The organism is Thermostichus sp. MS-CIW-38 (assembly GCF_054058415.1).
Genome location: NZ_JBSSAH010000018.1, coordinates 1 through 56487 on the forward strand (window position 1 = coordinate 1; position 56487 = coordinate 56487).

The window sequence follows — 56487 nt, forward strand, 5'->3', positions numbered from 1 at the left end:
GGTCAGGACTTGGGTCATGGTTCTATTGTAACCTCGCATTCCTCCCGGCACTGACCCTACGGGTACAGTGCGGGGCTCCTGCGATTTCTAGCTGACTCTATAGAAAAGAAGATGGGAATTTCATGAATGCTAGAAAGGGATCCCCCGCTCGCTGCGACTTCACAGCCCCCAGGCCCTAAACAAAAAAAGACTGGCAGTGTGAGGTCTACCAGTCTGAGTCAGTTCCCTGTGAGTGAGCTGATGCCGTCGTTGCCAACGTCTTCAACCCGATTCCCAGTTTGTGTTGCTTTTTGCCATTTCGAAGTGATTCAGATCACTTGAAACTTGAGGAGCCCGCAGCTTTGGCGAGCACTCCTGTCCTGATTTCTTCGTACAGGGATCCCCCATCCCCACCCCTATGAACCCTGAGGCGACAAAGGGAGCATCTCAAAACAAAGGCAACTGCTCCTCTTCTGCTGAGGCAGGGCTTGAAGCTCCCGGCTCCTCCCAGTTGGGATCCCAGTCCTGCAAGGGATCCGCATATTCCTCCAACAACTGACGGGCGGCGGCCAGCAAATCGTTGTGCAAGGGGGCCAGATCGCTGCGGTTGGCCAAATACTGCTCCAGAGCCGTCAGGGGCTCAAGTCGGTTGGGATCCAAGCCCGGCAGACGGATGCGGCTGGGGCTGACCACTTCTGGGGCGATGGTGTAGCTAAAAGCAGGGGCAAGAGCGTTGTGCAGAGCCCGCTCATCAATGCACTCTAGCTGGTCGGGCCGTATGCGGTAGATCAACCGCAGGATGGAGCCGGCCACGGGGGCCTTGGCGATGGCGGCCAGCAGCTTGGACTGCGCCTGCTGGGGTGGATCTGCGCTCAGATCCAGGCGAATGGTGTGAAAGGTACGGGTTGGCAGGGGCAAAAATTCATAGCTGGCCCCCGTAGGGGTGACTTCCACCAGCACACAGCCTTTTTCCTCTTTTTCTTCGCCAAAATCCACCCGCTCAATGCTGCCGGGATAGAGCATCAAGGGATCCCGACACAGCACCTGGTGACGGTGGACATGCCCCAAGGCAACATATTGATAGGCAGGCCGAGCCAGCAGCGAAAGGGGCACCGTAAATCCTCTGCCCACCGAAAGATGGCGTTCTGCTCCGTAGCGGGCTGTCTCCACCATGACGTGAGCCAACAAAATCGCCGGGATCCCTGGCTGCAGGGTGCGGATCTCCCCTTCTAGGGCTAGGCGGAGGCGCTGCAGGAGCTGATGCGCGAGGATTTCCCCTTCAAGCGCCAAGCTTTCCTGTTGGGCGAGTAGAGCAGAGCAACTCAGCCAAGGTAAAGTGGTCACCTGCACCGGGCCACCGCGAGTTTCGATCCGATGAGTTTCCAGTCTGTCCCCCACAATAAAGCCTGAGACCCCCAAAGCGCGGTAGATAGCCAGGCTGTTGCCTCCCTGTCCCTGCCCGTACTGATCGTGGTTGCCCACCAACAGGACGGTTGGGATCCCTGCATCGGCCAGGCGGCGAAACTGTTGGGCAAAAAGCTCTTGATGGAGAGGGGGGGGTGTCGCATCGGGGAAAGCATCGCCCCCAAACAACACCAGATCCACCGCTTGGTTGAGAGCATGGTCAATGCACAAGCGCAAAGAAGCTACAAAATCTTCCAAACGGGTATTCAGGCCGGTGGCCGGGTTAATGTGGCCGTAGGCAAGGCCACTGCCCAGATGAATGTCGGAAAGATGTAGCAACCTTACCATCTTGGGCGCTCTTGGAGACTTTGCAGCTCTCCCATCTGTTGGGATAAACCTTGCCGTTCGCGTTAGCGGGACGGAGTCCTTTGGTTGTCCAGAATGGCAAACCCAGGGTTGAACAATCTTTGCTTAGGCTTGGCGGCGGGGCCTGGCTCGATCCAAACGCAGAGGACGGCCCATGAATTCCTGCCCGTTCGCGCTCTCGATGGCTTCGTCCTCCTCAGCTTCGGTTGCCAGATCCACAAACGCGAAGCCTCGTGTCTGACCTGTCTCTCGGTCTATCGGGATTGTAACCGACTTAACGTTCCACCTCTGCTGGAAGAAAGCTTTCAGTTCTTCTGTTGAGGCTTTATAGTTCAGGTTTCCCACAAAAATGGTCATGGCAATTCAAGCAAAGTAAGTCACCAATCAGCAAGGGTGGCAACAAAGCTCCAGAGTACTTCACTTCTATCATGGAGCCTTGCTAAGTCGCACAACGTGAAAGGATGTAAAGGGATCCCTGCCGGAAAATCTTCCCCCTTCCCCATCCAAAATGCGCTTTCGTCAAACTTGACGGGCCTGTGCTTTTTCTGCCACTGGGTTGAGGTTCTCTGCCCTCGCCTCGGCCAAGCTCCCTTCTGGCACGTCGAGATCCGGCATCTTGTCACGTTGTTGCGATTTGTTAAGATATGTATTATCCTGCTTGCACTACCTGGCCAGATCTGCGCTGTTGGAACTCTTTGCAGACCTCTCTACCTGAGCACCCTGAGGTGATAATGATGGATGAAACGCTAGAGCTCTCTTTGGAGCAGCAATTTCGCCAGCGGGCTTTCGAGACCTTGGTTTCTCGGATGAGCCCCGAGCAGGCCAAAGACATTTTGGTCAAACTGCACAAGCAAATGCTGTTGCAGGAGGCCACTTACCGCCAACTGCTGCGTCATTCCCTCAGCGCCTGATGCACGCCCTTTCGCTTCCCACCTGGTGGATTCACATTGCCAGCGTCTTGGAGTGGATCGCTGCTATTGTGCTCGTGTGGCAATTTGGGGAGCGGGTGGGCCAGCCCGAATGGCGAAGTTTGAGCTGGGCGATGCTGCCCGCTTTGTCGGGGGCAATGTGCGCAATCACCTGGCACTGGTTTGACAACGACCCCAAGTTGGACTGGGTGGTGACTGCACAGGCCAGCTTGACCTTGCTGGGCAACTGTACCCTGGCTTGGGCTGCCTACCGCATTTGGCGAGCTGAGAGAGCCGACGAGCCTGCACAGGAGGGGGATCCCGACTAGGCGATGAACAGTTTATTTGCCCTCTCTCTGTTCCCTTACTTGGTCTTTTTATTCTTTCTGTCGCGGCTGCGCCGGATCCCACGTTTGGCTTTGGTTGGATTTTGGCTGTTGTTGCTTTTTGTGGCCGTCAGCATCCCGGCAGGGCTGTACGCTCAGATGCACTACGGCACTTCCCTGGCCAATGTGGATCCCTTGCATGGAGGGGCAGAGGCTTTTCTCACCCTCTCCAATATTTTGGTGGCCTTGGGCTTTAAGCAGGGAATTGACCAACAGGCCCAACGACTTCCAGAGGCTGGCGACGGCAACCCTGAGCCATGATCATCCCAAACAGGTCCCTACCCCCTCTCCAAAGGGAGAGGAGAGCTAGGCAACAATGGTTTCAGCACAACCAGGACTGAATGTAGAATGGGGATCCAGACCCGATACCTGCTGTTTATTCTGAAGAGATCTGCCGGATGGTGGCTACCCTTTCTGTTGCCGTTCCCAAAGTGAAGCTGAAGCATCCGCCCCTGCACATTTATCGCATGGGGGACAAGGTGCTGCGGCAGCCGGCCAAGCGCATCAGCCAGGTCAACGACGAGATCCGCCAGCTTGCCCGGGACATGCTGCAGACCATGTACAGCTTTGATGGGATTGGTCTGGCGGCTCCGCAGGTTGGCATTCCCAAGCGCATGATTGTGGTGGATCTTTATCCCGATAAGCCGGAGGTGTCACCGCTGGTGCTGATCAACCCGGAGATCCGGGAGTACATTGGCGAGGCCGTTGCCGGGCAGGAGGGTTGCCTGAGCATTCCGGGGGTGTTTTGCGAGGTCGTGCGCCCAGAAGGGATTGTGGTTTCGTTTAAGGATGAAACGGGGCGGCCCCGCACCCTTCGAGCGGACGATTTGCTGGCGCGGGTGATCCAGCACGAAATCGACCACCTCAACGGCGTGTTGTTTGTGGATCACGTGGAAAACGAGCTGGTGCTGGATCAAGAGCTGCGCAAACACGGCTTCCAGATGCAGGATGTGCAACGCAAAGGCAAGCCCTCTGCTGTTCCCCGTTGAAGCCTTGCTAGATGAGTGTCAGTTTAGTGGTTTAGTCTAGTGTTGCAAGCGCTGGGCCAAGAGCTGCTCTTCCAGAGCGGCAATGCGGTTGTAGGCAGCGGTTAACTGGGCACTCAGGCGCTGTATTTGGGCTTCGGGGGCCAGCTCATGCCCCATGCTGCGGTTGCTCACCACAGTGGGTTCATCATCCAGCAGGAAGTTGTGGCTGCCATCTTCCACCAAGTCTGAGATTAGAACGCTGTAACGGGAGGGGGCGGGGGTGTTTTTTTTGGCTTCCTGGGTAGCCAGGAGAACAGCCACCACCTGCTCGGGCATCCGCTCGATGGCAGCTTTTAGCTCCTGTATTTGCGACTCCAGACGCTCAAGGTAGTGCTGCACTGCTTCGCTCATAGCTGCCCCAGTTTTCGACTACCTTCATTGAAAAAGGCAAATTTCGGATCCCCTCTTCTTCCCCCAGATCATTTAACGATTGCTTCCGGGAGGTGTTCCCCGAAACTCCTAGGTTCTCTCACAAGCCACAATTGAGGTGTGCATTTTCCGGAGATTTTGGTTTTCCGGTCATCCATTTCCGAAGCAAAAAGCTGTGCAGATGCAGGATGCTGTTCAGGGATCCCGACCGCGGGGCTATACCTTGCCCGTTTTTGCCGTTGCTTCGGCCAGGGCTGCTCTTCACCACCTTCTGGGGATCCCTTTGGAGAAGGAAGGGGGGCGCTTGGCGATTGCAGTGCAGGCTGAGCCCCGGTCCCTTGAGGCTTGGATCCGGATCCCAGTGGAGCAGGTAGCTGTCTTGGAGAAGGCAACAGCTCTGGCCATTACCCGCTCGGATCCCGGCCCCCACCTGGATCTCACCCGCGACACACCGGTCTGGGCTTGGGTGAGGTTGGAGGAGAGGGATCCCGAGGATCCCCCCTTGATCTTGGAAGCCGGGGAAGGGCTGGGGCGACGCACCGATGGCAGCCCGGCCATTTATGCCTATGCCCGCCGTTTGTTTGAGATCAATCTTTTGCCCGGGATCCCAGAGGGCTGCCGCCTGCGGGTGCGCATCATTTTGCCTGAAGGAAAGCTGCTGGCCGAGCGCACCTCCAATGCCGCTTTTGGGGTGCTGGAAGGGCTGGCCCTGTTGGGAACGCGGGCGGAGGTGGAGCCTTCCTCAAGTGTTGAGAGCTTAGAGCAAGCCCGCCAAGAGCTGCAACAAAAGTTGGAGCGGCACAAGCATTTGATCTTTTGCGTGGGCAGCCATGGGCAGCAAGTGGCGCTGCGGCAAGGGATCCCGGAAGACCAGATCCTGCGAGTAGCCAATTGGATAGGGCCGTTGCTGGTGGAAGCGGCGCTGCGGGGGGCGGAGTCCATTCATTTGATCGGCTACCACGGCAAGCTGATCAAGCTGGCAGGGGGGATCTTCACCACTTCCAGCCACGTGGCCGATGCCCGCTTGGAAATTCTGGCGGCAGCCCTGATCCGGCGTGGGGGAACGGCAGAACAGGCACGGCAAGTGCTGGAGTTGCGGACAGTAGAGGCAGCGGTGCACCATCTGGATGGCCTTGGCTGGGCAGCACCCGTGATGCAGGAGTTGGCTCGCCAAATCCTGGAGCGAGCCACAGGCTATGTGCAAAAGTATGCCGGTCGATCCCTGCTGTTGGCGGTGACGTTGTTCGACCGACAGGGGCAAATCTGCGCCCAGGTGGGGATCCCATAATGAGGTCATTTCGATTGAGACGAGGACATTGCAATCCCCCCGGATCCTCAACCATTTTTCTCCCGAAGTGTCTTAAGCGCTCCGTGCCGCCAAAGGCAACCACCCCCGGCTCCTCTCCCTTTAGTCCGTGCTCCAAAAGTCAATCCCTCTGCTCGAAACCCGCTGAGCAACGGTGGATCCCGGCCAAGACCACATAGGAGAGCGTTACGGCTGAGGAAGCAGATCCACTTTCCCAGCCACTGCCAATCAGACTCAGGTTGGCACTAGGATCCCACACCTAGTTCCCGGAGATGTTGACACTATCCACCCGCCGGCGAGTGGCCGAGCCGGAAGCTGTACCAGAAGAGCGATAGCGGAAGGCAATGTAAACACGGTTGGAAGGCTGGATCCCAGCCAGAGAAATCGGGCCGGAGTCGACGAAGCTGCCCGTAGAGAGAGTGGGAATCGTCAGAGCAGTCCAAGTGGCTGCATTCACTGCCGCTGGAGTGCCTGCACCGCTGTAGTTGGTGGAGTAAAGAACGCTTAGTTGTTGCGAAGGAGGAAGGCCGTTATCGCTAAAAGAACTCTGATTGCGGAAGGTCAGAACTGGGTTGCTGACGGAAGCCAGGTTCAGAGGAGGAGTGATCAGCCAGTCATTACCCGGTTGCTGACCGTTGAAAGCGTTGGCCTCGGCAAGGGAGTTGACACAACGCCAGGAACGACTGGTGTCGCCGTCCACATCCACAATCTGCCAGCCGGCTGGAGCAGGGTTGCAGTTATCAAAGCCTTCAGTCAAAGGCAGGTTAACGAAAGGAGGAATTGGTGTCGGTGTGGGCGTCGGCGTCGGTGTGGGCGTCGGTGTTGGGGCCGGAGTCAGGTTCAAGCCAACGAGCACCGGATCGTGGTCGGAAGAGCGGAAGGGATCGCTGGCGTAGAAGAGGCTCTGCTGAGAGGGACTCTTGAAGCTCAGGGTGTAGTCCAAGCTCACGGGCTCATCAGCGTTGATGTGCCACTTAGCTGAGCCTGTAACTTGGGGTCTCAGACTGCTGTTGGCCAGGGCATGATCCAGGGATCCCCACTGTCCTTGGAAGCTAAAGGAGTAGCTGTTGGAGCCATTGAGGTTGATGAACCCGCCCGCCTCCAGAGTTTTGATCGGATCCTCCATAGCGTAGGAGTTGAGATCCCCCATAATCAACACATCCGGATCGGTGGAGCCAGTTGGATTGGTGGCGAGCCAGCTCAAGAGTTGCTGAGCGGCCCGGGTGCGGTTGCCGTTGCAATTGCCTTGGAAGGGATCGTTGTCAATAGGATCGCAGGGAGAAACCTTGGACTTGAAGTGGTTGACCACAACAGTGAAGGTGGCGTTGTTGCTCCGCTGCCGGAAGGTTACAGCCAGAGGAGGACGATGGAAGCGTCCGGGGCCTTGGGTGAATTCCCCTGTGTCCAGGAAGGCCGGGTTAGTGCCGGGGGCAATTTCAACCGTAGCTGGCTTGTAGATAAAGCCGTTGGTGATGGCATCGCCGCCCAGGTTGGGCACTCCAACATTCACAAAGGCGTAGGTTCCTGCCCCCATGACCTGGTTGAGCCCGTTCACCAAATCCTGAATGGAACTATTCGAACCGTATCCATCGTTTTCTAACTCGTTGAGGCCTACGATATCGGCATCCATGCGGCGAATAGCCTCGATGAGCTTATCCCGCTGGCGGGTGAACTCGGTGGCGTTGCTGGCTCCCCGACAGGAGGAGTTATTGGGGAAGCAGACGTTGCCGAAGGTGTTGAAGTAGTTGAACAGGTTAAAGCTAGCTACCCTCAGGGAGCCCCCTACTGAGGGTGGGTTTTGCGGGCGAGGGTTGGTGGCTGTAAACCTGGGCAAGTTGTTGGGATCATTGGGGTGGATACGGTAGTCGATGGTCGCATCCACATCGCCACTGACATTCCGGCCTCGCAACTGGGTCATGATCCCGGTGATGTTGCTGACGCGATCGCCGCCGCGCACAGTGTTAGCCGCGCTCAGGCCACCCGGAGTGGGGTAGATAACCGGATCTGGGTTTTGGGTGAGCAGCCGGTCATCAATGCGAATCCGCTTTCGGTCGTTTTCCGCTTGAATGGCAGCTGCCTGGCTGGGAGCCGCAATTTGCGTAGGAGTGAACAACCGCTCTGTGGCCACACTCAGCTCCCCGTGGCGTCCCAGCAAGAAGGAGTCGGTTACAAACAGGGGCTGATTTCCAAATGTGACCAGCATTCCTTCCAGAGCTTCCCTTTGCTCCGCAGTCAGCGGTAGAGAGATCTGCACTGGGGCCGGCAACGGATTGTCAGAGCTACAGACAGTAAAGCTGGTGACGTTGGAGAGCTGGGTTTGCTGGCGGAACTCAGCAACCGTTCCGGTCACCTGAACCCTATCCCCAAGCCTGACGTTATTAGCTGTGCCACTGAAAACGAAGATGCCATCTGATGTGGCGGGATTCCCGTCACCATCATCTTGTAGGTAGTAGCCCTGGAGATAGGTTTGGCCAGCCACCCCCTCATTTTCAAAGTCTCCTACTACGATTCCAGAAACCGTGACTGTTTGGTTCACCAGGGGGGAAGTGAAGCCAGTGCCCTGGACAGTGCCAACTGGGATCAGGTTGGCGTTGGGATCACAGCCTCCCGGCGTGGGCGTCGGTGTTGGCGTGGCTGTGGGTGTTGAAGTCGGGGTCGGTGCTGGCACAGGTGTAAGTATTGGCAAAAGAGTTCTTCTGGAGCCGCGCCCTTGCAGAGAAACCAAAAGCACCAAACCAAAAACTAGCACCGCAATTGATTGGGCAACACGACGCGAAGTAACCCTAGACCACATCTGCTTCACTCCTCCCGAAACTTCAAAGGATCCCGTATTTTTACCGTCTATATGGATACCATCTTCAGGAAGGAATTAAAGGGGCAGTTAAGGTACGCCTAAGAAGACAAGAAGTTACCCCCGCCTGAGTCAAAACTCAGGGGAGAACATGGGCAGGCTTTTTCCCCTAATCCCCCAATTCGGGATCCGGTCGTACCCGCACCCCCATCTGGCGCAGCAGGCGTAAAGAGTTTTCCGGCCCATCGATCATCTGCTGCTCGTTGATCCAGTAGGTGGCAATGCCCAGGTCTTCTAGAAATCGCACATAGGGATCTGGCGGTGGCCCATCGAAAACGGCGGCCTTCTGAACGGAAAAGCCCTGCTCGATCCAAGGGCCGAGGGCAAAGCGCTCATAGTAGAGCAACTGTCCCACCACTTCCTGCAAAGCCTCTGCCGCATCCTTGTGGTGCAGGAGCTTTACTTCGGCCAAAAGCAGGTGCCCGTCCGCCACTGCCAAAAAGTCAAAGGTGTGTTGGTCTTCGCGCACCTCCAGCCCAGCCAGGCGGAACCAGCGGCGAAACTGGTGCAAGATCTCGTTGTGGCGCTCGCTGCGCTCCAACTGACGTCGACGGCGGCGTTCTGCCATCAGCGGGTCTGTCCCGGCGCTGTGAGGGATCCCACTGCTGCGGAACTGGGGCGGCTCATCGGGATCCAAAACCACCTTGCCCCCAGCAGGTTGATGCAGGAGGGGCGGCATCTGGGGCAAGAGTTCTGTGGATCCCCACTCCACCTCTGGCTGCTGAGCCCAGGTAAGCAGGTGTCGATTCAAGGGGTGCTCAGGGTGGGTGTCGAACAACAGGCGCAGTTGAGACTGGCTAAACTGAAAATCCAGACGAAATTGCTCGATGGAGAGGCTGCTCCGCCCCTTTTGCAAAGTTTCCTGGCCAAAGTAAAGCATCACCAAGAGCGGGTAAATCGGCAGCGGACGATGGGAGGGAATGAGCATCGCCCACATGTCATCCGTCCAGTGGGGGAGCAGGATCTCGGCCTGTTTGCCTTTGCCCACCACCTGCAACATTTTGGGGTGTCCCGGCTGCCAGCCACAGGGGTGATCGTCAAAGCCGCAAGTCTGTCGCCCTTGATCCACGCTCAAGGGGTAGCGCCCGTCATAAAGGCGGAAAGGACAGAGATCCCGGTCTTCGGCCAAAAAGCGCTCGTCCTGCCACAGGTGGGCCGCCAAAGCATGACAGCCGATCCCTTCCTGGCTGTTGCAGGCTTTGAGCCAGCGCCGTTCCGCCAGTTTCCCGCCCACTTTGCTCGGGGCCAGGGGCCGGATCAAACCGTTTTCCCCCTGGTTGAACAGAGGCCACACCAAAGGCTCGCCAGTTTCGGGTAGGGTCGGCAAAAGAGGATGGGTTTTGCTGTAAAACGGGTCGCAAATGCGCTGGGCCACTTGCTGCAAGGGTAATCCGCGGGGGGATCCCACCCAAGGCAGCAGGGATCCCGATCCGGCCTGAGCACGGTGATATTGGATGGCCAGAGCCACCTCTAGCCCTATCGGACGGAGTTCCGGCGTGAGCTGCCGGTAGCGCTGCAGCAGCCGGGAAGCCTGCACAAACAGGTCGTAGCGCCGAACGGGAACTGCGTCAGCCATAGTGTTGCAGGAAAAGCTCCCCACTGCCTTGGGCAAGAGCTGGCACAGACAAGCACCATGGCCTCAAGAAATGAGACCTTGGCAACTGTCTCTGCAGACCCTGACCTTGCCGAGGATATCGGGCCGACACCCCCTCCTCTTGGCACCAGGTCAGTTGTCAGTGTAGTAGAGAAACTCTAGGGCGAGAAGATGCTGCCCCTCGCTTGCAGGTTGTGGGAAGAATGCGCAGTAGGCCCTAACGCCACGGCCACCCAGGAAAGGGGCGCTCTGTCTCTGCATCACGGTCGTACTCCGTAGGTCGGCCTGTATCCGGCTGAATCACCAAGCTGCCCACATAGTCGGCCTCTCGATAGACGCGGGCAATTTGATGGTGAATTTGGGCCATGTCCTCGGCGGAGACCACACCATTGTCGGTGGCTTTGTAGAACTGGACCGTGACCCGAATGGGAAAGCGGGGATCCCGCTCGATGTCCAGGTTGTTGACCTCGGTGAAGGAGCCCTCTACCTCTCCATGTCCGATGACAGCGGCTTCTACATTGCTAAGGCCGGCCAGGTCGGCTGCGGGTCCGAAAAACTTGACAGAGATATCCTCAACTTCCCTTCGCGGCGGCTGCCGCTGATGAAGAGGCACTTGGATCACCATCACCAGGTTCAGGGCTTCTTCTGCTACTTCCGCCGAATGGGGATCCTGAGGGGTTGGGTTGGCGGCTTGCTCGGCCCGAAAATCGCTGAGGCGCTGCCCGGTGAGGCTGGCCCGTTCACCATTTTGGTTGAAGAAAAGGCGCTGGCCCCAAATAGCTTCGCCCACCTTATCTACCTTATCTTCAGTGCGGTTCTCGATCACCGTAATGCTGGTGCCCTCGCGGGTGGCCAAAATGGCCAGTACGGCTGGGTTACCGGGATAGGATTGGTAGTTGAACAACACCGGGTTGAATTGGGCAGAGCCCCCGGCAGGGATAGGCAAAAAGGCGGCCTGGGCGCTCACCAACACATGGCTATCCCGTGGAGCCAGCAGGGAGTTCCGGTTGCCGGCCCAAGAGCCAGGATCGTGCAAGTAGCGGCGCAGATTCCCCAGCAGCTCTCGCAGCGACACGGGTTGCAAGGGCTTTCCTTTTTCGTTGCCCACCAGCACCTGTAGGCTGTCGAGGGGCAGGTCGGCAGACAGATCGGCAAAGTTGGGGTAGCGGATCACCGGCATCAAGCTCAGCTCGTAGTGACCCGTTCTGGGGTTGAGCTGGTGTACCTGGATGGTCATGTCGCTGATGTTGGGGCCAAGGGCAGATCCCTTGTGGCGTCCGGTATCTTCCCAGGTGATGTTGACGATATCCAGCCCATACTGCTTTGCCAAGGCTCGCGCTTGCGGATCCCAGGTCATGGAGATCGTCTGGTCGATGACCTGCCTGTAGGCCAAGTACTCTGCCCACTCTGAAGGCGAGGGGGAAGAAAGGGACTGGTGGAGGGGAAAATCCATAGGGGTTGCCTGCGAGGTGGACACCATCAGTGTAGGGACGAGGGCTGCTCCGGCCAGGGAAACGCTCACCCAGCTCAGTGAACTCAGCAGCCAGGGGATGGGGGCGCGCATAGCAATATTCCTGAGGATTGGAAATTGGGGGACTATACCCTGACAATAGCTCCCAAAAGGGGAGAGCATGACTCTAGTCAATAATAAGCTCAACTATACTGAAAATAATGTATAATATGTTCAGTACGGATTACTACCAGTTGATCTTTCTGTTTACTTTCGAGTCTGCCAACATGGTAGCCAAAGCAAAGCAGAAAATTGGTAGTAAGACGACACGGAAACTGCGCTTTGGGTATTCTACTCAAAGCTTTGCGGGATACCGCCATTCTGGTTGGAAACAAACAGAATGCTATCGCTGCATAGTTGAACAGTGATGTTCAGCAGTGTTCAGCGTAAATGTATCAGGACGTGGCGGTTTCGCTTTTGGCAACCCCATGCTTTTGCCGGGATCCCAGGCTGCCTGGGCTACGATAAAAAGCTGTAGCACCCTTTCGAAATATTCCAGATCATGGCCAGTATTCGCCGGGATCCCGAGGTCAACGCTTCTGTAACTTCAACTTCTCCAGAGCCTCAGGCGCAGGTTCAGCCCTTGCCGCTGCATGTTATGTTCCGCCTGGGCCTGTTTCAGATGGGCTTGGGAATGATGTCGCTGCTCACTCTGGGAGTGCTGAACCGCGTCATGATCGACACGGATCTGCTGGCCATCCCGGCAACGGTGGTGGGGGGATCCCTGGCCATGCACCAGTTGGTCTCCCCGGCTCGGGTTTGGTTTGGGCAGCTCTCGGATGCCAAGCCCCTGTTTGGCCTGCATCGCACCGGCTATGTGCGTCTGGGATCGGTGCTGTTTGCGGTCTGCATCTTCCTGGGGGTGCAGGTGGTGTGGGGTTTGGGGGATAGCTTTGCGGCTACGGGCTGGTCTGGAGCCACCTATGGCTGGATAGGCTTGGCCTGTTTGATGTTTGCCCTTTATGGTCTCTGCCTCAGCGCCTGCTCCACGCCTTTTGCGGCTCTGCTGGTGGATGTGTCAGAGGAGGACAACCGCTCTAAGTTGGTGGGGATCGTCTGGTCTATGTTGATGGTGGGGATTGCCGGCGGGGCCATTGGCTCGGCAGTTCTGCTGCGGGGCTTGGATCCGGACAACCTGCAGAGCACCATTAATCGCCTCTTCATCATCATTCCAGCCGTGGTGATCCTGCTGGGGGTGGTTGCCACCTGGGGGGTGGAAAAGCGCTATTCCCGCTACGGATCCCGTTCCACCCTGGCCGGACGGGAAGACCAAATCACCCTTGGCACGGCCATCAAGGTGCTGACCGCCAGCCGCCAAACCCTGATCTTTTTCGGCTTCTTGGTGTTGATGACCATGGGCCTGTTTATCCAACAGCCGATCCTAGAACCCTACGGCGGCGAGGTGTTTGGCATGACGGTGGCCCAGAGCACCCAGCTCAATGCCTTTTGGAGCCTGGGTATTTTGGCAGGGATTGTGCTGACCGGATTTTTCATTGTGCCCAAGCTGGGCAAACAGACAACGGCCCGTCTGGGCTGTCTGCTGGTGGCCATCTCTTTTGGGCTGACCATTGCATCAGGGTTTACAGGCAATTCACGGCTGTTGCAACTGTGCATGATCCTGTTTGGTTTGGCTTCTGGGATCACCACCAATGGCGCCATTACCCTCATGTTGGATTTGACGGCAGCGGAGACGGCAGGCACCTTTATCGGGGCTTGGGGACTGGCCCAGGCCATGTCCCAGGCGGTTTCCACCTTGCTCGGCGGGGCTTTGCTCGATCTGGGGCGCATTCTCTTCCCCACTTCTTCAGTGCTTGCCTATGCCACCGTCTTTGGGGTGGAGGCAGCGGTGATGTTGCTGGCCGTGTATTTGCTGGGACGGGTGAGCGTGGCCGAGTTTCGCGAAAAGACCAACCGTGCGCTCACCCAGGTCATGGCTCTGGAGTTGGAGGGCTAGCAACGCAGAGCTGGCTCGTAGTGGGGGCAGCCCTGACAGGGCCCGCTGGGGTTGACGGCACAACGCAGCAAGGGCGAGTGAGCATTAAACCGACAGGAGGGATCCCCCAGGAACCTTCCCACTTCCTGAGGTGGGGTGACCGAACGCACCAGGGCGCGGATCCCACACAGGTGGTATTTGCCTTGCCGGAGCCGGTAGGAATGACGCTTTTCCAGAACCAGGTAGTGCTGCTCTGCCAGTTGGACGTAGGTGCCCGGATGGGGACTGCTCTCCCAAGGGCATTCTTCCACCACCTCTCCCGAATCCGCGTCGATCCACTGAATGGGCAAGGTCGGGTTGATGGAAGACATAAGGCGCAAACGGAGCCAGTTTAGGGCAGCAGACTACAAAATGATGGACTGGGCTTGACTTGTGATTAACAAATTGTGCAACTTTTTCCGGCAACACTGAGTATGGCTGGTACAAATGTTCTCTCTTGTGTGACCTGGAGCCTGCTAATCTACAGAACTTCTACAAAGTTAAGTTAGAAAAAGCTGTACTCAGTGTAATGGATTTTCTGCGGCGGGCGGAGAACGGGATAGGTTGGGCCTGCGGCGGCGAAAAGATGGATGCTTCGACTAGCTATTGGAATGGGCTTGGCGGGCCAGTTGGGTGAGAAAAGCCAGAGGATGACGGTTTTGGAGCTGCTGCCTAACCCGCTCTTGCAGGATTTCCTCTTGCCAGGGATCCCCGGAAGACAGCCACTCTAGGTAGCTGAGCCCCGCCACCCGCGTCAGGTAGGCCCCTGTCACCGCCTGCAGGGGGATCCCCATCACCATCAAGGGGCTGGCCTTGAGCAGAGAGCCCAAAGCCTGAGTGGCCAGCTCCAGCCCCCCCAGTTGCACCACCATTTGCGCCAAACTCTGGGCGATTTGCTGGGCCCGGCGTAAGGTAATGCGTCGGTCAAACACCTGGTGCAGTTCCCCAATCATGCGTGCCTGAATGGCCACTCCTGCCAGCACATCCAAAGCAGGAAGAGGGGTTGCCGCCAGGGCAGCAGCGGTGGCCCACTGCATCCGTTCCACGATCTGACGACCCTGCTGGCGACGTTCTTCTTGGAGGGCCTGCTGGACGGCTTCGCTGAGAGTTCGGGTTTGCAACAAGGCATTGGCCAAGCGCAGGTGGGATCCCTTCTGCTGCAGCAGGTGAGCCATTTGTTGAATGAGGGCCTCTGTCTCGGGGGGCTGCGGCTCCCAAGTTTCCCACACAGAGCCATCTTCGGAGTAGTAGCGAACCTTGAGGGGCTCCGGATCAGCGGCGATGGCCACCACCTGTTCGGCAGGGATAACACCGGCGGTGCGTCGGCGCAAATGGGCCAAGATGGTCTCTACATCCTCCGGCAGCATCTGATCGGTTTTGTTGAGGGCCAGGATGGCGGATTTGCCCAGCCGGGCCAACTCCAGCATTTCGGCATATTCCGAAGCCAGCAGGTCTCCGGCCACCACCAAGATCAGCAGATCCGCCTTCTGGGCCAGGGCGCGGGCTTCCGCTTCACCTGCTCCCCCAATCGTCAGCAGCCCAGGTGTGTCGGTAAGGGAAATGGGGCCGTTCCAGCCCTCCAATTGGTAGGTGTGGATGGATCCCTGCTGGGTGGTGCCCAGGGTGGGGGCTGTTTCGCCCACTGGTCGGCCCATCAAGGCATTGATCAACGAGGTCTTGCCGGCGGAACTGGTGCCGAACACCACCAGATGCAATTCCTCCTGGTTAAGCCGCTGATTGATCTCTTGCAGCTTGGCACGCAGGGCACGGCGACTGATGTCATTCTGCAGCTTCTGGATCAGGCGATCGGCATCTTCCAGATCGGCTTGCACCTGATTCCGCGTTAACTTAACCCGCCGCAGCGGTTGTGTCCGCTGACTTGGAGCACTTTGCCGTCGGCGAGCCTGCTGCCACCAATGGCGCGCTGCCAGACCTGCTGCTGCTGTCCCCCCAAGGATGGCGCCCACCACCAGATCCGCAAGAGGCTCGGAGTGGGGAGCCACGAAGCTGTAGATCCCGCCAACCCACTGCAGATATTGGCTCAGGGCCGCCAAACCCAGCCCTGCCCATAACCACACCCAAGTGGAGCGCGACAACACCATCCCAACCCACAGCCTGCCCAAATCTTCAAATCAAGCAACCCAAAATTGCTGAGCCATCCGAGTCGCTTCTCCAGCATAGGGCTTGCTGTAGCTGAGCATACAGTTTTGTCGAGAGCTTTTTTGTCGAGAGCTTTGCTGAGAAGTAGCTGAGCAAGAGACCAGAGAAGGGAGCGGGGAGTCAAAAACACCCTCAGCTCAACCGGCCAAATGAGCCAGGGATCCCCAACAAAAGCCTAAGTCCCTCTCCCAGAATCCCTGGCGGATCCAGTGGTGCCGGCAAAAATTGGCCGCCGCGATAGTCCAATAGCTGCACCAGCAGCAAGTAGCCCACCCCCAGAGTAATGGCCAGGATTCCTGTAACAATGGCTACCCACTTCGGCCTTTCCACGCCGGGCCTCCTCGGTCAACCGCCGAACTTGACTTTATCCTATGATGCCCGAAACCCCTAGCGAGGCGGGATCAAGACGGTGTCGATGACGTGGATGATGCCGTTGGAAGCTTGAATATCCGCGGCGATCACGTTGGCGTTGTTGATGCGAATCCGTCCGCCCTCAAGAAGCGTGACGGTGACGGGGGATCCCTGCAAAGTCGTTACCTGCTGGCCGGATCTGAGGGCACTGGAAGGAGCCAAGCCAGGAACCACGTGGTAAGTGAGAATGCGCACCAGCTCTGCCCGGTTCTCAGGTCGCAGCAAAGATTCCACCGTGCCAGGGGGCAAAGCGGCAAAAGCAGCATTGGTGGGAGCGAATACCGTGAAGGGACCTTCCCGCTGCAAAGTCCCCACCAAGCCCGCTGCCTGCAGGGCCGTCACCAAGGTACTGAAGTCGGGGTTGGCGGCGGCAACGGCGACGAGGTTGGGCAGCGGCGTAGGGCTGGGAGAGAGAGTTGGGGTAGGCGTCGGCGGGGCAATGGCCGTATCGCTGCTGGAACTGGCACAGCCTACCAAGGCTAAGCAAGCAGCCGCCGTCAGCCCAAGGGTGAGGGCTTTGTAGTTCATAACAAAAGTTAATACTCTAAAACATCTGTCATCATCTTAGGGGTAGCAGCCGCTCTCGCACGGTTAGCTGTAGAGCAGAGCAGGGATCGCCTTCGCGCAGAAGTGGCTGCGATAAAGTTCGGTATCCTGGGGGTGTGATTGCTGGAGAGGAGAAAGGCCATGAACGGGATCCCGTCGTGGTTGCGGCAACTCCGCCGCTGGCTGCCCTGGGTTGCTCTGCTTCTCGTTCTGGTCTTGATCGGCTACTGGGTGGGTCCTCGGCCCAGACCCTACCCCCAAGAGCCGGAGCTGCCCACCCTGGCCCCTCTGCCGCAGCACCCCCGTATCCGGGTGGTGTTCAACCAAAGCCGCGAGAGCACCTATCGGGATCCCTATCGCCAGATCCGCCGCTACGGCTACAACCTGGAAGAGTTGATCATTTCCCAGATTCGCTCCGCTCGGCAGTCGGTGGATATTGCCGTGCAGGAGCTGAACCTACCCCTGATTGCCCAGGCTCTGGTGGAGCGGCGGCAGGCGGGGATCCCTGTGCGTTTTATTACTGAAAACACCTACGTGCGAGCCTGGCACCAGCTCACCCCTGCCGAAGTGCGGGCGCTGGACGAGCGCAGCCGTCGCAAGTTCGAGGAGTACCGCAACCTGGTGGATGTGAACCGCGATGGACGGTTTTCGGCTGAGGAGGTCGCCACGCGGGATGTGTACGCCTTGCTGGATGGAGGCCAGGTGCCCTGGCTGGATGATACCGCCGATGGCTCCAAGGGCAGCGGCCTGATGCACCACAAATTTGTGGTGATCGACGGGCAGAAAGTCTTGACCGGATCGGCCAATTTCACGCTCTCTGATATTCACGGGGACTTTGATGCGCCTGGCAGTGTCGGCAATGCCAACCATCTGCTGCTGCTGGACAGCCCGGAGCTGGCCCGCCTCTACACCGAGGAATTCGATCTCATGTGGGGCGATGGTCCTGGCGGCCTGCCCGATAGCCGCTTCGGCGTGCAGAAGCTCAAGCGTCCCCTGGAAACGGTGTACCTTGGCGATGCCATTGTGGGGGTTCACTTTTCTCCTGCCAGCCGCTCCTTGCCCTATGAAGCCACCTCCAACGGCATCATCGCCGCCGCCCTGGCCCAAGCCCGGCGACAGGTGGATCTGGCTCTGTTCGTCTTTACGGATCCGGGCATTGCCAACCAGCTCAGGCAACTGCGCCAGGAGCGTAACGTGGAGATCCGCGGGGTGTTCGATCCCGGCTTTGCCTTCCGCGACTACAGCCGCACCCTGGAGATGTGGGGGCTGTTGCTCCCCGACGAAAAGTGCCAGGTGGAGGCGGCGCGCCTGCCCTGGACGCTGCCGGCCCAGTCTGTAGGCATACCCAACCTCGCCCCCGGCGATAAGCTGCACCATAAGTTTGCCATCATCGATCCCGGCACTCCTCAGGCCACGGTGATCACCGGATCCAACAACTGGTCGGTCTCGGCCAACCACCTCAACGACGAAAACTTCCTGATCATCCGCAATAGCCGAGTGGTGGATCACTTTGTGCGGGAGTTCGACCGGCTCATTGCCGATGCCCGCTTTGGCCCCAGCCGCCGCCTGCAACAACAGGCAGAAGAGGGATCCCGTCGCTGCCCCAACCCCGTCCCCGTTGCCGCTTCCTTGCCTGAACCGGAGCCGGAGCTGCTGGAAGTCGAGGTCGTTCTTCCTCCTGAGGCGGGATCCCCTTCCCCGTCGGTTGCTTTTCCGGTGGCGTCTCCTGGGGGATCCCCTCGCGTTAACCTGAATACGGCCACGGCGGCGGAGCTGGAACAGTTGCCCGGCATTGGCCCCGCCCTGGCGCAGCGCATTATCGAGGCCCGCCCCTTCTCCTCTTTGGAGGATCTGCAACGGGTCAATGGCATTGGCCCAGCCCGGATTGAGCAACTGCGGGATCGGGTAACCTGGTAGGAGTTAGCCCCCTCTTGGTCAGGTTGAGGGCGCGGAGTGCTTTCGGAAGTTCATCCCAGAGCAGCTCCTAAAGGGCCTCTCCCCTCGAATAAACCCCAAATTAAACCCCAAATATAGTCATTTCAGTTCAAACCAGGACACTGCACCCACGCCTAAAATGTTGGTCGCATCAGCGTTGCAGAGCAATAATGCAGGGGGCCAAAAGGCTTTTCAAGGACTCCGTCCCGCTGGCGCGATCAATGGCCCAGGTGTCTCACCCTAATCTGAAACGACTATAAATCAGGGATGCATAAGTCTATTCAGAAAGCTCCAGAAACGCTCCCATGCGGCGAAACTTTTGGTAGCGCTCCTCGCGCAATTCTCGCCCGCTCAGGCTAGAAAGTTCCTTGAGATGCCTGAGAAGAGCCTCTTTGAGGGTTTGAGCAGCTTCCAAGGGCGCGCGGTGGGCGCCGCCAACCGGCTCTGGCAGGATCTCGTCGATCACCTCCAGTTGCAGCAGGTCTTGGGCGGTAATGCGCAGGGCTGCCGCCGCTTGGGGAGCCTTCTTGGCATCCTTCCAGAGAATAGCCGCGCAGCCTTCCGGCGAGATCACGGAGTAGACGGCGTGCTCGAACATCAGGATGCGGTTGCCCACCCCAATGGCCAAGGCTCCGCCCGATCCCCCTTCGCCGATGACAGTGCAGATGATGGGGATCTCCAGCCGGAAAAGGGTCTGCAGGTTGGTGGCAATGGCCTCTCCTTGGCCCTCGGCTTCCGCCTTAACGCCTGGGTAAGCCCCCGGCGTATCGATGAAGGTGAGCAGGGGCAGGCCGAAGCGGTGGGCATGTTCCATTAGCCGCAGGGCTTTGCGGTAGCCGGCAGGATTGGGCATCCCAAAGTTGCGGTGGATGTTGTCTTTGGTGTCGCGACCCTTTTGGTGGCCGAGGATCATCACCGGCTGATCCCCCAGCTTGGCCAACCCGCCCACAATGGCTGGATCGTCCTGGCCGTGGCGATCCCCGTGCAGCTCAAACCAGTCGTCACAGATGGTCTGTACGTAATCCAGGGTGGTGGGGCGGCGGGGGTGACGGGCCACCTGGAGCCGTTCTACTGGCGTGAGCTGGCTGAAGATCTCGCGGCGCAGCTCTTCGGCTTTGGCTTCCAATTGGCGAATCTGCTCAGAAGCATCGATGTCGTTTTCTTCTGCCAAGGCCCGAATTTCTTGAATTCGTTGCTCCAGGGCGGCAACAGGCTGCTCAAACTCCAGCAGCAGGCGGTCGGTGGACTTGGTCATGACCGGTTGGCTAAATTTCGGGAGCGTGCTGTGACCGGCAGAGGCTGCACAGATTTCGGGGTCAGGCTTTGATCTTCTCACATGTAGATCCCGTAGGCTAGAGGGAGCAATCCCCCTACTGCCCAAGAGGGATCCCTTGTCTGCTTCTGTCTCTTCTCCCCCTTCACCCCTTCCCCCCTGGCTGCGCTGGGGGGTGGTGGGATCCGTCGTCCTGGCCATTGCAGGGGGCGCCTTTTGGCACTACGGGCGGCCCGAGCGGCAAATCCGGGCCCACACCCAGAGATTGCTGCGGGCGGTGGAGCAGCGCAACTGGGATCAGGTGGAGATGTTGGTATCTGAGGCCTATAGCGATGGTTGGGGCCTGAACAAGCAGCGGGCGCTGGCCTACAGCCGCGAGATCTTCGGCCAATTTTTTCGCTTGCGCCTCCAACCCCAAGCGCTGCAGGTGCAGCTCGACCTAGGGGATCCCAGTCGCCAAGGACGGGCCACCCTCTGGTTTGTTATCGAGGGCTCCGGCGGCCCCTTGGCCAACCTGACGCGAGATCAGGTGAACGCCTTGGAGCAACCCTTCCAATTGAATTGGCAGCGACGGGGTGGGGAGCCCTTTCGCTGGGAGCTAACCCGCGTGGAGAATCCAGAGCTGCAACTGCCCCTTCTCCCTTCTCAAGAACAGGCAGGCCAGAGATGAGGGTCGAACACCAACAGGGGGAGCTGACCTTCAACTGGCGGGATCCACTGCACAATACCCCTTTGGCGGGCCTGAGCTGCATAGCGGCTGGGGAGGGCTGCAACTGGGAGGATGTCAGGCGGCGCAGGCTGCCGAGTGAGGGCGTTTCCCAGGTATTGGCCAAGTCGGATGGGCCGGGCCTGCCCTAGGTCAGACTCCAGTGGACTGACCTCCCCACAGCTCTTGCAGATAAGCCTGGCAGCGGCGCAGCAGTTGCCGACTCTCTTCAAAACTGATCTGCTCCAAGGCTTCGGGGTAGGAGCACCAGCGGTAGGCGGCCACCTCCTCTGGTTGCACCTGTAGCTCAGGGGGAGGAAATTGGGGCGGCAGCAAGGCCACGTAGTAGGTAACGGTTTTGGCCACTCGGTTCCCCTCTGGATCCGTAAAGGTGTAGGCTTCCTGCAGCGTCAAAGGGTCAGACTGGCCGGGCAGGGTCAGAAGCTGGTAGTCGGTCAAGCCGGTTTCCTCTCGCAATTCTCGCTGCGCCGCCTCCAGGTCGCTTTCGGAGCTATCCTTGTGCCCTTTTGGGAAAGCCCAATGCCCCTTCTGGTGCTGGATGAGCAGATACAAATGAGAAGAGCCCAGTCTGGGAGCTTCCTGGGCGGGTGGGTGGGGCAGGATGGGGATCACCCCATAGGCAGCATCTATCAGCATTGGGGAGCTAATCTCCAAAGAGTTTGATGGCTGGCGGCTTAGGAGCGAAGACCTCGTTGGGATCCACCTGCGGGCGCTCTACCCCCTGCAGGGGCGAGAGGGGGCGACCGGTGTCGAATTGGAAGAGATAGATGGGCAACTGGCCATTCCCCAGAGGCAAAAGAGCTAAAGTATCGATTTGGGTCAGGGCGTTGCGGCTGGTGGGTCGGGTTAGGTTGAAAGCAACGATTCGGTCTTCCAAGGAATTGTCCGGGCTGGAGCGCCGGCCCAGGCCAATGCTGAACTGCTGGTTGCCCTGCTCATCCACTCCCAAGGCCCGCACATCTCCCAACTCCGCTTGAGGAGCGCTCCCCGGCAGGCCGGCTACCACCGGCGGCGCATCCACCGGCGGCTGCGAAGGCAAAAAGCGCAACTGCGTCCCTTCTGGCAAAATGCGGTAGTCCTGGTAGTCATGCTGGATGGACAGGGATCCCCTGAACACGCGGCGGTTCAGGCCCTCCAGGGTCCAAAAGCCATAGCCCAAATTGATGCGGGTGCTCTCCGGCAGCCAGTAGCGCTCCCCTCCCTCGGGAGCTGGCACCGCCGTAAACCCCATCAGGACATAGGCCTGCCCCCACACCCCCGACAAAAACAGCAACACCTGCCGCGGCAGCCCCGACTGCGGATCCAGCCACAGCTCCCGCAACTGGCCTTCCTGAATGGGCTCTAGGCGCAAGTGCTGGACAGGGGATCCAGCCAAATCCACCCGTTCTGAGGAGAGGACGCGGTAGCGGCTGGGATCCGCCTTCAAGTAAAAGCTCACCGAGGGCAAGAGGGCTTCCGGTCGGCTCACATACACCGAGTACAGCTGCAGCAGATCCGACTGGTTCACCACTTCCAATTGGCGCGAATCCAAGAGGCGGATGCGATCCCCTTCGGCTACCCAAGCCTGCCAACTGCCGTCGCGGCGGTAGAGCACATCCAACGTGGCTGTGAAGGTTTGGGATCCCTCTACCCGCACCTGCTGGCGATATTGCAAGTTGGGCAAAGGGGGCAATTGCTCTAGAGCGGCGTTGTAGCGCTCCAGCCAAGCTTGGGGATCCTGCTTAGGGCTGGCAAGAGAAGAGGGAGCCGATTGGGCCACGGCTGGATCCCCTGACGGCAGACCGACCAGTCCCGTTGCCAGGAACACCACCCCGCCGAGATAGCCCCAGCCTCGAAGGGATCCCTGCCACTTCCTAAATTGGGAGGGTTCAGGGAACATCAGCTCACCTCGCAACACCGCTCTTGCTGCCCTTCTTGCCACTGCTTCTGCCGGGATCGGAGCGCTTCCCACGACCGTGAGTAACCCTTTGGAAGGGATCCCTACTCTCTGCCCGCCGATTGAGTACGCCTATGTACGCCTATTCAATGGAAATGGATTGGGGGCCGTCGGAGCGACCGGAAGGCGGGGGCTCCTCCACCCTCAGCCCCTGGGACTCCAGCCAACTGCGCAGCGGATCTTGCTTCACATCCAAACGCAGCAGGCCGCTGAGAAAACCGCCACAGAACGGAACAGGATTGCTCAGAAAGGTCTTCCAGACCTCATTCATCTCCATAGCCGCAACACCAACCACCCCCCCAATCCTAGCAAGGCCGGCAGGTGGGGATCCCCTCCCTTGGCTAGACGGCAATCAACTTCTCTCGGTTTATGTTCTGCAGCACACTAAAAATGCTGTTGCCAATGCGCTGGAACTCTTTACTGCTTTTGTCGGCAAAGTGCAATACCCAAGGAAGCCTACAGGCTTGAAAACCACTGGCGGGATGAAGCTGGGAGAGATGGTAAGTTTGTATAGCCAGAACTTCCAAAGGAGTGTTGCCGTGTTCATGGACAACTCGCAGCGGTCTTGCGCTGCCAATTGGCACCGAGGACTTCTTAATGGGCTGGCTTGTTACGAGCATAAATGACCTTCGTTCATGGTCAAAAATGACAGTGCCCATTGCAGCGTCTCTATAGCTTCCTTTTTCCTCTCTTCCCATTCTGACTGTGCCACTTTTGCGCACTCCAACAATATCCGCAGCAATCTTTTCTTTTCTTAGTTCCTCAATTGTTTTATCAAATTCGCCTCTTTGAACTAAGCCATCCCTCATCAAAAGAACCTTTCTAGGGTAGCGATGAAATTTGTTGTAGAATCTATTGACGAGCTTGGACACGGTTTGATAAATTGCCTCGCCGGAAAAAGTTTCTCCTCTTTGTATATCGGGCAACTCCCAGCCTAAGCTTTGACCATTTGCCAGTACCGCGAAGGCAGAGGTTCCGTAGTAAAGCTCTCGATTCGTCCCCACATCAAAACCAATGGTAAGCTCGGAGCACTCAGGATGATCGAGGGGTTCAAGCAACACGGGTTGCCACGCAGCTTTACACAGAAGTCCTAGTACGACATTTAGAGCTTTGTAGGGGTCAGCTCCAGGAATCATAAACTGAGTTGCTATTCCTGCTCGAAGTGCTTGCAAGCGGATCTTTTGCTTGTGCTCATTAGGCGACAAGGGCATGACAACCAGAACGGTTTTGATCCCTTTGTCGGCCCAGCTTTGCCAAAACCTCTGTTGAGCAAGGTCGCCTTCAGGCAAATCTTGACGGGTTGCGTAAAAGTCTATTTCAACTCTTGCTCCGCTCTTTTTAGCTACTTCAAGTAGGCACTTGCGAACCTCAGTAGGATACTCACGTTTATTATCGTCAAGATTTAGAAGTCCAAACTTTGTCTCGCCAACTCTTGCACATCCTTGGTACCTAACTCTCGCGGGGTTTTGGACTTGTCTATGACCAAACCCCAATAGCCTTGGCCTTGGCATAATGTATCCTTCTGCTTTTAGGGGATCAGCCTGAAAGTCAGAAATATTGTAGACATTTTCTATAATAGTTTTTGCGGTCTCTTTAGACTCTTTCAATCTCTCTTCTAAACTTTTTCTGATGTGCTCGCTAACCAAGGAGCTAACTTTTTTGCCAGTCCATCTTTGATCTTCTATACTTGCTAGCATCTCCAAAGTTAAAACAGGCGACAGTCTCCGCGATAGATGAAGGATAGGCTCTGCCTTTTGTCTGAAATTGCGTTCTCTCGAGACCACTTGAACCACCAGAGAGCCATCAACTTCTTCTGGAGTTGCTCCGTACTTCTGTACATGATAATCCGCTAAGCTAGTGTTTAGCTCCGCTAACCATACTTCCCTTGGCGACTGATTGGAAATAATGCCTCGATACTCCCAAGTTGGGTATTTATTATTTTTTGTCCTGTATGTGTTTCGTACAATTTCAATTGAGACATCTGGGTAATTTTCCAGCCACTCATGCAGCGTCCATGGGCTGTAGAAATGGTATCGGATGTCGATCTCTAGATAGAGCTTCTTATCTTGTCTAATAACAACGTCTAGCTCTCTTCCTCTGTGAACCTCCCACCCATCTCCGCAAAGTGGTTTTACTCCTTCCGAGTCCTCAATCCGTTCTACTCCTTCCAGACCCGTAACCCACCAGATCAATCCTCCTCCTGTTGATCGCTCAATCTCTGTTCTTTTGTACTTAGATCTTAGACTCCAATCTAGTTTCTTGCGCTCGAAAGTTTCTAGAGCCTGTCTCTCTGTAGGGTCTGTACAATCTAGAGCCTTAGAACCAAGCTCTTCCAACTCCCATTCCTCTGTTTTGAGTTTACTGGCCGGAACTTTTTCTCGGGTTATGATGCGATTTCCCAGACGAACAGCCATTACACCTAGCTGATTACAAATCTTGGAGAGAGCCCTCTGCTCCTCTCCTAGATCTGGAAGAGGGTTTGGCCTGCAACTATACTCATAGAAGGTGAGCTCTTCTTGAGTTAGCTCCTTGACGAAGAAGCGATTAAGAGTAACCTCAACTTTCTTCTGGAGTAAATTCATTGGCAGACTCTAGTTTCAAGTTTCTCTCTAGGATCTCTAGGATAAGCTCTAATTCTCCTGCTCTTCACGAGGGATCTCCAAACAACCCTGGCGGAGCCAAATCTCTGCTGATCGCCTCCGCCTGAAACCGACCGCTCATGCCCACCACCTGCCACTCGGCGCTGCGATTTCCCTGGCGGAAGCGCAGCCGTCGGGCTCGCAACGGCACCACTTCTACAGCTTCTACCAGAAATTGTTGGTATTCGCCCAAATAGTCTCGGTAATCCGGGGGCAAGTCAGCGCTGCTGTTGATTTGAATCCAAAACACCCGTCCTGCTTCGTTGCCATAGGCGCGGATTTGTTCCTGGCCGCGGTATTGCTCCACCCCGCGCAGCCGCTGTCGTCCCACCTGCACAGACTCAGCCCACTCCGGCAAGGGATCCCCTAAGCTCACGGCCCACCCTGGCCCACCTAGCCCCAACCAACACAACAACAGCAGTCCCCAAACCCAAGGCCATCTGCGCGGCGTGCTGTTCCCGGTTTTCAAGGCTCGACCGAACATGGCAAGTTTTTCTCCGCAATTGAACCCAACGTTAACGTTTGGGATGGTTCAAAACAACTTTGTCTCAACGCACGCGAAAGCCGATCCGCCCGCCCTCAACATCGAAGGCAACGTCGATATTGAAAAACAGCGGCATGCCCAACAGTTGCACCCCCTGGTTGCCGTTGACGAAAATCCGATCTCGACTGGGCGTAATGGGAAAGCCAACCCGAATGCGGTAGTCAAAAGCCCCCTCCAGCACAGCTCGCCATTCAGCGCCGGGGGGCAAGGTCGAGGTGGAGAAAGGAGCTGCCCCCAACAGCCTGACATTGAGAAAAATGTCGGAAGAACCACTGTCAAAAACGGTGGGGCTGAGGGCATTTTGAATGGAAGTGTTGCTAATGCTGTAGGCCACTTGCAAAGCCTCATCCCGCCAGATGGGTGTGCCATCGGGAAAGCTTCCCACCTGGGGAAACTGCCGGAAATTGAAGCCGGCGGTGTTGGCAGCCGTTAGGCCAACCGTGAACAGGCCCTGGGTGGAGTTGAAGCCCCCCGTTTGGATCATGTACCCAGAGCGAAAATTGCCCGGAAGACGGGTGAGCGGGCTAAACAGCTCCCGGTTGGGGCTGCGCTCATCCAAGGACGTGCCTAGGATCCCGGCGAAGGGCCGCCCTTCTCCAAACAAGTTCTCTGAACAACTGGCCACCAGGGCGTCCACACAGGTGATCCGGTCGATCAACTGAATTGTTACCGGCTCTCGACTGGGGATCCCTCCTATGCTGAAGGGGGCGCGGGCCAACACGCCGATAAATTGCGTGCCATCTCCAAACGTCACGGTGGAAGGGATCCCCGTCCGCTCCAGGCCAAAGCGACCTGCTGCTGTCGCTATGATGCGCAAACCTGCCGAGCCGGTATCCAGTAACACCTCAGCTCCGCTCCCGGCCACCCCCACTGTCAGGCCCAGGAGCTTGAAGCGGCTGTTGCCCAGGGTACGCACCGGCATGGGAATCGACTCGGTTCCCGGTTGAGGTGGGAGAGGGATCAACGCAGGGGGGGAAGCCACAGATTCCCCCTGGCCAGAACAGCCGGCACCGAGCAGCAGCAAGGCCAAGATCCCAACTAGGGCGATTGCCATTCCCCAAGGGCTGTGCCAAGCCCACCCAGACCGTGGCTCATCCTTTGGGCCCGACCTCGCCTGCATTGAATACCCACACTGAATTAAAAGGAGCCTAGCCCGGTTGCAACCGGTAAACAGCACGCTCAAACCTGGGGGATTTGGATCCCGGCCAAAGACAGTGTACACAAAGCTGGCTGAGGGAGAGTGCGCAATAGCGCTGTCAACTGTGGAGTTGTGGGGCTGGATGGGCTGCAGCCTACAGCATTAGCTCCGCCTGCCAATCGACCACTTTTTGGAAGCGAAAAGCGCCCGCCAGGGCTCCCCAAACCTGCTGGTGGGTGATGGGATCCATCCCTCGGTCATGGCTGCAAAACTCGCTCTCGCTCAGGTGCAAGGTGGTCTGCAGATAAGTGGTTTGGCCGTTGCGCACCACGCAACACCGGCACCCCGGCTCCGTCACGCCGACAAAGAGGGATCCCTGCCTCTTCACCTGCACATCACACCCCTCTAGATAGGCTAGGTCGGCAGCCTGCAGTTGACTCAGTTGGTCTGCCCTCTCCCGAGCACAGCCCCGCCACCGCTGCGGCTCCAAAGGGCGATAGTTGCGAATCAGGATCCCAGCGCTTGCCTGAGTCAATTCCACCACCGCCTGCCGATAGGGATCTTCCAAATGGCCACTGTAGGCTTGCTCCACATAAAAGCCGATCCCGCCCAAAACGTGGGCCGGCAAGGGGCGGTAGGCCACCCGGATCTGGGCAAAAAACGGTGGATTTTCCCAGGCTTGCTCTTGGTTGCTGAAGTCTCCTGCAAGCCAACGCGCCATCTGCAGCAGCTCTGGGGAAGGAGTGCGATCCAACCCAATAGGCATAAGCGGGCATCCAGAACTTCTGTAAAAGGTGTGTACCGAAAATCTTAGGGAATCAAGTGTTAAATTATGTATCCTTTATGAGAATGTTCGCTCTGACACTGAAATGGCTCCCTTCCAAGCCGCAAAGCCGCGATTGAGGCTGACATCTTTCTTCACATTGTAAAGCTAGGTCAAGAAACGTTCTCTTTTGTAAAAAACTGCCGCTACGAAAGATAGGGAGCATTGGCCGGGATCCCAGATGGGAAACAGATTGAAAACCGATCTAAGCCTTTTTGCGCGAGGTAAAGCCGATTTACATTTTTTGATTTCATCGCTTCTTGCCTTCGCGGTAGAAAAAGACTGGAAACAAGGCGAGCCAACTTCTTCTCGTCTGCCAGTTGAGGTTGCCAGCAGCGGCTGAGGCTTCTTGTCCAAGTCCGATCCCTTGGATGAAGGCCTGGATCTGGGAGCGAGCTTCGCTTGCTCATCTTGGTTCTATCGGCTTTGATCCCGTCGGCGGTTCTGTGAGTTAAACAGCACCTCTCGGCACTGGGGATCCAAGCGGTGTTGCATTCCTGGCCGGCAGGTGCTCTCTTGTCCGCTGCAGGGAATGTGGATTCATAACCTCTTTTACTTTCGCTAGGGAGATTCAAAACCATGAACGATGTATTTGGCAAAGTTGTTGCCCAAGCTGACTCCAAAGGCGCTTTTTTGGGAGAGAACGAGTTTGCCGCTCTCCAGCAGGTAATTGCTGAGGGGAACAAGCGTTTGGATGCTGTGAACCGCCTCACCAGCAATGCCTCCAAGATCGTGACCGATGCCATCCGTCAGTTGTTTGCCGAGGAGCCCAATTTGAACGCTCCCGGTGGCCCTGCCTACCCCAGTCGTAACGTAGCCGCCTGTATGCGGGACATGGACATTATTCTCCGCTACATCACCTACGCCGTGGCAGCCGGAGATGCCAGTGTGCTGAACGAGCGCTGCTTGAACGGCCTGCGGGAAACCTATCAAGCCTTGGGCACCCCCGGTAGCTCGGTGGCCAACGGCATCCAAAAGATGAAAAAGGCTGCGGTGGCGGTGGTAAACGACCCCAACGGCATCACCCGGGGGGACTGCAGCGCTCTGATTGCCGAAATCGAATCCTACTTCGATCGCGCTGCTGCCGCTGTGGTTTGATCCCTTGTGGACTGAAGTTTCTGTTGTGTCCGGATCCAGTTGTGAAGACCTCTCTGGGATCTAAGACAACTCGGGTTGGCAGGGGATCCCTAGAAAAGCAACTTTTTTTGCAGCGATTTTGCAGTTGAGACTTTGCAGCTTTGGCCTTGTTCTTTGCATTGAGCTTGAGTTAAGTAAAGGAGCGTTTTGAATCATGCAAACCCCAATTGTTGACGCCATCGCCACTGCCGACAGCCAAGGGCGCTACCTGAGCAACAGCGAATTGCAGGCCATCAATGGCCGTTTTCAGCGGGCTGCCGCCAGCATGGAAGCCGCCCGAGTTCTGAGCAGCCGTGCCGACGAGCTGGTGCGCGGTGCCACCGAAGCCGTTTACGCCAAGTTCCCCTACACCACCCAACCCGGTGGGCAGTGCCACACCCAAGCCGGCAAAGACAAGTGCGCCCGCGACGTGCGCCACTACCTGCGCTACATCACCTACTGCTTGGTAGCCGGTGGCACCGGTCCTCTGGACGAGTATCAGTTGGCCGGGATCCGCGAAATCAACGCCGCTTTTGAGCTCTCCCCCAGTTGGTTCATCGAAGCCCTGCGCTACATCAAAGCCAACCACGGCCTGACCGGGCAAGCGGCCACCGAGGCCAACACCTACATCGACTACGCCATCAACGCGCTCAGCTAAACCCTTGGCTTGGGATCCCTCTAAAAGGGCGACGCCGGCTAGCCAGTTGGCTCATCCCATAAACCAGGGGGGATGGCGAGGGAAGGTTGTTGAGGGCAACGGTGGTGAGCCTGCTACGTTGCGGAGAGATACGTTTGACCACGTGGGTTTGCGGATCAGTCTCCCCAATAGGAAGGCGCCACTGTTGCTCTTCTGCAGCTTGGGGCTGCCGATTTTTGATTTCTAATTTTAGTTTTCGATTTCTACAGTCGTTTCAGGCTAGGGTGAGACGCCTGGGCTATTGATCGCGCCAGCGGGACGGAGTCCTTGAAAAGCCTTTTGGCCCCCTGCATTATTGCTCCGCAACGCCGACGCGACGACGCAACCAACACTTTAGGTGTGGGTGCAATGTCCTAGCTTGAATCGAAATGACCCTAAACGCAAGCTTGTTCTCAATCTGTGTCCATTCAGTTCAATCGGGGGAATTAGCATGAGTGCAATCACAGCGGCAAGCCGGATGGGGATCCGGGGCATTACGGAGACCACCCCACTGGAGTTGCGCCCCAACGCCAGCCAGGATCAGCTCAATGCGGTGCTGCGGGCCATCTACCGTCAGGTGCTGGGCAACGACCATTTGTTTGGGGCCGATAGGAAGGAGCTAGCCAGTGCGGAATCGCTGCTGCGCCAGGGCAGCCTGACGGTGCGGGAGTTTGTGCGATGGATCGCCAAGTCCGAAGCCTACAAAAAGCGGTTTTTCTACCCCAACTCGCAAACCCGGGCCATCGAGCTCAATTTCAAGCATCTGCTGGGACGCGCTCCCACCAGCCCCAAAGACATCGCCCGCCATTTGGACATCTACCAATCTGGCGGCCACAGCGCGGAGATCGATTCCTACATCGACAGCCCAGAATACCTAGAAGCTTTTGGAGACAACATCGTCCCCTACCCGCGTGGGTTTGAATACCGCAAGGCCCATTCCACCCGCGACTTTACCAATCTCTTCGCCCTCTACGGGGGCTACGCCAACAACGACCGCTCCCAAGGGCCCAGACCCCGTCTGATGATGCCTTTGGCCACCGGGTTTACCCCGGCCATTCGCCGCATTGGGGTGCGGGGGCTGCTGCCGCCCAGCCCCATTTCCAAACACCTGGGGCCGCCAACGGGCCAGTCGGATCGCATGTTCTGTGTGGAAGTGACCCGGCTGCTGAATCCGCCTTCGGCGCTGGCCACTTCCAGCCGAGTGCGCAAATCCAACCAGCAGATTTTCGTCTCTGCCGATCAACTGTCGGCAACAATGCAGCGGTTGCTCAAATCGGGCGCCAAGATCGTCAGTGTCCGCAGCGCTTAATCCCTTCTCGGTGTCCTCTCCGTTGTCGATTCCATGACCACTGCTGTTCCTCTGGATCCCGATCCATCGGTGGATCTCACCCCGGCTGGACAAATCGCCAAGCTGCGCCACGGGGATCCGGGGGAACGCTACTATGCCGCTTGGTGGCTGGGGCGCATGCGCATTGCCGAAGGGATCCCGGCCCTGATCGAGGCCCTGGCCGATGAAACGGATCGCACCGCCCAAGGGGGATATCCGCTGCGGCGCAATGCTGCTCGTGCTTTGGGTAAACTGGGATCCCTCGCCGGGATCCCTCCCCTGAAGGCGGCTTTGTCTTGCTCCGATGGCCAAGTGGTGGCAGCCGCTGCCCAGGCACTGGTTGAGATTGCCTTTGCCAACAACCTCCATAGGGATCCCGACGAAGTGGAAAAGCTGGGATCCGCTTTGCTGGAAGGGCTGCGCCGTGTGGAGCAAGGACTGCAGACGGAAGCCCAAGCCGCCCTAGAAGCCATTGTCGAGGCTCTTGGACAACTGCAGGTGGCTGCTGCCCTGGAGCCAATTCGTCCTTACCTAGAGCACACTTCCATTCGCTTGCAATGTGCGGCGGCGCGGGCCTGCTATCGTCTCACTGGGGATCCGACTTTTGCTCAGCGCCTGCTGTCGGTGTTGAATCACCACAACATCCATCTGCGGCGGGCTGCCCTTTTGGATTTGGGGGCCAGTGGCTATTTGCCGGCAGCACAGGCTATTGCGGCGGCGGCGGTGGAGGCCAACCTTAAGCTTCTTGCCCTCAAACAGTTGGTGGAGATCAACCTGGAACAACATCAAAGGATCCCCGGTGCTGAGCTGCAGCAGGTGCTCCGGCTGATCGACGAGCTGCTGTGAGCGGTGGTGCTTCTGGGCCCTTGCTGTTCACATTAGCGGGACGGAGTCCTTTGCAACTGACCTATCAAGGCATTGCCCATGAGTTTGTGCATCCCTCTGCAGCGATTCAAAGCCGTCAGAATCTGTCCGCTCGGCACCAGGGTTGGGCTCCGTGGCTGTAGCACTGCCTCAGTCTTTTGCCTTCCCGTATCGAGGTGCCGCCCTCAGTTTTGGAGCAAGGGCAACAGCAAGGATCCCTGAGGTGCAAGGGATCCCCTCAAGTTTCCTCTCGGAAGCACTTCATGACCTTGGTCGAGGAAACCCATCGGCGGAACCTGCTGCACCGGCTGCAGGAGCGCATCCGTTCTGCTCAAGCCCGTGGGGATGAGCATCTGTTGCAGCAACTGGAACAGGAACGGCAACTGTTGGCCTGACAAGCTCGCTGCCTGCCCAAGGGATCCAGCTAATGCCCGACAATTGCCCAGAAGGGTTCGATATTCCCGATAATGGGAAGCGGCTCCTGGGATTCAAAGAGGGATCCGGGATCAGTTTGTTGTTGAGGCAGTGGTTGGGGTGCAGGACACAAGGTAATGGAGGAGTCTGCCACTCAGGAAGAGATCCCTGGGGGATCTCCTTCAGCAGGGCCATCCCGTTCGTTGATGTCGGTGGCGGGCTTGGTGGCCGGGGCGACCTTGCTCAGTAAGGGCATAGGCTTTATTCGCCAAGCTTTGATTGCAGCAGTGTATGGCTCGGGGCCGGAGTACAGCGCCTTCGGGGTAGCCTACATCCTGCCCGGTTTTCTGTTGATTCTGCTGGGAGGGATCAACGGCCCTTTTCACAGCGCCATCGTCAGTGTCCTCAAAAAGCAGCGGGATCGGGACAGGGAGGATGCGGCTGCCTGGCTGGAATCCATTTCCACCTTGGTAGGCTGCCTGCTCCTGCTGGTCAGCTTGGGCCTTTGGTGGGGAGCGGACTGGGTGGTGCGCCTGAATGCGCCGGGAGCCAGCCCCGAAGTCCATGCTCTGGCCGCTGCGCAACTGCGGATCATGGCCCCTTTGGCCTTGCTCTCGGGGTGGATTGGCATCGGCTTTGGAGCGCTGAATGCTGCCGAACACTACGCCTTGCCTGCCCTTAGCCCGCTGATCTCCAGCTTGGCGGTGATCGGGATCCTGGTCACGCTGGGATGGACGGGGATCCCAACTTTGCTGGCCTGGGGCGTGCTCATCGGGGCCATTGCCCAATGGTTGGCCCAAGTTCCGCTCCAGATGCGGTTAGGGCTGGGGCGACCGCGCCTGCGCTTTGAGTGGGGATCCCCGCAGGTACGGGCGGTGGGCTTGCTGATGTTGCCGGCGGTGATCTCCTCCGGGATGATCCACATCAATGTTTATGTGGATCTGTTTTTTGCCTCTTTCGTACCTGGGGATCGCACCATCGGCAACTTGGGATATGCCCAGCTTCTGGTACAAACGCCGCTGGGGATCCTCTCCAACATGGTGCTGGTGCCCTTGATGCCTCTCTATGCCCAGTTGGCAGGGGATGGATCCCGTTGGCCGGAGCTGCGCCAGCGTATCCGTCAAGGGCTGATGCTTACGGCAATTGTGACCCTGCCCCTGTCGATGCTGTTGGTGGCTTTGGCCGAGCCCATTGTCCAAGTGGCCTACCAGCGGGGGCGCTTTACGCCGGAGGTGACACAAGAGGTGGCAGCCCTGCTCATGGCCTATGGTCTGGGGATGACCGGTTACCTGCTGCGGGATGTGCTGGTGCGGATCTTCTATGCCCTGGAGGATGGGGCTACGCCTCTGCGCATCAGCAGCATGGCCATTGGCCTGAATGCCCTACTGGACTTTCTATTTTTGCAGGCTTTTGGAGCGCCGGGCATTGCCCTGGCCACCGCCGGCGTCAACCTGATAGCCGTGATCGGACTGGGGATCCGCCTCCACCAGCGCCTGCCAGGGATCCCTTGGCGGGAGATGGGACAAGCCCTACTGCCATTGCTGGGGAGCACCGTCCTGGCCGGGGGACTGAGCCATTGGCTGTGGACCCAACTGCGCTCCTACGAGATTGTGGGGTCTCCCCTGCTCACCGCCATCATTTGGGCCGGGCTGGCCGCGGGTTTAGGTCTAAGCTTGTTCGCCGCCGGAGCTCTCTACCTGCGGATCCCAGAAGTGGAGTGGGTAGCAGCCCAACTGCGGAAACGGGTAGGACGCCGGGGGAGCAAGTTGGCAAGCCGGAACTAGCTGATGGCTTCCAGGTAATCCCGCACCCGGTTGCGCCGCTTCGGCTGACGCAGCTTCTGCAGGGCTTTGGCCTCAATTTGCCGCACCCGCTCTCGCGACAGATCCAAGGCGCGACCGATTTCCGCCAGCGAATAGGTGCGCCCATCCCCCAAGCCGAAACGCATGCGGATCACATCCCGCTCGCGGCTGGTGAGATCCGAGAGCAACTGCTGTAGATCGCGATGCAGGGCTTCCCGCATCATGGTCTCTTCTGGAGAAATGTCGTCAGTTTCCAGCAAATCCCCCAGTTCGGTGTCCTTGTCTTTGCCCACCTTGGTTTCCAGAGAAACCGAGCGGGGCACCCGTACCAACAGCTCGCGTACTTGAGGCGGCGTCATCTCCAACTCGGAGGCGATGTCTTCGATGGTGGGGGTGCGGCCCTTTTCCTGGGAGAGCTTGCGCTGCGCTTTTTTGATCTTGTTCAGCTTCTCGGTGATGTGAACGGGCAGGCGGATGGTGCGGCTTTGGGTGGCAATGGCGCGGGTAATGCCCTGCCGGATCCACCAGTAGGCGTAGGTGCTGAAGCGGTAGCCCTTTTTTGGGTCGAACTTTTCCACCGCCCGCTCCAGGCCCAGCGTACCCTCTTGGATCAGATCCAGCAGCTCCAAGCCGCGGTTTTGGTATTTTTTCGCCACCGACACCACCAGGCGCAGGTTGGCCTTGATCATGTGCTCTTTGGCACGCTTGCCAATTCGCTGAACCTGCTGCAGCTTTTCAGGGGTCAGTTGCGCCCACTCGGGGTACTGGTTGGCCTTGGCCACCCATTCCGCAAGAGTGGGATCCCGTCCCAACTCTTTCTGCAAACGCAGACGCAAATCCAAGAGCTTCATGTAGTCTTGGACTTTTTGGGCCAGGGCCACCTCTTCATCGCGCCCCAAAAGAGGAACACGACCGATCTCCTGTAAATAGAGGCGCACCAGATCGGTGGAGCGGCGGGTTGGCTCCTCTTCCAGAAACTCGCCATCGGCCAGATCCACCTCTGCTTCTTCGGCAGCATCGAGGAGATCGGCGGGGCCATCCAACAAAATGTCGTTGAGTTCAGGTTCGTAGTTAGACATGTAGGGTGTTGCTGATGTAGCGACAGGGGTGGACAGTCCGGTGGGCTGAGAGAGGGATAGTAAACGATGTGGAGCGGGTTAAGCTTAAGTGTTCCCCTTTGCTCAACGCCTTGCGGCATTCGGAGGAAAATCACACATTGACCTCTTCCTCAACCCGACCTCATGCCCATACCCCATAGGGAAAGGCTGAAGTAGCAGCTGAGGGGTCACACGGAGAGCGTGAGCCCCTTATCATAACTTAATTATAGTTGCATTTCTCAGCCCAGAGACATGAGAGCCAGCGTAGGATCCCCCCAGTTCAACCGTCACCGCCACTGCGAAAAAGCGTATTGCCCTCAGGGTGAACCCAGCAGCTCGTCCTTGGGGGAAGTAACCCATCCATCCTAGAGGGTCTAAACTTCAAAGGTAGCGTGTAAATTGCTTTGCCTATTCCAATCTATTCGATTCTATTCGATGAACTGTTCCCATTCACCTATCCCACCCAGCTGTGGGGGAGCCAGACTCCCCGAACAGGTCAACCCCCTTCCTCTGGGCGGACTGGGCTCTGCTCAGGCACTTGGGTTGGCCATAGCCCCGCTGACGGGGGAAAAGGTTTCAACCTTGGCGTTGACGACTCTATTGGCCATCGGTCTATTCTTTTTTCTGCGAGCTGCGGGCAAGGATCGCGTGGAGAGTCGCCTCTACTTTAGCAGTCGCAGCCTGGAAGAAATGGGATCCGCTCTACGGGAGCACTTGGAAAGGCGTGGCTATCGTCTCCAGTCCGCCGATGCCGAGGGGATCGCCACCTTTGCAGGGCAGGGTCAGGCTAGCGTGGGGCTGGCCCTTTTTTTGACGGGGCTGGCGGGGACGGGACTGGCCTGTTTGGCCTTGGTGCTGCAGACCCTTGAGCCGGGGTGGGGAGCTTGGCCCTGGATGGTGGTGCTGGCTTCTCCTTGGGCGGGTTGGTACTACCGGCAGCGCAACCAACGCCCGGAACAAATCCGCCTGAAACTGCAGGAAGCCGACGAGGACTCCGTCCCGCTCCCCTTCTGTGGACAGCACGGTTCCCCCACAGCACCAACGCGAACGGCCCCTGGATCCCATCTGTGGGTGGAGGGGCATCGGGATGAGCTGGATGGGCTGGCTGCAGCCCTGAGGTTGCAAGAACGGGATCCCGACAGGGGTAGGGGAGTCTAAGGCCAATCGGGAAAGAGAGGCGCTGGGATCAAAGACAGTTGATCCCCAACGGCAGGGTCGGGGATCCCATTGGGAGCGGGCTCTTTTTTGGAGTTCTTTTGGGCGAGGCGGCTTTTCCCTTGGTTTCTCAAGCCCAGGCCGATGCGGCTGTGTTTTTCCACCAAGGCCAGCACCTGTTCGGCTCGCTGGATTACCGGCTGCGGCAGGCCAGCCATGCGCCCCACCTCAATGCCATAGGAGCGATCTGCCCCCCCAGGCTGTACCTGGTGCAGGAAGACAATGCGATCCGGCAGCTCTTTGACCACCACCTGAAAGTTGGCCACGTTGGGCAGCAAGGTCTCCAGTTGGTTGAGCTCGTGGTAGTGGGTGGCAAAGACCGTACGGGCGCGCACCTGAGTGGCCAGGTATTCCGCCACCGCCCAGGCAATGGAAAGGCCATCGAAGGTAGCGGTGCCTCGGCCAATCTCGTCCAGCAGCACCAAGGAGCGCTCGCCGGCGTGGTTGAGGATGTTGGCGGTCTCGTTCATTTCCACCATGAAGGTGGACTGGCCGGTAGCCAGATCGTCCACAGCGCCAATGCGGGTAAATACGCGGTCGCAGAGGCCCAACTCTGCCCGCCGCGCGGGGACAAAGCTGCCCATCTGGGCCAGGATTTGGATGAGCCCAATTTGCCGCAGGTAAGTGGACTTGCCGGACATGTTGGGCCCGGTGAGGACGATCAAATCGGGGCCGTGGGGGGATCCCAGTTGCACCGAATTGGGCACGAAGAGGCCCTGGGGCAGGGATTTTTCCACCACCGGGTGGCGACCCTCCTCGATGATCAGCCGGCGGTCTTCGGTGATTACGGGACGGGTGTATCCCTGCTGCACGGCCACTTCCGCCAGGCCAAACAGGGCATCGACAGCAGCCAGGGTCTGGGCCACTTGGCGGATGGCTTCGGCCCGGGATCCTGCCTCTTGGCGCAACTGCACAAACAGCTCGTATTCCCGCTGGTTGATGTCGGTCTGGGCGGTGAGAATGCGGGCCTCTTTTTCTTTCAGCTCAGGGGTAATGAAGCGCTCTTCGTTAGTCAGGGTTTGCTTGCGGATGTACTCTTTGGGGACTTGGTGGGCCTTGGCGCGGCTGATGCTGAGGTAGTAGCCGAAGGCCTTGTTGAAGCCCACCTTGAGAGTGGGGATCCCGGTGCGGTCGCGCTCGCTTTTTTCCAACTGGGCAACCCACTGGCGGTCTTGCTCCACCTGCTGCCGCAGCCTGTCCAGCTCGGGATCCACGCCGGCTCGGATGAGGCCCCCCTCGGTGAGCACAGGGGGAGGGGAGGGCAGGAGGGTGTGCTCGATGCGTTGGCCCAGCTCAACCAGGGCGGGATCCACCTGTTGCAGGCTTTGCAAGAGGGGAGTCTTGGCTTCCTCCACCAGCTCGGCCAACTGGGGCAGTTTGCCCAAGGAGGATCCCAGGGCCACCAGCTCGCGCGGGTTGGCGGTGCCCGATCCGACGCGGTTGGCCAGCCGCTCCAGGTCGTACAGAGAGTCCAGAAGGGATCCCAGGCGGGCCCGCAGAGAAGGGTTTTCCAAAAGCTCTTGGATGGTGTCTTGGCGAAGGCGAATTTGCTCCGAATCCCGCAAAGGCTGCAGCAACCAGCGCCGCAAAGTGCGCCCCCCCATGGCTGTACGGCTGTGATCCAGCACCCAGAGCAGGGATCCCACAAAAGCCCCCTCTCGGATGGTCTGGGTGAGCTCCAAGTTACGCCGGGTTTGGGCATCCAAGATGAGGTAGTCCGTGAGCTGGTAGGTGCGCGGGGGAGGCAGGAGCGGGTGGCCTCCCTGGGGAGAAGGCTGCAGCAGGGTCTTTGGTGCTACGCACCGCTGAGGCGAATGGGTTTCTTCTAAGTAGTGCAAAAGCCCTCCCGCTGCTCGCACCGCCAGAGGCAATCCCTCACAGCCCAATCCTTCCAGAGAGCGCAGGCCGTAGGTTTGCATGAGGTTCTCCCGCGCCACCGCCAGTTCAAAAGGTTCGGCTGGGCGCAGGGTATAGGCGTATTGGTTGGGGAGACCCAGGGGCTTCTGGGGATCCCCTGGACGGATGAGGCCTAGTCCCAGCCCCTCCTCGGTGGGCAGCAAAACCTCTGCCGGCTGCAGCCGGGCCAGTTCCTGCTCCAGTTGCTCTTGCCCCTCGCTCTGACACACCCAGAACTCGCCGGTGGAGATATCCGCATAGGCTAGGCCCCAGCGGCAGGGAGCCTGCTTCGATCCTTTGAGCCGCACGACGGCTGCCAGGTAGTTGTTTTGCCGCGCCTGCAGCAGCTCCTCTTCGAGGACGGTGCCAGGGGTGATCACCCGCGTCACTTCCCGCCGCACCAAGCCCTTGGCCTGATCTGCCGGCTCCATCTGGTCGCAGACGGCCAGGGCATAGCCTTTGGCCACCAACTGGGCGGCATAGCGGTCAAAGGCGTGGTAAGGGATCCCGCACATGGGCACCCGCCCTATGGCCCCTGCTTCCCGCCCGGTGAGCACCAGCTCCAGCTCCCGCGACACCACTTGCGCATCCTGGAAAAACATCTCGTAGAAATCCCCCAGGCGGTAGAGCAAGATGGCGTGGGGATACTGCCGCTTCAGCTCTACGTAGTGCTGCATCATGGGGGTGAGGAGGGTGGGATCCACCTCTAAGGCATCCCAAGTAGGCTCGGCGGAAGAACTCATGGCATCAAAACGTGGGCAAGCAATGGGCTGAAGGTTCGGAGTCTAGCCAACTCGGGCCGACCAGCTTGGGCCATTCTAGATCCAGGTCTAGATGAAGTTTGAGACGTTTCCCCAGCCCTTCTCCCCTGATTCCCATTTCGCGGTTGGTTGCCATGACCTCGCTCAGGGTAGTTGGATCCCCCCTGAGGTAAGTCTGAATGGCTGGGCAGAGGCGCTGCCCGGTCTTGTCCAAAAGCCCTGAAGCGCAAGAGGGAGAAATTTAGGCACAAGCTATTGAAACTGACTTGCAACATCCAAGAAGCCTTGCTATTCTAGCGACTACGTTTTGTTGAGTTTGACTTTCAATAAAGCTCGGGAGGGAGGCCTGGCCAACTTGGCTGAGTTTTCCATCCCGCCCTTGCGGGCGGAGGGGGTTTCTTGGCCTCAGAAGGCTCTCTTCCTGGGCAAAGCTCGAGAGGTTTTCCCGGTGCTGGTCGATCGCGAGTGTCCGTATACAGAGGTTGAGGGGGGCAGAGGCTGGGGGCAAAGAAAGCGGCTGCTCTCGCCAATCGGTTTGACCTGTTTGCTATTGAGTTTCATTTTCCTAGTACTTTTGGTCTCGATGGCTTTGGGATCCGTTCCCATGACTTTCCCAGAACTCTGGCAAGCCCTGTGGGGGCAGGGGGATCCCATTCGGCAGACGATTGTTTGGCAGTTGCGGCTGCCGCGGGCGCTCTTGGCCCAGTTGCTGGGGGCGGCTCTGGGGATGGCAGGGGCCCTGTTGCAGGGGATGCTGGGCAATGGGCTGGCGGATCCCTACCTGCTGGGCATTTCGGCGGGGGCGGGCCTGGCGGCGGTGGGGTTGCTCACCTTGGGAGAGTGGACGGCTTGGGTGCCCCTGGCCGCTTGGGTGGGCGGGGTGCTGACTACCGTGTTGGTGTACGGGTTGGCGCGTACTCCCTCGGGACTGGCGGTGGAGCGGCTGATCTTGGCGGGGGTGGCCGTCAGCGCCCTGTTTGGGGCCATTAGCTCCACCTTGTTGTTGATGGCAGATGACCGGGTGCAGGTGGCTCTCACCTGGTTGATCGGCAGCTTGAGCGGGCGGGGCTGGCCAGAGGTGCAGGTGGCCGGGGCGTATATCCTGGTCGGCTTGGGATTGGGATGGGGGCAGGCGCGGGCTTTAAACCTGCTGAGCTTGGGGGAAGAGATGGCGGTGAGCTTGGGGATCCCTCTGGCGCGGACGCGGGTGGTGATTGGTCTGGTGGCGGCTTGGCTGGCGGCAACCGCTGTCAGTGTGGGGGGGTTGATCGGCTTTGTCGGTTTGGTGGTGCCCCACATGGTGCGGCAGGGGGTGGGATCCGATTACCGCTGGCTGTTGCCCCTTTCTGCCTTGGCGGGGGCGACCCTGCTGAGCGGTGCGGATATCCTGAGCCGTTTGGGCCCGATAGAGCTGCCGGTGGGGATTGTCACCGCTGTGATGGGGGCTCCCTTTTTCGGCTGGCTGCTGCGGCAGCAGGGGGCAGGGCGATGAGAGAGCCCATCCTGCAGGTCGAGGATTTGAGCGGGGGCTACGGATCCCGGACGGTGGTGCGACAAGTGAGCTTCAGCGTGCAACAGGGGGAATGGCTGAGCATTGTCGGCCCCAATGGTTCCGGCAAATCGACGGTGCTGCGACTGTTGAGTCGGGTTCTGATTCCCCAAGCTGGGCGCGTGTACTTGGGCGGTCGGGATCTGCACGCTCAACTCACTCCAAAGCAGGTGGCCCGGCAGTTGGCTCTTTTGCCCCAGCAGCAGCGGATCCCGGCAGGGCTGACGGTGCGGCAATTGGTGAGTCTGGGGCGTTCTCCCCACCAGCCCTGGTGGGCGTGGCAGTTGACGCCGGCGGATCGGCAGCGGGTGGAGTGGGCTCTAGAGCAGACGGGACTGGGATCCCTGGCGCTGCGGCGGGTGGAAACCCTTTCGGGGGGCGAGCGGCAACGGGCTTTTCTGGCGTTGGCTTTGGTGCAGGAGCCGCAGGTGTTGCTGTTGGATGAGCCCACCACCTTTTTGGATCTGCGCCACCAACTGGAGCTGCTGGAGCTGTTGCAACGGCTGAAGCAGGAGCAGGGCCTGGCGGTAGTTACGGTGCTGCACGACCTGAATTTGGCCATTCGCTACAGCGAGCAGATTGCCTTGCTGGGATCCGGCCAGATGCAGGCCCTGGGGTCTCCCTTGGCGGTGTTGACCCCCAGCCGGGTGCGACAGGTGTTTGGCCTGGAGGTGGAGTGGATCTCGACTCCGGTAGGGCCACAGCTTTGCCCCCTGCGCAGCACAGCTCCAGCGGCAGCAAGGCTCCTCTCCCTGCCGGTGTCAGGGTGCTGAGGGAGGGTTTGTCCGGTTTGGAGTGAGTTTTTCCTGGGGTGGATTTCGAGGAGCATGAAAGGTTATGCGCGTGAACGGTCGTTGGTGGCGGGTGGTGAGTTTGGGGTTGAGTTTGGGAGTGGGCTGGGGATCCCTGTCCCAGGCTCAGCCCAATGCCCGGATCCCTGAGACTCCTTTGCTGGCCCAGGCCACCCCTCGGGGAGCCACCACCATCCAGGAGCAGATTCGCGAGCTAGAAGCCCAGATCGAAGCTGCCCGCCGGCGGGGGGATCAGGCGGAGGTGGAGCGGCTGCAAGCGGATCTGCAAGTGCTGCGGCAGGGCACCCCCGTCTTCAACCTGCAGCAGGTTACGGTCACCGGCACCCGCACCGAGCGCACCCTGGCCGACTCCCCGGCCACCATCACCGTCATCGACCGGGAGCGCCTGCGGCAGGAGCTTATCCAGAACATCCAGGATCTGGTGCGCTACGAGCCGGGGGTGAGCGTGCGGCGCAGCGTTCGCTACGGCCTGCAGGACTTCAACATCCGCGGCCTCGACGCCAACCGGGTGCTGATCCAGGTGGATGGGATCCGCCAGCCGGAGCGATTTTCCTTCGGCCCCTTCACCATTGGCCGGGATACCTTTGAGCTGGAGACCCTGAAAACTGTAGAAATTATCCGCGGCCCCGCCTCCACCCTCTACGGCAGCGACGCGCTGGGGGGTGTGGTGACCTATACCACCCTGGATCCAGCCGATCTGCTGGGGGAACGGGACAGCCATGTGGGCCTGTCCAGCCAGTACGACAGCAAAAACCAAGGGTACGTCAACACCCTCAGCTTGGCGGGTCGGCAGGATAACTTAGAGGCCCTGCTCATCTACACTCGCCGCGACGCCAGAGAGCCGGATATCCAGGCGGATCCCAGTTTCAAGGATCGGCAGACGGTGGAGGGAGACAATGTTCTGGCCAAGCTGGTCTATCGCTTCAGTCCCTTTGACAGCCTCACCCTGACGGCGGAATACTTCAACAACCGCACCACCACCACCTTTTCGCCCCGCAACCTGGATCCCGGCATCCGCCTTTTCAGGGAGACCATTGAGACCGAGCGCAGCCGCCTCAGCTTGGAATATCGCTACGCCAACCCCGATACCCCCGCTTTTGAGCTGGCCACCGTCCAGATCTACTACCAGCCGGCCCGCACCCAGGAGCCCAGCGTGGAAGAACGCACCCTCACGGTACAAGGTCGGCCCGTGCCTGTGCGCCGGGATACCTTCAACGAGCTGGTCAGCAACATTCTGGGAGCCAGCGTACAGGCCCAGAGCCGCTTCCAAACCGGGGATCTCTCCCACCGCTTGGTGTATGGAATGGAGATCTCCACCACCCGCAACGAACGTCCCCGCAACCGCTTCCAAACCAACCTGCTGACCGGGGCAGTCACCCAAAACATCCCCCCGGACACTTTTCCCACCAAAGATTTTCCCGACTCCGATACCGTGCGCTTTGGGCTGTATTTGCAAGATGAGATCGACTTTGGGGGCGGCAACTTTACCCTCATCCCCGGCATCCGCTACGACACCTACCGCCTCACCCCCAGCCCTGACGAAGCCTTCTTGAAAAGTGGGGCAGAAGCCGCCAGCCTGTTTGCCGATGCCATTTCTCCCAAGGTGGGCCTGGTGTGGAGGATTAATCCCAACCTCACCTTTACGGCCCAGTACAACACCGGTTTTCGGGCCCCTCAGTACAACGAAATCAACAGCGGCTTCACCAACCTGGTCAGCCCCTTCTTCCGCTACCGCACCCTTTCCAATCCCAACTTGCGACCGGAAACCAGCCAAGGCTTTGAAGTGGGGTTGCGGGGGATCTACCCCCAGGCCAGCTTTAGCTTGGCCGCCTACTACAACACCTACAACGACTTTATCGAGGCTTTCCGGGAGGTGGGATCCGAGCCTTCACCCCCCGGCCCGCCAGGGAGCCCGCCACCTCCACCGGTGACTCTCTTTCAGAGCCAGAACGTCAGTCGGGCCCGCATCTATGGTGTAGAAGCCACCGGGCAGTACTTCTTCAGCCCCGATTTGACCGGCTGGAGCCTCAATGGCAGCTTTGCCTGGGCGGTGGGGGATAACCTCACCGAAAACAAACCCCTCCTTTCCATTGAGCCACTGACGGCAGTACTGGGACTGCACTACGACGATCCCAGCCAGATCTGGGGAGCCAGGTTGGTGGCCACGCTGGTGGCGGATCCCCGCGACCCGCAACGGGAGGTAGTGCAACCGAACCCCAACGCTCCACCTCAAATTCCGTTTGTGCCCAAGGGCTACACCGTGGTGGATCTGCTGGGCTACTACAACCTGGACGACAACTGGCAATTGAATTTCGGGGTGTTCAATCTCTTTGATGAAAAGTATTTTCTCTACTCCGAAACCCGCTCTCTCTTTGTCGGCCCTGAAGTGGAACGGCGGGCCCAGCCGGGACGGCATGCTGCGCTCAGTTTTTCCACCCGGTTTTAGGGGCCAAGACCTGAGGCCGTGTTTACTCTGGATCCTGCTCTAACCGATGCTTGCCGAGCCACCTGCCCGCACCCCCAAGGGATCCCTCTCTCTTCTTCGGAAGTCCTGTCCCCAGCTTTTGTGGCGACTGCAGGGGTGGTATTGGCAGCAGGCGGGCATGGCCTGGGAGGCGGGGCTGGCTTGGTTGGCGTTGTGGCTTTGGGCTGGCGCAAGAGAGAGCGGCTGGCTGGAGTGTGCCGAGGAGCTGCTGCAAGAGGCTTGGGTGGCCGGCTATAGCTGGGCTGCCCTCTGGACAGCTTGCCAGGAGGGGGAAGATCCGCCGGGGACCGTCCTCCACCTGCGAGCCAGGGATCCCCGACCGCTGCGCCGGGAGGGGTTGATTTCCCTCCTCTTGCACCTGATGGCGCTGCTGGGGCTGGCTTGGTGGGGATCCCGGCCTTTATCAGACGCAGAACTCCGGATCCCAGTCACGCTTTTGCTGGAGGATCCCGAGCCACAGTTGCTCGAACCGGATTCAGAATCCATAGAATCTCTCCCACCAGAGCCAACAGCAGAGCCGCCCGGCCCGGCCCCGGAATCGCCCCCTGCAGACGATCTATCCCCACCGGAGCCTGTGCCCCAAGAGATCGAGATGCCAGCCATCCCGGAGGCTGAATCTTTGCTGGCCCTGCAAACTCCGACCCCTACGCCTCCACCGACCCCTACACCCATTCCCACGGCAAAGCCAGAACCCACCCCTACTCCTCCACTGACCCCATTACCGACAGCCACCCCGCAACCCACTCCTCCGCCACAACAGCCCACCCCAACTCCGGCGGTTACCCCCACCTCTACAGCGACTCCACTCACCTCCGCCCCGGTTACCTCAAGCACCCCTCTGCCCCGCTTTACCCCCTTGATCCAAGGGATCCGTTCCAGCGTAAAGACTGCCGCCGCTCCGCCTTCCCCTGGCAGCGAGAGCAGATTGGGGCCAAGGGATCCTGAAACTGGGACACCTGGCGGTATAGGTGCAGCCCAACCCCATTCCTCTGCCCCAACACCTGCCACCCCCAGTTCCTCCCCACCGACAGTGGCTGCCAACCCCCAGCCGGACATCCTGGCCCGCCCGATCCCCGGTCGCAATCCTCCGCCCCCCTACCCTCCTCAAGCTCGCCGTCTCGGCCAACAGGGGCAGGTGCTGCTGCGGGCCAAGGTCAATGCCCAGGGGCAGGTGCAGCAGGTGGAGATCGCCTCTTCCAGTGGGTTTCCCGCCCTGGATAGGGCAGCGCAGGAGGCGGTGCAGCGGTGGGAATTCAGCCCGGCCTTGAGAAACAACGCCCCCATCGAGTCTTGGGTGGTGGTGCCCATCCAGTTCACCCTCAATTGATTGCTGTTTGGGAATTGTTTTGGAGATTGTCTATGCTGTCTCGTCTTTCTCGCCGTCAACTGTTCGCCTTTGGTCTGGCCAGCGTGGGGGCCTGGGGAATGGGGCGTTTGGCCCAAGCCCAAGGTCGGATCCCTCAGGAGCCACTCCTGTCAGCGAGACAGAGTCCTTTTCGTCGGGTAGCCAGCCTCACCACCTTGACTGCCGATATCCTCTATCGCTTGGCCCCCGATAGGTTGGTGGGGATCCCTGCCGGTCGTTTGTTGGAGGAGGATCCCCGCTTCCAAGGCTTGACCCGCCTGGGGCTGGGCAACCAACCCAACCTGGAGCAGCTTGTGGCCCTACAACCGGACTGGGTGGTGGGGGCCAGTGGCTTTCACGAGGCTCTGGCAGAACGGCTGCAGGAGCTGGGGATCCCCACCTACCTCACCCGCGTGGACAGTTGGGCTGCTTTGGAAGAGACGATTGCCACCCTGGCTGCTGCTTTGGGGGCGGATCCCGATCCCTTGCTGCGGCAGTATGGATCCCTTTTGCCCCAGGAACTGCCCCGCGTTCGACCCAAAACCTTGCTCTTGGTGGGCACCCAGCCGATTCTTTCTCCCAACCGGCAAAGCTGGGCCGGGGATCTGCTGGAACGCTTTGGCGCGGACAATCTCACCGCTACCTTGCAAAGCCAAGGGCCTTTTCGGGGCTACGTCACCCTTTCGGCAGAGCGCATCCTGGAAGCCAACCCAGAAGTTCTGCTGGTGGTCAACCCGGAGGCGGCGGATCCCTTGGCGTTTTTCCGTTCCCGCCCCTTTTGGAATCGGTTGCAAGCCGTCCAAACTGGGAAAGTTTATGGATTTGACTACTACGGCTTGGTCAATCCCGGTAGCTTGGAGAAAATTAGAGTTGCCTGCGAGCAGTTAGCCCGCATTTTTTGAACGGACTTGGAGTGTCTCTCTAGTCCAAGCTATAGCGGGTCAGGCGCTGCACTTGCTCGGGAGCAAGGCCAAGCTCTTGGGCAATCTGAGCCGACACCTGGTCTGGATCCAGTTGTGGAAATTCAAATTCCAGCTTGCGCAGGTGGGGATTGGTGGTAGTCACCTCCACCTTGGTGTAGCCACGGGAGCGGCGGATCTCCGCCTGAATGGAAAGAATATCCAGAGCCAAGGTGGCTTGTTGCTGGCTGCGAATCGCCAAAGGTTGCTCTAGCCGGCGAGGACGGCTCAGCGCTTGGCCCGTCACCCACTCTCCCCCCGCCACAAAAAGAAGCCCTGCCAAGGGCAGCACCAGCCAAAAATCAAACCCTAGATCTTGCCACCGATGGATTTTGGGCCACCCCACCGTTGTTCTCTCCCTTGCAGAGGGCTATTTCCGTGATCCATCCTAGCCTGGGCAGTGGGAACTGGCCGTCTCGGTCAACGGCGCACAGGACGATGCGAATTTTGCTGGTGGAGGACGACCCGGAACAGTTGGAGCCTTTACAGGCTGCCCTGTCCAAGTGCGGCCACGTGGTTGACTGTGCCAAGGAAGGGGAGATGGCTGCCTGGCTGATGGAGGAGAAAGCCTATGATCTCCTGATTTTGGATTGGATGCTGCCGGGGCCAAGCGGGATCCAGCTCTGTCGGCAATACCGCCAATCGGGGGGATGTGCGCCGGTGCTGATGTTAACTGCCAAAGACGCAACATCGGATGTGGTGCAGGGGTTGGATGCGGGGGCGGACGACTATTTGGTCAAGCCGGTGGATCTGGTGGAGCTGCTGGCACGGGTGCGGGCTTTGGGACGCCGTTCCCCCCAATGGCAAGGAGACAGCCTCAGCCTGGGATCCCTGCACTTGCACTTGGCCAGCCTGACCCTAGAGCGGCAGGGGAGGCAGGTACAGCTTTCGGGCAAGGAGTTTCAATTGATGGAATACCTGATGCGCCATCCCAACCAGGTGCTCAGTCGGGGCCAGATCGAGCAGGCGGTGTGGGAATGGGGCTGTGAGCCGGAGAGCAATGCCGTGGCTGCGTTGGTGCGGCGGTTGCGGCTACGGTTAAAAGAGGTGGAGGCCCAAGATTGGCTGGAATCGGTGTATGGCCAGGGGTACCGGCTGCGCATAGCCTCTCCAGAAGAGAACCCATGAAAGCAGTTTCTAGGGGGTGGCGATGGAGGTGAAAAGAGCTGAACACAAGCATTCTCTCCCATGGCTGGGCTGGAACTGGGTTTCCCTGGCACACCCCCTTCAGCCGCACCTAGGGCAGAAGGCTGCGACAAGAGGGACGGGATCCCTGGTGTTTCACCACAGCCGCCGTCGCTTGGCCCGCAGCTTTGCCGGGGTCATGGGGGGGATCCTGCTGGTGTTTGCCGCCGTCTTCTACCGCTTGGAAGTGGAGAACCAGTTGCAGGCTTTTGACGAGGAGCTGCAGGTTCAGGCCGGGATCATGGCGGCAGCCATTAAGTACGAGCTGCGCCAGGGGCAGTGGCGGTTGGTGTTGAACGAGGTGCCCTTTTTGGGGGGGAAAACCCAACCCCTCGACCATCACTTGGCCTATGTGCGCTGGTTCGATCCTGCTCCCGGCACCGGAAGGGAAAGCTTGGGATCCCTGCGCCAGTACACGGGATCCCGGCCTCCTCTGGAGCTGTTTGACTTGGATGGCCCGCCTCACCATCTCCAACTGGGTTTCCAAACGGTGGAAGGAGAGAGCGGCTTACTGTTGCGCCAGCTCACGCTGCCGGTGCAGCAGGAGGAAAAGCTACTGGGCTACTTGCAACTGGCGGTGCCCCTGGAACCGCTGCAACTTACCCTGGGTCGCTTGCGCTGGGGGTTGGGGATCGGGATCCCGCTGACGCTGGCGTTGATCGGCGGGGCCGGCTGGATCTTGGGGGGGCTGGCGATGCAGCCGATTCGTCGCTCCTACGAGCAGTTGCAACGCTTCACTGCCGATGCTTCCCACGAGTTGCGCGCCCCCCTGGCCGCCCTGATGAGCAATGCTCAAATGGCTCTGCTGGCCCCGGAACAAGCTCAACCTCGCCTGGAAAAGGTGGTGAGCGGTGCCCGCCGCCTCAGCGTGCTGATCGATACCTTGCTGCAGTTGGCCCGCCAGCAGGGATCCCTGCCCCTGGAGGATCTGCCGCTTCTGAATTTGCGAGCGCTGTTGCAGGAGCTGAGCGAGCAATACCGCCCCCAAGCTGAGGCCCTTGGCCTTCACTGGCAATGCCACCTGCCTGAGACGGATCTTTCTGGGGGTTGGCTTGTGCGGGGGAACGCTGCCCTGCTGCGGCAGGCCATCGAGAACCTACTGCGCAATGCCCTGCAGTACACCCCTGCAGGCGGCACAGTGCAGGTGAGCCTGGAAAGCCAGCGCCAGCGCGCTTACCTCCACGTCAAGGATACAGGCATTGGCATTCCCCCCGAGCATCTGCCCCATCTGTTTGAGCGGTTTTACCGGGTGGATGAAACCCGTGCTCGCCATACGGGTGGGTTCGGTCTGGGCCTGGCCTTGGCCCAGCAGATCGTCACCGCCCATCGGGGATCCCTGCGAGTGGCCAGCCAAGTGGGAGAGGGATCGATATTTACGGTAGAGCTGCCCTTGTCATCTTCACGTCATTTTTCTCCGCCATTCTCAAGATGAGCCGCGATAACCCAAACCGGCTTGTCCTGTCGATTGGAGTCTATGACCAATGACGATTCGTTCCTCTTTTGCTCGCGCTCTGGGTTGTTCTCTGCCGATTTTGGTTCTGCTCACCCCCCTGGTGCTGGGATCCCCGGCGCAAGCCCAGCGGGGCAGACGCTCTGCTCCTAAAGCCACAGCTCCCCTTCAGGTACAGCCAACTTGGCAGCGCCCGTGGGATCTTGAGCGAGCCAGCCGCGATCTGGCTAAGGCGCAGCGACACCTGGCCGAAGCCAGCTTCCTCTCTCAGCGGGGGTCTTCCCCAGAGGCTGCCCGCCTTTTGGAACACGGCCAGGAGAGTTTCACCAACGCCCAAGCCTCAATTGAGGCAGGGAATTTCTTCGCCGCCCGCGAGCAGGCCAAAGCAGCGGAAAACTTAGCCAAAGCAGCCAAAGTTCTCTACGAAGCGGAGCTGGGTTTCATGGGCCGCCCTGGCCGTTCCTTCTTCGAGGCCCCTTTCCGGGCTCAGGAGTACCTCAGCCGGCTGCAAGCGGAGATGGCCTTCGCCAACATCAACTCCGGCAGCGTCTCTGACCTGCAGAATCAAGTGCAGAACCTGTTGGGCGACGTAAGTACGGATCCCAGCAGCTACACCTTCGCCGACTACAGCCGTAGCAAAGCTGCCCGCTACTCCGCCCGCGCTGCCCTACACCTGTTGGCGGCTGAGCGCCTCGGGGGGATGACTACCCTGACCAGGCGCTGATCTGGCCTACCCGGAACTGGGGATAGAGGGGATCCCTGCTGGCTGAGTTTCCGGGGTTAACCCCTCTACCTTCTCTTGCCCCTGCTGCAGTTGGGTTAAAGTGAAAGCCCCCAAAGCGGGGGCTGTTCTTGGTTAGATATTGATCGCGTCTTTACATCTGCCCTTAGTGTACCTGCGTTTCCTGCACCTGCGCCACTTTCGCAACTACCGGGATCAAGAGATCACCTTTGACGCGCCCAAAACCATCCTGGTGGGGGAGAACGCCCAGGGTAAGACCAACCTGCTGGAAGCGGTGGAGCTGTTGGCCACCTTGCGCTCGCGGCGGGCCGCTCGGGATCGGGAGCTGGTGCATCAAGAAGAACAGCAGGCGCGGATTGCCGCCACGGTGGAACGGCTGGGGGTGGCCCACGAGCTGGTGATGGAGCTGCGCAGCAGCGGCAGGCGATCCCTGAAGGTGGACGGGCAGGTGCTGCGCCGCCAGGCGGACTTTTTGGGACAGGTGAATGCCGTGGTGTTCTCCAGCCTGGATCTGGAGCTGGTGCGGGGCGCTCCGGAGACGCGGCGCCATTGGTTGGACGGGGTGTTGCTGCAACTGGAGCCGGTTTATCTCGGCCTGGTGGAGCAATATCGCCAGATCCTCAGGCAGCGCAACGCCCTTTTGAAGCAGGATCCCAAGGACTCTGTCCCGCTAACGCAAGCGGCTGCTGGCGTTCAGTTCTCGCAGATGGCCTTCTGGGATGCCCAACTGGCCACCACCGGTAGCCGAATTATGCGCCGCCGCGCCCGGCTGCTGCAACGGCTGGAGCCTTTGGCTGCTCACTGGCACCGGGTCATTAGCGGTGGACGGGAAACCCTGACCCTTACCTATCGACCCCAAGTGCCCCTGCCGGATCCCCAGGCCAGCCCCGAAGTGATCCAAGCCCAGTTTTTGGCCGAGATCCGCGCCAAAGCCGCCGCCGAACACTCCCTGGGCAGCTCTCTGGTGGGCCCCCATCGGGATGAAGTGGAGCTGTGCATTAACGGAGTTGCCGCCCGCGCCTATGGATCCCAAGGCCAGCAGCGCACTCTGGTTTTGGCTCTGAAATTGGCGGAGCTGGAGCTGATCGAGCAGGTGGTCAGGGATCCGCCCTTGCTGCTGTTGGACGATGTGCTGGCAGAGCTGGATCTGCAGCGGCAAAACCAACTCTTGGAAGCCATTCAGGAGCGCGTGCAAACCTTGGTTACCACCACCCACCTGGGATCCTTTGACGCCGGCTGGCTCAAAGCCGCCCAAATCCTTCAGGTGCAGGGGGGACAGCTTTTTCCCGACAAAACAGGGGGTGGGATCCCGTAGGGCAGGCCGGAGCTCTGGCAGTGAGGGAAACCCTATCTGGGAGAGGGGCTGGGGGTGGTCGCGTCAGCGGCGCCGAGCGCTTGAGCTCTACAGCCGAGCGCGATCCAGGCTGCGGTATTGAATCGCTTCGGCAATGTGGGTGGGGGCAATGGCCTCCGCGCCCTCGAGATCGGCGATGGTGCGGGCCACCTTGAGGATGCGGTCGCTCCCCCGCGCAGACAGGCCCAGCTTTTGGATGGCGTTCTCCAAGAGCTTGCGACAGGGATCCGAAAGGGAGCACCACTGCCGCAGGTGGCGGGATTGCATCTGGGCGTTGCAGTGGATCCCAGGCTCGTTTTGAAAGCGCTGCCGCTGCCGTTGTCGTGCCCGCTCCACCCGCCGCTGCACCGCTTGGGAAGATTCGCCGCCCTGGGCGCGGACAATTTCTTCCGGCTTAAGGCGGTTGACCCGCACCTGCAGGTCGATGCGATCCAGCAGCGGGCCGGAGAGCTTGGACCAGTAGCGCTCCCGCTGTTGCGGCGTACAGGTGCAGGGGTGAACGGGATCCCCGTAGAAGCCGCAGGGACAGGGGTTGGTGGAGGCCACCAGGGTGGTTTGGGCGGGAAACTCTAGGGAAACGCGGGCGCGGGAGATGGTGACTTTGCCATCTTCCAGGGGTTGGCGCAGCACCTCCAGCACCTCCCGCCGGAATTCCGTCAGCTCATCCAGGTACAGGATGCCATGGTGGGCCAGCGAGATTTCCCCGGGCTTGGGGTAGGGGCCGCCACCCACCAGCGCCACTGCCGAAGCCGAATGGTGGGGAGCACGAAAGGGCCGCTGGGTGATCAGGGGGGTCTGGCGTCCCAGGTGCAGGTTTTGCCGCAACAGGCCGGCTGCCGAGTAGATGCGGGTGATCTCCAACATCTCTTCCCACTGCAACTGGGGCAGAATGCCGGGCAGTCGCCGCGCCAGCATGGTCTTGCCCGCTCCCGGGCTGCCCACCAGCAACAGGTTGTGCCCGCCGGCTGCCGCAATCTCCAGAGCCCGCCGGGCATGTTCTTGCCCCTTCACATCGGCCAAATCCAGCAGGGGTTCCGTTTCGGTTGGCAACATCTGTTCTGGCTGGATCCGCACCGGCTCAACTCCCTCTGGGTTTTGCAGCCAGCCCACCACCGCCGCCAAGGAGGGCAGCCCATACACTTGGATCCCTTGCACCACCGCTCCTTCCGGCCCATTTTCCTGGGGTACCACCAGGCGGCGGATCCCCATCTCAGCAGCACTGGCGGCAATGGGCAGAACCCCGGCCACCGGGCGCAGGGCGCCGTCTAGGGCCAATTCCCCCACCATCAGGGTGTTGGCCAGCGCTTCCCCCTCAATCACCCCTGAGGCCGCCAAGATCCCGATGGCAATGGGCAGATCGAAGCTGGGGCCCTCTTTGCGCAGATCGGCAGGGGCCAAGTTGACGATGATCCGCCGCTGGGGTAAAGCAAAGCCGGAGTTCTTGATCGCCGCCCGCACTCGCTCTTTGGCCTCCTGAACGGCAGTATCGGGCAGTCCCACCAAGGTGATCTGGGGCAAGCCACCGCCCACATCCACCTCCACCGTAACCTGCACGGCCCGGAGTCCCAGCAGAGCGGCAGCAGTGACTTGGGCAAACAATGCAGTCACCTCCCTCGGATAGTTCTTTTACCCTTTGCACAAGTGGCCGCAGGCCTATTCTGTCCCAACACGTATCCTGGCCGAAATTGGGATCCCCACGCTGCCGGCTGCATTTGCCCAAGGAGAATGTCACAATCATCTCAGGTTTTTCCTGCCCCAAAGGAGGCACGTCGGTTTTCGCAGTCGCAGTCTTTAATGAATGCGGGATCCCGGATCCGAGCTTGCCGAATGGCTCAGGCTTGGGTTGGCTGTTGCTGCCGCCTTTGCGCAGCACAGCAGCGGTGAGGCTATGTTCTGACCAGGATGGGAACCCCCAGGGGGGGATAGCAGGGATCCGGATCCCTCTGATCGCAGCCTGCACCTCCAACCCAGATTTCCCCAGCCATTTGCCCTTTGGCAGAGGTCAAAAGGCGGGCACACCCCTCTGCCGACAAGCCAACAGAGGGACGACCCCATCTCTAGGAGGCTGATGCCGGTGGTCTTTCCTGCTGCTGAACCCCCTTTCGAGCGTTTCTCTGGCTCTGGGAAAAAGCGCGCCCTAACCTGGAATGAACTGGAGGAGCAGGTGCAGCAGTTTGCCCAGCGCTACCGGGGGCAGGTGGTCCAGCTCAGCCCGCCAGAGCTGGCGGTGGCGCTGCAGGAGTTGTCGGAGCTGACGCAGGCGCTCGCCCTGGCAGCCCATCTTGCCGAGGGTTGCGAGAGCAGCAGCCTTCCAACAGCGATCCCGGCTGAGGCCGAACCAGAGATGGCCTGGACGAAGGCAGACCCCAGCTGGAGGGATCTGGAGCGGGTCATCTCCCTGCAGAGCCAGCTGTTGTTTTTCCCCCTGGAACTGCAATCCCTGACCGCCGTTCCCCTCGGCGAACCCGCAGCTGAGACGCCGCAGGAGCGAGAGGATCGGCCCTCGGATCCCTTGGCCGCTGCTTGTGCCGAGCCGGAGCTGCGCCCCTTTCGCCAGTTTTTGTGTCGCCTCCTGCAGCAGCGGGGTCACCAACAACCGGAGCCTCTGGAGTGCCTGCTCCACCAACAGTACCCAACAGGAAGGTTAGCTTGGCGGCAGTTGTGGCAAGTGACCCTGAACTCGCCTGCCGCGCTCCCAGATCACACCCTTGTCCAGCTAGGAACTCCGTCCCACTGGCGCGAACAGAGCTTACCAACCCACGCCAGCGCCGAAATCCGTTGGGCTGCCTATCAGCGGCTGGGCCAACACCTGGAGGCCCATGCAGATCTGGGTGGGTTTATCCTCAGCACCCTGATCCGCGACCACCTGTGGGAGGCCCAATGGCGGGGCTATGACTCTGCTGCCGAGCTGTATCTGGCCCGCCAGGGCCTGACTCAGACCTTTTTGGAGAACCTATTGGAAGGGATCCGCGATCGGTTTGACCTGTTCCAGCACTATTACCGCCTCAAAAGCAGAACAATGGGACGTTCCATTCGCATCTGCGATCTGCATGCGCCCTGGGGGGATCCCGTGCCGCCCCTGACCTCTGCTGAGGCCACCTCTCTAATCTGGGCAGCCCTGCAGGACTTCTGCCCCGAGTGTGCGGCCCAGGCCAAACCCTGGCTGCTAGAAGTCGGCTCGGCAATCGAGGCAGACAAGCCCAATCGCGCAGCGGGCGCAGCCTTTCGCCCCGGCGAAACGGAGTTCTCGCCCAGGTCGGGAGAAACGGGATCCGGCGGGAGCGAGCTCCTGTTGAAGGTTCTTGCTATCATCAGCCAGCGGCTCCGGCCTGAGGATCCCCAAGTTTGGCTGGATCTGGAGGAGATGCAGGGGAGTTCCGCACTGCTGCCGCGAGCGTGGGGGGTGCAGGCTCACACCGTCTTTTTGCAGCAAATACTCCTGGATCACCTGGTTGCCTCAGCAGTGGGATCCCCTCGCATGGGCAGGCCTGCTCTTTACGACCCAGAGGGGCAAACTGCTCCGCAGCGCTGGCGGGAACGCTCCGGCAGCCTCCAGTTGGCCCAGGCCCTGTTGATACACCATTTGGAAGCCCAGTTGCAGGCGGTGTTTTACCAGAGCTTGATCAGTCGGCTGGAGCTGATTCTCTATCGGTCGGGGCTCCCCGCATGGGAAAATGTGGCAACCTATCCTCTTTGGGTGAGCGAAGAGTGGTTGAAGCTGTGTCAAGAGCTGTGCGGAGATGCGGTGGAACTGTTGCCGGAACACCAGTTTTACTGGGTGGGGATGCCGGAGCTGTTTCTCCACCCCTTTAGTGCCTATCAGGCTAGCCTTGCCAGCCTGGTGGCCTTGGCCTGTCACCGCCGCTATCACAGTTCTCCGCGCAACTTTCTGCCCCACTACCTCCGTTGGTTGGCCAGCCGGCCCGGATCCCTGACTTTGGAAGAAACCACCCAGCTGCTGCAGGCAGATCTGAGCGACCCAGGGGGAGTGTTGCAGGCGCTGGAGGAGCTGGAGCATTGGATCGAGACGCTAGAAAAGCTGCTGGAAGAAAATCCAGATCACTGAACCAACGATGACCCACCCTTGTTCTCTTGGACATAGGCGTGCTCTGCGGCGGGAAGAACTCTGGAACCCTGTACCCGACTCCTGCGAACCCACCCCAGCGGAGCCAGCCGTTAAAGCGCGTCCCTTCCTAAAATGGGCAGGGGGAAAAGGGCAACTGCTCAGCCAATACGAACCCTTTTTCCCTCGCGCCTGGAACACCTATCACGAGCCCTTTTTGGGGGGTGGAGCGGTCTTTTTTCATCTGGCCCAAGGGATCCCATCGGGTTCTCGACACTTTGTTTTGTCGGATATCAACCCTGAGCTGGTGAATGTGTATCGCTGCGTGCGGGATCACGTGGAGGAGCTTATCGCCCTGCTCAGCCACCACCAAGCCCACCACAGCCGGGATTATTACTACACCATCCGCGCGGCTCGATTTGAAGATCCGGCGCAACGGGCTGCCCGCCTGCTGTACTTGAACAAAACCTGTTTCAACGGCCTCTACCGGGAGAACTCGCGGGGAGAGTTCAATGTTCCTTTGGGCCGTTACCGCAATCCCCGCATTTGCGACGCGGAGAACCTACGGGCTGTGGCACGGGTTTTACAAGGCGTGGAGATCGCGGTGCAGCCGTTTTGGCAGGTGCTAGAACGGGCCGAACCCGGAGATTTCGTCTATTTGGATCCCCCTTACTATCCCCTTTCTGCCAGCAGTAGCTTCACAGCCTACAGCCGGTTTGCCTTCGGCGAAGCGGAACAGATCCGCCTGCAAGAAGTGTTTGGAACATTGGCCGACCGAGGCGTGCAGGTGCTGCTCTCCAATTCCGATTGCCCCTTTGTGCGGGAACTGTACCGGGATTACCCCATCCAGACCATCTCTGCCAGCCGTGCCATCAACGCCCAGGGCCACAAACGCGGTCCCATCACCGAGGTCTTGGTGCTGAGCCATCCCAGCCTGGCCACCGCCTGCAGTGGGCCGGAAGGGATCCCGTTTTGCCCCGGAACCGTCTAGGGTAAATGAGCAGGTCGAGATCCAAGGCGGGATCTCGAGCTTGGACACACTATTGCTCCGCAACGCTGACGCGACGAGACAACGGGAACAACAGCGCATGGATCCACGAGAAATTGAGGCATTGGTACGGGCTGCCCTACCCGGCGCAAGGGTGCAGGTGGAAGACACTGTCGGCGATGGCCATCATTTCCAGGCCATCGTGGTGGCGGAACAATTCCAGGGCTTGCCCCTGATCAAACAGCACCGGCTGGTGAATGAGGCCCTGAAAGCTTACCTGCAGGATGGCCGCCTACATGCTTTAGCCCTGCGCACCTTTACCCCCGCCCAGTGGGAGCAACTCCAGGGGCTGGATTCTGGTTCATCAGCCAATTGAGCCAAGAGGAGCATTCCCAGTCGGGCTGTGCATCGCCTCAACTCCTCTCTCCCTTTGAGAAAGGGGCTGAAGCTGTCGCAAACGGGAATCTTGACATCCTCCCCGGCCTGAAGGCCGGAGATTCCTACCACGCTGCGCATGGATGGCTCCTTGCGCAGTCGTCTCGGCGGGTTCCTGCTTCCGACCGCCCGTGCAGTTCGATCCAC

General features: G+C 59.4%; 51 protein-coding genes and 1 pseudogene. 30 read left to right on the forward strand and 22 right to left on the reverse strand.

Features of this window, described 5'->3' with window-relative positions; all coding sequences use genetic code 11:
• Positions 1-426 precede the first annotated feature (426 nt).
• The gene (locus ACVWXZ_RS07855; protein WP_457442074.1) at positions 427-1731 is read right to left on the reverse strand and encodes a metallophosphoesterase family protein; all 1305 of its coding nucleotides are present in this window, start codon (positions 1729-1731) and stop codon (positions 427-429) included.
• A gap of 123 nt (positions 1732-1854) precedes the next feature.
• Positions 1855-2106, reverse strand: a complete 252-nt coding sequence (locus tag ACVWXZ_RS07860) for an RNA recognition motif domain-containing protein (RefSeq protein WP_011434316.1) — start codon at positions 2104-2106, stop codon at positions 1855-1857.
• Between the two features lie 377 nt (positions 2107-2483).
• Here ACVWXZ_RS07860 and ACVWXZ_RS07865 point away from each other — a divergent pair, with 377 nt between their 5' ends.
• The 4 genes from ACVWXZ_RS07865 (at position 2484) to def (ending at position 4032) form a co-directional block, all read left to right on the forward strand.
• Complete coding sequence (locus ACVWXZ_RS07865; protein WP_041437678.1) at positions 2484-2660, forward strand: NblA/ycf18 family protein; 177 nt, start codon at positions 2484-2486, stop codon at positions 2658-2660.
• Positions 2660-2986, forward strand: coding sequence for a DUF2499 domain-containing protein (locus tag ACVWXZ_RS07870; protein ID WP_457405130.1), 327 nt, complete (start codon positions 2660-2662; stop codon positions 2984-2986). Before ACVWXZ_RS07865 ends, ACVWXZ_RS07870 begins: the two co-directional genes overlap by 1 nt.
• A gap of 3 nt (positions 2987-2989) precedes the next feature.
• A complete protein-coding gene (locus tag ACVWXZ_RS07875; RefSeq protein ID WP_011434312.1) occupies positions 2990-3304 on the forward strand; it encodes a DUF3593 domain-containing protein in 315 nt (104 codons plus the stop codon).
• Positions 3305-3441: 137 nt separating this feature from the next.
• Positions 3442-4032 carry a peptide deformylase gene (def, locus tag ACVWXZ_RS07880; RefSeq protein WP_457482359.1) on the forward strand — a complete coding sequence of 197 codons (591 nt, stop codon included), beginning with the start codon at positions 3442-3444 and terminating at the stop codon, positions 4030-4032.
• Positions 4033-4068: 36 nt separating this feature from the next.
• Here def and ACVWXZ_RS07885 read toward each other — a convergent pair whose 3' ends face one another.
• Positions 4069-4422: a hypothetical protein gene (locus tag ACVWXZ_RS07885; protein WP_414350209.1), complete on the reverse strand. Its 354-nt coding sequence runs from the start codon at positions 4420-4422 to the stop codon at positions 4069-4071.
• 199 nt (positions 4423-4621) lie between these two features.
• Between ACVWXZ_RS07885 and cbiD the strand changes: the two genes are divergently transcribed.
• Entirely contained in the window at positions 4622-5728 is a 1107-nt protein-coding gene (gene cbiD / locus ACVWXZ_RS07890; protein ID WP_457482360.1) for a cobalt-precorrin-5B (C(1))-methyltransferase CbiD, read from the forward strand.
• Positions 5729-6005: 277 nt separating this feature from the next.
• Here cbiD and ACVWXZ_RS07895 read toward each other — a convergent pair whose 3' ends face one another.
• The 3 genes from ACVWXZ_RS07895 to ACVWXZ_RS07905 form a co-directional block, all read right to left on the reverse strand.
• Positions 6006-8414, reverse strand: coding sequence for an ExeM/NucH family extracellular endonuclease (locus tag ACVWXZ_RS07895; RefSeq protein WP_457482361.1), 2409 nt, complete (start codon positions 8412-8414; stop codon positions 6006-6008).
• Between the two features lie 292 nt (positions 8415-8706).
• Complete coding sequence (locus tag ACVWXZ_RS07900; protein ID WP_011434306.1) at positions 8707-10173, reverse strand: hypothetical protein; 1467 nt, start codon at positions 10171-10173, stop codon at positions 8707-8709.
• A 235-nt stretch (positions 10174-10408) separates the two neighbouring features.
• Positions 10409-11755, reverse strand: coding sequence for a hypothetical protein (locus ACVWXZ_RS07905; RefSeq protein ID WP_457482362.1), 1347 nt, complete (start codon positions 11753-11755; stop codon positions 10409-10411).
• 119 nt (positions 11756-11874) lie between these two features.
• Here ACVWXZ_RS07905 and ACVWXZ_RS07910 point away from each other — a divergent pair.
• Together ACVWXZ_RS07910 and ACVWXZ_RS07915 are read left to right on the forward strand one after the other, a co-directional pair.
• Positions 11875-12058 (forward strand): annotated as a pseudogene (locus tag ACVWXZ_RS07910) (hypothetical protein); the annotation flags it as partial.
• A gap of 145 nt (positions 12059-12203) precedes the next feature.
• Positions 12204-13655, forward strand: a complete 1452-nt coding sequence (locus ACVWXZ_RS07915) for a BCD family MFS transporter (RefSeq protein WP_457403888.1) — start codon at positions 12204-12206, stop codon at positions 13653-13655.
• On the opposite strand, the gene ACVWXZ_RS07920 is transcribed toward ACVWXZ_RS07915, so the two are convergent.
• From ACVWXZ_RS07920 to ACVWXZ_RS07935, 4 genes are all read right to left on the reverse strand, one after another.
• A complete protein-coding gene (locus ACVWXZ_RS07920) occupies positions 13652-14005 on the reverse strand; it encodes a DUF6464 family protein (RefSeq protein ID WP_414522365.1) in 354 nt (117 codons plus the stop codon). The genes ACVWXZ_RS07915 and ACVWXZ_RS07920 overlap by 4 nt on opposite strands.
• 267 nt (positions 14006-14272) lie before the next feature.
• Entirely contained in the window at positions 14273-15775 is a 1503-nt protein-coding gene (locus ACVWXZ_RS07925; protein ID WP_457403890.1) for a DUF697 domain-containing protein, read from the reverse strand.
• 190 nt (positions 15776-15965) lie between these two features.
• Positions 15966-16163, reverse strand: a complete 198-nt coding sequence (locus tag ACVWXZ_RS07930; RefSeq protein ID WP_414356846.1) for a hypothetical protein — start codon at positions 16161-16163, stop codon at positions 15966-15968.
• Between the two features lie 57 nt (positions 16164-16220).
• Positions 16221-16772 carry a fasciclin domain-containing protein gene (locus ACVWXZ_RS07935; RefSeq protein WP_011434299.1) on the reverse strand — a complete coding sequence of 184 codons (552 nt, stop codon included), beginning with the start codon at positions 16770-16772 and terminating at the stop codon, positions 16221-16223.
• 159 nt (positions 16773-16931) lie between these two features.
• Here ACVWXZ_RS07935 and ACVWXZ_RS07940 point away from each other — a divergent pair, with 159 nt between their 5' ends.
• Positions 16932-18707: a phospholipase D-like domain-containing protein gene (locus ACVWXZ_RS07940; protein ID WP_457403892.1), complete on the forward strand. Its 1776-nt coding sequence runs from the start codon at positions 16932-16934 to the stop codon at positions 18705-18707.
• A 295-nt stretch (positions 18708-19002) separates the two neighbouring features.
• Here the strand turns inward: ACVWXZ_RS07940 and ACVWXZ_RS07945 are convergent, their stop codons facing one another.
• Positions 19003-19980: an acetyl-CoA carboxylase carboxyltransferase subunit alpha gene (locus ACVWXZ_RS07945; protein WP_414399575.1), complete on the reverse strand. Its 978-nt coding sequence runs from the start codon at positions 19978-19980 to the stop codon at positions 19003-19005.
• 136 nt (positions 19981-20116) lie between these two features.
• Here ACVWXZ_RS07945 and ACVWXZ_RS07950 point away from each other — a divergent pair, with 136 nt between their 5' ends.
• Positions 20117-20668: a hypothetical protein gene (locus ACVWXZ_RS07950; protein ID WP_457482363.1), complete on the forward strand. Its 552-nt coding sequence runs from the start codon at positions 20117-20119 to the stop codon at positions 20666-20668.
• Positions 20665-20856, forward strand: a complete 192-nt coding sequence (locus ACVWXZ_RS07955) for a hypothetical protein (protein ID WP_457403893.1) — start codon at positions 20665-20667, stop codon at positions 20854-20856. Before ACVWXZ_RS07950 ends, ACVWXZ_RS07955 begins: the two co-directional genes overlap by 4 nt.
• Before the next feature lies 1 nt (position 20857).
• On the opposite strand, the gene ACVWXZ_RS07960 is transcribed toward ACVWXZ_RS07955, so the two are convergent.
• The 7 genes from ACVWXZ_RS07960 to ACVWXZ_RS07990 form a co-directional block, all read right to left on the reverse strand.
• Positions 20858-21361 carry a bis(5'-nucleosyl)-tetraphosphatase gene (locus ACVWXZ_RS07960; RefSeq protein ID WP_414383232.1) on the reverse strand — a complete coding sequence of 168 codons (504 nt, stop codon included), beginning with the start codon at positions 21359-21361 and terminating at the stop codon, positions 20858-20860.
• 7 nt (positions 21362-21368) lie between these two features.
• The gene (locus ACVWXZ_RS07965) at positions 21369-22676 is read right to left on the reverse strand and encodes a hypothetical protein (protein WP_457482364.1); all 1308 of its coding nucleotides are present in this window, start codon (positions 22674-22676) and stop codon (positions 21369-21371) included.
• 67 nt (positions 22677-22743) lie between these two features.
• Entirely contained in the window at positions 22744-22956 is a 213-nt protein-coding gene (locus tag ACVWXZ_RS07970) for a hypothetical protein (protein WP_238376814.1), read from the reverse strand.
• Positions 22957-23002: 46 nt separating this feature from the next.
• Positions 23003-25075, reverse strand: a complete 2073-nt coding sequence (locus ACVWXZ_RS07975; protein WP_457482365.1) for an argonaute PAZ domain-containing protein — start codon at positions 25073-25075, stop codon at positions 23003-23005.
• A 232-nt stretch (positions 25076-25307) separates the two neighbouring features.
• A complete protein-coding gene (locus ACVWXZ_RS07980; protein ID WP_414374281.1) occupies positions 25308-25784 on the reverse strand; it encodes a hypothetical protein in 477 nt (158 codons plus the stop codon).
• A 64-nt stretch (positions 25785-25848) separates the two neighbouring features.
• A complete protein-coding gene (locus ACVWXZ_RS07985; RefSeq protein ID WP_457440112.1) occupies positions 25849-26826 on the reverse strand; it encodes a hypothetical protein in 978 nt (325 codons plus the stop codon).
• Between the two features lie 310 nt (positions 26827-27136).
• Positions 27137-27748, reverse strand: a complete 612-nt coding sequence (locus tag ACVWXZ_RS07990) for a chromophore lyase CpcT/CpeT (RefSeq protein ID WP_457440114.1) — start codon at positions 27746-27748, stop codon at positions 27137-27139.
• Positions 27749-27986: 238 nt separating this feature from the next.
• Between ACVWXZ_RS07990 and ACVWXZ_RS07995 the strand changes: the two genes are divergently transcribed.
• The 7 genes from ACVWXZ_RS07995 to murJ all read left to right on the forward strand — a co-directional run bounded on the left by ACVWXZ_RS07995 (position 27987) and on the right by murJ (position 33986).
• On the forward strand, positions 27987-28148 hold the full coding sequence (locus ACVWXZ_RS07995) for a hypothetical protein (RefSeq protein ID WP_187147243.1): 162 nt from the start codon (positions 27987-27989) through the stop codon (positions 28146-28148).
• 236 nt (positions 28149-28384) lie between these two features.
• Positions 28385-28903, forward strand: coding sequence for a globin family protein (locus ACVWXZ_RS08000; protein ID WP_011434282.1), 519 nt, complete (start codon positions 28385-28387; stop codon positions 28901-28903).
• A 193-nt stretch (positions 28904-29096) separates the two neighbouring features.
• Positions 29097-29579 (forward strand): globin family protein, encoded by a 483-nt coding sequence (locus tag ACVWXZ_RS08005; protein WP_011434281.1) that lies wholly within the window; start codon positions 29097-29099, stop codon positions 29577-29579.
• A 469-nt stretch (positions 29580-30048) separates the two neighbouring features.
• Entirely contained in the window at positions 30049-30906 is an 858-nt protein-coding gene (locus tag ACVWXZ_RS08010) for a phycobilisome rod-core linker polypeptide (protein ID WP_414332161.1), read from the forward strand.
• 33 nt (positions 30907-30939) lie between these two features.
• Positions 30940-31770, forward strand: a complete 831-nt coding sequence (locus tag ACVWXZ_RS08015; protein ID WP_457482366.1) for a HEAT repeat domain-containing protein — start codon at positions 30940-30942, stop codon at positions 31768-31770.
• Between the two features lie 176 nt (positions 31771-31946).
• Positions 31947-32183, forward strand: a complete 237-nt coding sequence (locus ACVWXZ_RS08020; protein WP_414383247.1) for a hypothetical protein — start codon at positions 31947-31949, stop codon at positions 32181-32183.
• Positions 32184-32339: 156 nt separating this feature from the next.
• Entirely contained in the window at positions 32340-33986 is a 1647-nt protein-coding gene (gene murJ / locus ACVWXZ_RS08025) for a murein biosynthesis integral membrane protein MurJ (protein WP_457482367.1), read from the forward strand.
• Here murJ and sigC read toward each other — a convergent pair.
• Positions 33983-35083, reverse strand: a complete 1101-nt coding sequence (sigC, locus tag ACVWXZ_RS08030) for an RNA polymerase sigma factor SigC (protein ID WP_414374965.1) — start codon at positions 35081-35083, stop codon at positions 33983-33985. The two genes, murJ and sigC, sit on opposite strands and share 4 nt — an antisense overlap.
• A 561-nt stretch (positions 35084-35644) precedes the next feature.
• On the opposite strand from sigC, the gene ACVWXZ_RS08035 reads away from it, so the two are divergent.
• A complete protein-coding gene (locus ACVWXZ_RS08035) occupies positions 35645-36259 on the forward strand; it encodes a cofactor assembly of complex C subunit B (RefSeq protein ID WP_457482368.1) in 615 nt (204 codons plus the stop codon).
• Here ACVWXZ_RS08035 and mutS read toward each other — a convergent pair.
• Entirely contained in the window at positions 36256-38955 is a 2700-nt protein-coding gene (mutS, locus tag ACVWXZ_RS08040; RefSeq protein ID WP_457440121.1) for a DNA mismatch repair protein MutS, read from the reverse strand. The genes ACVWXZ_RS08035 and mutS overlap by 4 nt on opposite strands.
• A gap of 466 nt (positions 38956-39421) precedes the next feature.
• Between mutS and ACVWXZ_RS08045 the strand changes: the two genes are divergently transcribed.
• From ACVWXZ_RS08045 to ACVWXZ_RS08065, 5 genes are all read left to right on the forward strand, one after another.
• Positions 39422-40465, forward strand: coding sequence for a FecCD family ABC transporter permease (locus ACVWXZ_RS08045; protein ID WP_457482371.1), 1044 nt, complete (start codon positions 39422-39424; stop codon positions 40463-40465).
• On the forward strand, positions 40462-41295 hold the full coding sequence (locus ACVWXZ_RS08050) for an ABC transporter ATP-binding protein (RefSeq protein ID WP_457482369.1): 834 nt from the start codon (positions 40462-40464) through the stop codon (positions 41293-41295). Before ACVWXZ_RS08045 ends, ACVWXZ_RS08050 begins: the two co-directional genes overlap by 4 nt.
• Positions 41296-41359: 64 nt before the next feature.
• Positions 41360-43780, forward strand: coding sequence for a TonB-dependent hemoglobin/transferrin/lactoferrin family receptor (locus ACVWXZ_RS08055; RefSeq protein ID WP_457482370.1), 2421 nt, complete (start codon positions 41360-41362; stop codon positions 43778-43780).
• 46 nt (positions 43781-43826) lie between these two features.
• Entirely contained in the window at positions 43827-45146 is a 1320-nt protein-coding gene (locus ACVWXZ_RS08060; protein WP_414408478.1) for an energy transducer TonB, read from the forward strand.
• Positions 45147-45178: 32 nt separating this feature from the next.
• Positions 45179-46066, forward strand: a complete 888-nt coding sequence (locus ACVWXZ_RS08065; RefSeq protein WP_011434267.1) for an ABC transporter substrate-binding protein — start codon at positions 45179-45181, stop codon at positions 46064-46066.
• Between the two features lie 19 nt (positions 46067-46085).
• Here ACVWXZ_RS08065 and ACVWXZ_RS08070 read toward each other — a convergent pair whose 3' ends face one another.
• Positions 46086-46469, reverse strand: a complete 384-nt coding sequence (locus ACVWXZ_RS08070) for a hypothetical protein (protein ID WP_011434266.1) — start codon at positions 46467-46469, stop codon at positions 46086-46088.
• A gap of 92 nt (positions 46470-46561) precedes the next feature.
• On the opposite strand from ACVWXZ_RS08070, the gene rppA reads away from it, so the two are divergent.
• The 4 genes from rppA to recF all read left to right on the forward strand — a co-directional run bounded on the left by rppA (position 46562) and on the right by recF (position 50815).
• Positions 46562-47251 (forward strand): two-component system response regulator RppA, encoded by a 690-nt coding sequence (gene rppA / locus ACVWXZ_RS08075; RefSeq protein ID WP_414355523.1) that lies wholly within the window; start codon positions 46562-46564, stop codon positions 47249-47251.
• Positions 47252-47399: 148 nt separating this feature from the next.
• Complete coding sequence (locus tag ACVWXZ_RS08080; protein ID WP_414408476.1) at positions 47400-48740, forward strand: sensor histidine kinase; 1341 nt, start codon at positions 47400-47402, stop codon at positions 48738-48740.
• A 49-nt stretch (positions 48741-48789) separates the two neighbouring features.
• The gene (locus ACVWXZ_RS08085) at positions 48790-49482 is read left to right on the forward strand and encodes a DNA-binding protein (protein WP_457403913.1); all 693 of its coding nucleotides are present in this window, start codon (positions 48790-48792) and stop codon (positions 49480-49482) included.
• Between the two features lie 166 nt (positions 49483-49648).
• Positions 49649-50815: a DNA replication/repair protein RecF gene (recF, locus tag ACVWXZ_RS08090; protein WP_457482372.1), complete on the forward strand. Its 1167-nt coding sequence runs from the start codon at positions 49649-49651 to the stop codon at positions 50813-50815.
• 87 nt (positions 50816-50902) lie between these two features.
• On the opposite strand, the gene ACVWXZ_RS08095 is transcribed toward recF, so the two are convergent.
• Positions 50903-52453 (reverse strand): YifB family Mg chelatase-like AAA ATPase, encoded by a 1551-nt coding sequence (locus ACVWXZ_RS08095; RefSeq protein ID WP_457482373.1) that lies wholly within the window; start codon positions 52451-52453, stop codon positions 50903-50905.
• Between the two features lie 469 nt (positions 52454-52922).
• Between ACVWXZ_RS08095 and ACVWXZ_RS08100 the strand changes: the two genes are divergently transcribed.
• From ACVWXZ_RS08100 to ACVWXZ_RS08110, 3 genes are all read left to right on the forward strand, one after another.
• Positions 52923-54920, forward strand: a complete 1998-nt coding sequence (locus tag ACVWXZ_RS08100; RefSeq protein ID WP_457403916.1) for a peptidase M3 — start codon at positions 52923-52925, stop codon at positions 54918-54920.
• A gap of 7 nt (positions 54921-54927) precedes the next feature.
• Positions 54928-55908 (forward strand): DNA adenine methylase, encoded by a 981-nt coding sequence (locus ACVWXZ_RS08105; protein WP_457403918.1) that lies wholly within the window; start codon positions 54928-54930, stop codon positions 55906-55908.
• A 97-nt stretch (positions 55909-56005) separates the two neighbouring features.
• On the forward strand, positions 56006-56281 hold the full coding sequence (locus ACVWXZ_RS08110; RefSeq protein ID WP_011434256.1) for a BolA family protein: 276 nt from the start codon (positions 56006-56008) through the stop codon (positions 56279-56281).
• Positions 56282-56487: the final 206 nt, after the last annotated feature.

Excerpts from the sequence above, each read along its gene's own strand:
- ACVWXZ_RS08005 (WP_011434281.1), top strand. The coding sequence starts at position 29,097 with ATGCAAACCCCAATTGTTGACGCCATCGCCACTGCCGACAGCCAAGGG.
- murJ (WP_457482367.1), top strand. The coding sequence starts at position 32,340 with ATGGAGGAGTCTGCCACTCAGGAAGAGATCCCTGGGGGATCTCCTTCA.
- ACVWXZ_RS07900 (WP_011434306.1), bottom strand. The coding sequence starts at position 10,173 with ATGGCTGACGCAGTTCCCGTTCGGCGCTACGACCTGTTTGTGCAGGCT.
- ACVWXZ_RS08100 (WP_457403916.1), top strand. The coding sequence starts at position 52,923 with ATGCCGGTGGTCTTTCCTGCTGCTGAACCCCCTTTCGAGCGTTTCTCT.
- ACVWXZ_RS07995 (WP_187147243.1), top strand. The coding sequence starts at position 27,987 with ATGGGAAACAGATTGAAAACCGATCTAAGCCTTTTTGCGCGAGGTAAA.
- ACVWXZ_RS08015 (WP_457482366.1), top strand. The coding sequence starts at position 30,940 with ATGACCACTGCTGTTCCTCTGGATCCCGATCCATCGGTGGATCTCACC.
- ACVWXZ_RS07915 (WP_457403888.1), top strand. The coding sequence starts at position 12,204 with ATGGCCAGTATTCGCCGGGATCCCGAGGTCAACGCTTCTGTAACTTCA.
- ACVWXZ_RS08055 (WP_457482370.1), top strand. The coding sequence starts at position 41,360 with ATGCGCGTGAACGGTCGTTGGTGGCGGGTGGTGAGTTTGGGGTTGAGT.
- ACVWXZ_RS07920 (WP_414522365.1), bottom strand. The coding sequence starts at position 14,005 with ATGTCTTCCATCAACCCGACCTTGCCCATTCAGTGGATCGACGCGGAT.
- rppA (WP_414355523.1), top strand. The coding sequence starts at position 46,562 with ATGCGAATTTTGCTGGTGGAGGACGACCCGGAACAGTTGGAGCCTTTA.
- ACVWXZ_RS07925 (WP_457403890.1), bottom strand. The coding sequence starts at position 15,775 with ATGGTGTTGTCGCGCTCCACTTGGGTGTGGTTATGGGCAGGGCTGGGT.
- ACVWXZ_RS07990 (WP_457440114.1), bottom strand. The coding sequence starts at position 27,748 with ATGCCTATTGGGTTGGATCGCACTCCTTCCCCAGAGCTGCTGCAGATG.
- ACVWXZ_RS07875 (WP_011434312.1), top strand. The coding sequence starts at position 2,990 with ATGAACAGTTTATTTGCCCTCTCTCTGTTCCCTTACTTGGTCTTTTTA.
- ACVWXZ_RS07855 (WP_457442074.1), bottom strand. The coding sequence starts at position 1,731 with ATGGTAAGGTTGCTACATCTTTCCGACATTCATCTGGGCAGTGGCCTT.
- ACVWXZ_RS08050 (WP_457482369.1), top strand. The coding sequence starts at position 40,462 with ATGAGAGAGCCCATCCTGCAGGTCGAGGATTTGAGCGGGGGCTACGGA.
- ACVWXZ_RS08065 (WP_011434267.1), top strand. The coding sequence starts at position 45,179 with ATGCTGTCTCGTCTTTCTCGCCGTCAACTGTTCGCCTTTGGTCTGGCC.
- ACVWXZ_RS08000 (WP_011434282.1), top strand. The coding sequence starts at position 28,385 with ATGAACGATGTATTTGGCAAAGTTGTTGCCCAAGCTGACTCCAAAGGC.
- ACVWXZ_RS07885 (WP_414350209.1), bottom strand. The coding sequence starts at position 4,422 with ATGAGCGAAGCAGTGCAGCACTACCTTGAGCGTCTGGAGTCGCAAATA.
- mutS (WP_457440121.1), bottom strand. The coding sequence starts at position 38,955 with ATGAGTTCTTCCGCCGAGCCTACTTGGGATGCCTTAGAGGTGGATCCC.
- ACVWXZ_RS07905 (WP_457482362.1), bottom strand. The coding sequence starts at position 11,755 with ATGCGCGCCCCCATCCCCTGGCTGCTGAGTTCACTGAGCTGGGTGAGC.
- ACVWXZ_RS08110 (WP_011434256.1), top strand. The coding sequence starts at position 56,006 with ATGGATCCACGAGAAATTGAGGCATTGGTACGGGCTGCCCTACCCGGC.
- ACVWXZ_RS07935 (WP_011434299.1), bottom strand. The coding sequence starts at position 16,772 with ATGAACTACAAAGCCCTCACCCTTGGGCTGACGGCGGCTGCTTGCTTA.
- ACVWXZ_RS07865 (WP_041437678.1), top strand. The coding sequence starts at position 2,484 with ATGGATGAAACGCTAGAGCTCTCTTTGGAGCAGCAATTTCGCCAGCGG.
- ACVWXZ_RS07980 (WP_414374281.1), bottom strand. The coding sequence starts at position 25,784 with ATGTTCGGTCGAGCCTTGAAAACCGGGAACAGCACGCCGCGCAGATGG.
- ACVWXZ_RS07945 (WP_414399575.1), bottom strand. The coding sequence starts at position 19,980 with ATGACCAAGTCCACCGACCGCCTGCTGCTGGAGTTTGAGCAGCCTGTT.
- ACVWXZ_RS07960 (WP_414383232.1), bottom strand. The coding sequence starts at position 21,361 with ATGCTGATAGATGCTGCCTATGGGGTGATCCCCATCCTGCCCCACCCA.
- ACVWXZ_RS07975 (WP_457482365.1), bottom strand. The coding sequence starts at position 25,075 with ATGGCTGTTCGTCTGGGAAATCGCATCATAACCCGAGAAAAAGTTCCG.
- ACVWXZ_RS07955 (WP_457403893.1), top strand. The coding sequence starts at position 20,665 with ATGAGGGTCGAACACCAACAGGGGGAGCTGACCTTCAACTGGCGGGAT.
- ACVWXZ_RS08105 (WP_457403918.1), top strand. The coding sequence starts at position 54,928 with ATGACCCACCCTTGTTCTCTTGGACATAGGCGTGCTCTGCGGCGGGAA.
- ACVWXZ_RS07940 (WP_457403892.1), top strand. The coding sequence starts at position 16,932 with ATGAACGGGATCCCGTCGTGGTTGCGGCAACTCCGCCGCTGGCTGCCC.
- ACVWXZ_RS08010 (WP_414332161.1), top strand. The coding sequence starts at position 30,049 with ATGAGTGCAATCACAGCGGCAAGCCGGATGGGGATCCGGGGCATTACG.
- ACVWXZ_RS08060 (WP_414408478.1), top strand. The coding sequence starts at position 43,827 with ATGCTTGCCGAGCCACCTGCCCGCACCCCCAAGGGATCCCTCTCTCTT.
- ACVWXZ_RS08085 (WP_457403913.1), top strand. The coding sequence starts at position 48,790 with ATGACGATTCGTTCCTCTTTTGCTCGCGCTCTGGGTTGTTCTCTGCCG.
- sigC (WP_414374965.1), bottom strand. The coding sequence starts at position 35,083 with ATGTCTAACTACGAACCTGAACTCAACGACATTTTGTTGGATGGCCCC.
- ACVWXZ_RS07860 (WP_011434316.1), bottom strand. The coding sequence starts at position 2,106 with ATGACCATTTTTGTGGGAAACCTGAACTATAAAGCCTCAACAGAAGAA.
- cbiD (WP_457482360.1), top strand. The coding sequence starts at position 4,622 with ATGCAGGATGCTGTTCAGGGATCCCGACCGCGGGGCTATACCTTGCCC.
- ACVWXZ_RS07870 (WP_457405130.1), top strand. The coding sequence starts at position 2,660 with ATGCACGCCCTTTCGCTTCCCACCTGGTGGATTCACATTGCCAGCGTC.
- def (WP_457482359.1), top strand. The coding sequence starts at position 3,442 with ATGGTGGCTACCCTTTCTGTTGCCGTTCCCAAAGTGAAGCTGAAGCAT.